This window comes from Sphingobium sp. BS19 (genome assembly GCF_027925545.1).
Lineage (GTDB): Bacteria > Pseudomonadota > Alphaproteobacteria > Sphingomonadales > Sphingomonadaceae > Sphingobium.
The window spans coordinates 114,578-170,932 of the sequence record NZ_BSEF01000011.1; the positions used below are offsets into that span (position 1 = coordinate 114,578).

The 56,355-nt window shown below is 61.9% G+C and carries 53 protein-coding genes and 3 pseudogenes (1 of these 56 running past the window's edge); 20 read left to right on the top strand and 36 right to left on the bottom strand.

The features are described 5' to 3' along the window. The 5 genes in view from QMG56_RS14310 to ectA are tightly spaced (at most 24 nt apart) and all read right to left on the bottom strand, a layout consistent with a single transcriptional unit that may run on beyond the window. Positions 1-945, bottom strand: partial view of an aspartate kinase gene (locus QMG56_RS14310; RefSeq protein WP_281822979.1) — the 5' portion only. The gene continues 498 nt to the left of window position 1, outside the view; 945 of the gene's 1,443 nt are visible here — the first part of the coding sequence; its start codon is at positions 943-945; its stop codon lies beyond the left edge, outside the window. Continuing rightward, entirely contained in the window at positions 942-1,859 is a 918-nt protein-coding gene (gene thpD / locus QMG56_RS14315) for an ectoine hydroxylase (RefSeq protein ID WP_281822980.1), read from the bottom strand. Before thpD ends, QMG56_RS14310 begins: the two co-directional genes overlap by 4 nt. A 24-nt stretch (positions 1,860-1,883) precedes the next feature. Further along, the gene (locus QMG56_RS14320; protein ID WP_281822981.1) at positions 1,884-2,297 is read right to left on the bottom strand and encodes an ectoine synthase; all 414 of its coding nucleotides are present in this window, start codon (positions 2,295-2,297) and stop codon (positions 1,884-1,886) included. Between the two features lie 11 nt (positions 2,298-2,308). After that, complete coding sequence (gene ectB, locus QMG56_RS14325; protein WP_281822982.1) at positions 2,309-3,613, bottom strand: diaminobutyrate--2-oxoglutarate transaminase; 1,305 nt, start codon at positions 3,611-3,613, stop codon at positions 2,309-2,311. A 19-nt stretch (positions 3,614-3,632) separates the two neighbouring features. Continuing rightward, positions 3,633-4,130, bottom strand: a complete 498-nt coding sequence (gene ectA / locus QMG56_RS14330) for a diaminobutyrate acetyltransferase (protein WP_281822983.1) — start codon at positions 4,128-4,130, stop codon at positions 3,633-3,635. A 280-nt stretch (positions 4,131-4,410) separates the two neighbouring features. On the opposite strand from ectA, the gene QMG56_RS14335 reads away from it, so the two are divergent. Next, positions 4,411-4,932 (top strand): MarR family winged helix-turn-helix transcriptional regulator, encoded by a 522-nt coding sequence (locus QMG56_RS14335; RefSeq protein ID WP_281822984.1) that lies wholly within the window; start codon positions 4,411-4,413, stop codon positions 4,930-4,932. 814 nt (positions 4,933-5,746) lie between these two features. Here the strand turns inward: QMG56_RS14335 and QMG56_RS14340 are convergent. The 12 genes and pseudogenes from QMG56_RS14340 to QMG56_RS14395 form a co-directional block, all read right to left on the bottom strand. Then, complete coding sequence (locus QMG56_RS14340; RefSeq protein WP_281822985.1) at positions 5,747-5,911, bottom strand: hypothetical protein; 165 nt, start codon at positions 5,909-5,911, stop codon at positions 5,747-5,749. A 9-nt stretch (positions 5,912-5,920) separates the two neighbouring features. Continuing rightward, complete coding sequence (locus QMG56_RS14345; protein WP_281822986.1) at positions 5,921-7,303, bottom strand: trehalose-6-phosphate synthase; 1,383 nt, start codon at positions 7,301-7,303, stop codon at positions 5,921-5,923. A gap of 198 nt (positions 7,304-7,501) precedes the next feature. Continuing rightward, positions 7,502-7,783, bottom strand: a pseudogene (locus QMG56_RS14350) (STAS domain-containing protein); the annotation flags it as partial. A gap of 564 nt (positions 7,784-8,347) precedes the next feature. Beyond that, the gene (locus QMG56_RS14355; RefSeq protein ID WP_281822987.1) at positions 8,348-10,324 is read right to left on the bottom strand and encodes a PAS domain-containing protein; all 1,977 of its coding nucleotides are present in this window, start codon (positions 10,322-10,324) and stop codon (positions 8,348-8,350) included. After that, the gene (locus QMG56_RS14360; RefSeq protein WP_281822988.1) at positions 10,324-10,962 is read right to left on the bottom strand and encodes a chemotaxis protein CheX; all 639 of its coding nucleotides are present in this window, start codon (positions 10,960-10,962) and stop codon (positions 10,324-10,326) included. The genes QMG56_RS14355 and QMG56_RS14360 overlap by 1 nt, the downstream gene beginning before the upstream one ends. Further along, the gene (locus QMG56_RS14365; RefSeq protein ID WP_281822989.1) at positions 10,959-11,342 is read right to left on the bottom strand and encodes a response regulator transcription factor; all 384 of its coding nucleotides are present in this window, start codon (positions 11,340-11,342) and stop codon (positions 10,959-10,961) included. Before QMG56_RS14365 ends, QMG56_RS14360 begins: the two co-directional genes overlap by 4 nt. Positions 11,343-11,400: 58 nt before the next feature. Beyond that, positions 11,401-11,661, bottom strand: a complete 261-nt coding sequence (locus QMG56_RS14370) for a hypothetical protein (RefSeq protein ID WP_281822990.1) — start codon at positions 11,659-11,661, stop codon at positions 11,401-11,403. After that, positions 11,658-13,601: a chemotaxis protein CheA gene (locus QMG56_RS14375; protein WP_281822991.1), complete on the bottom strand. Its 1,944-nt coding sequence runs from the start codon at positions 13,599-13,601 to the stop codon at positions 11,658-11,660. Before QMG56_RS14375 ends, QMG56_RS14370 begins: the two co-directional genes overlap by 4 nt. Next, positions 13,601-14,455, bottom strand: a complete 855-nt coding sequence (locus tag QMG56_RS14380; protein ID WP_281822992.1) for a protein-glutamate O-methyltransferase CheR — start codon at positions 14,453-14,455, stop codon at positions 13,601-13,603. The genes QMG56_RS14375 and QMG56_RS14380 overlap by 1 nt, the downstream gene beginning before the upstream one ends. Beyond that, entirely contained in the window at positions 14,452-15,555 is a 1,104-nt protein-coding gene (gene cheB / locus QMG56_RS14385) for a chemotaxis-specific protein-glutamate methyltransferase CheB (RefSeq protein WP_281822993.1), read from the bottom strand. Before cheB ends, QMG56_RS14380 begins: the two co-directional genes overlap by 4 nt. Then, on the bottom strand, positions 15,552-16,940 hold the full coding sequence (locus tag QMG56_RS14390; protein WP_281822994.1) for a chemotaxis protein CheW: 1,389 nt from the start codon (positions 16,938-16,940) through the stop codon (positions 15,552-15,554). Before QMG56_RS14390 ends, cheB begins: the two co-directional genes overlap by 4 nt. Positions 16,941-16,942: 2 nt before the next feature. Then, on the bottom strand, positions 16,943-18,874 hold the full coding sequence (locus QMG56_RS14395) for a methyl-accepting chemotaxis protein (RefSeq protein WP_281822995.1): 1,932 nt from the start codon (positions 18,872-18,874) through the stop codon (positions 16,943-16,945). A gap of 315 nt (positions 18,875-19,189) precedes the next feature. On the opposite strand from QMG56_RS14395, the gene QMG56_RS14400 reads away from it, so the two are divergent. The 5 genes from QMG56_RS14400 (at position 19,190) to QMG56_RS14420 (ending at position 24,984) form a co-directional block, all read left to right on the top strand. Then, positions 19,190-20,194 carry a phospholipase D-like domain-containing protein gene (locus QMG56_RS14400; RefSeq protein WP_281822996.1) on the top strand — a complete coding sequence of 335 codons (1,005 nt, stop codon included), beginning with the start codon at positions 19,190-19,192 and terminating at the stop codon, positions 20,192-20,194. 332 nt (positions 20,195-20,526) lie between these two features. Beyond that, positions 20,527-21,798, top strand: a complete 1,272-nt coding sequence (locus tag QMG56_RS14405) for a hypothetical protein (RefSeq protein ID WP_281822997.1) — start codon at positions 20,527-20,529, stop codon at positions 21,796-21,798. A 759-nt stretch (positions 21,799-22,557) separates the two neighbouring features. Continuing rightward, entirely contained in the window at positions 22,558-23,208 is a 651-nt protein-coding gene (locus QMG56_RS14410; RefSeq protein ID WP_281822998.1) for an SOS response-associated peptidase family protein, read from the top strand. Between the two features lie 97 nt (positions 23,209-23,305). Continuing rightward, the gene (locus QMG56_RS14415; RefSeq protein ID WP_281822999.1) at positions 23,306-23,719 is read left to right on the top strand and encodes a LexA family transcriptional regulator; all 414 of its coding nucleotides are present in this window, start codon (positions 23,306-23,308) and stop codon (positions 23,717-23,719) included. Further along, positions 23,716-24,984, top strand: a complete 1,269-nt coding sequence (locus QMG56_RS14420) for a Y-family DNA polymerase (protein ID WP_281823000.1) — start codon at positions 23,716-23,718, stop codon at positions 24,982-24,984. Before QMG56_RS14415 ends, QMG56_RS14420 begins: the two co-directional genes overlap by 4 nt. 2 nt (positions 24,985-24,986) lie before the next feature. On the opposite strand, the gene QMG56_RS14425 is transcribed toward QMG56_RS14420, so the two are convergent. The 3 genes from QMG56_RS14425 to QMG56_RS14435 all read right to left on the bottom strand — a co-directional run bounded on the left by QMG56_RS14425 (position 24,987) and on the right by QMG56_RS14435 (position 27,572). Beyond that, positions 24,987-25,229, bottom strand: coding sequence for a hypothetical protein (locus QMG56_RS14425; RefSeq protein ID WP_281823001.1), 243 nt, complete (start codon positions 25,227-25,229; stop codon positions 24,987-24,989). A 232-nt stretch (positions 25,230-25,461) separates the two neighbouring features. Continuing rightward, complete coding sequence (locus QMG56_RS14430) at positions 25,462-26,655, bottom strand: restriction endonuclease (protein ID WP_281823002.1); 1,194 nt, start codon at positions 26,653-26,655, stop codon at positions 25,462-25,464. Next, complete coding sequence (locus tag QMG56_RS14435) at positions 26,652-27,572, bottom strand: hypothetical protein (RefSeq protein ID WP_281823003.1); 921 nt, start codon at positions 27,570-27,572, stop codon at positions 26,652-26,654. Before QMG56_RS14435 ends, QMG56_RS14430 begins: the two co-directional genes overlap by 4 nt. 429 nt (positions 27,573-28,001) lie before the next feature. Between QMG56_RS14435 and QMG56_RS14440 the strand changes: the two genes are divergently transcribed. From QMG56_RS14440 to QMG56_RS14450, 3 genes and pseudogenes are all read left to right on the top strand, one after another. Beyond that, complete coding sequence (locus QMG56_RS14440) at positions 28,002-29,033, top strand: hypothetical protein (RefSeq protein ID WP_281823004.1); 1,032 nt, start codon at positions 28,002-28,004, stop codon at positions 29,031-29,033. A gap of 77 nt (positions 29,034-29,110) precedes the next feature. Continuing rightward, positions 29,111-30,277 (top strand): hypothetical protein, encoded by a 1,167-nt coding sequence (locus QMG56_RS14445; RefSeq protein WP_281823005.1) that lies wholly within the window; start codon positions 29,111-29,113, stop codon positions 30,275-30,277. 1,002 nt (positions 30,278-31,279) lie between these two features. Continuing rightward, positions 31,280-31,384: pseudogene (locus QMG56_RS14450) on the top strand (ArdC-like ssDNA-binding domain-containing protein); the annotation flags it as partial. Positions 31,385-31,437: 53 nt separating this feature from the next. On the opposite strand, the pseudogene QMG56_RS14455 reads toward QMG56_RS14450, so the two are convergent. The 3 genes and pseudogenes from QMG56_RS14455 to QMG56_RS14465 all read right to left on the bottom strand — a co-directional run. After that, a pseudogene (locus tag QMG56_RS14455) lies at positions 31,438-31,599 on the bottom strand (type VI secretion protein ImpB); the annotation flags it as partial. Positions 31,600-31,602: 3 nt separating this feature from the next. After that, entirely contained in the window at positions 31,603-32,037 is a 435-nt protein-coding gene (locus QMG56_RS14460; RefSeq protein WP_126720318.1) for a LexA family transcriptional regulator, read from the bottom strand. A gap of 107 nt (positions 32,038-32,144) precedes the next feature. Beyond that, complete coding sequence (locus QMG56_RS14465) at positions 32,145-32,564, bottom strand: helix-turn-helix domain-containing protein (RefSeq protein ID WP_281823006.1); 420 nt, start codon at positions 32,562-32,564, stop codon at positions 32,145-32,147. Between the two features lie 69 nt (positions 32,565-32,633). On the opposite strand from QMG56_RS14465, the gene QMG56_RS14470 reads away from it, so the two are divergent. Then, a complete protein-coding gene (locus QMG56_RS14470) occupies positions 32,634-33,296 on the top strand; it encodes a cation transporter (RefSeq protein WP_281823007.1) in 663 nt (220 codons plus the stop codon). 79 nt (positions 33,297-33,375) lie between these two features. Here the strand turns inward: QMG56_RS14470 and QMG56_RS14475 are convergent, their stop codons facing one another. Continuing rightward, the gene (locus QMG56_RS14475) at positions 33,376-33,582 is read right to left on the bottom strand and encodes a hypothetical protein (RefSeq protein WP_281823008.1); all 207 of its coding nucleotides are present in this window, start codon (positions 33,580-33,582) and stop codon (positions 33,376-33,378) included. Between the two features lie 132 nt (positions 33,583-33,714). Between QMG56_RS14475 and QMG56_RS14480 the strand changes: the two genes are divergently transcribed. The 4 genes from QMG56_RS14480 to QMG56_RS14495 are packed head-to-tail and all read left to right on the top strand — an operon-like array spanning position 33,715 to position 39,985. After that, entirely contained in the window at positions 33,715-34,980 is a 1,266-nt protein-coding gene (locus QMG56_RS14480; protein WP_281823009.1) for a TolC family protein, read from the top strand. Further along, positions 34,977-36,149 carry an efflux RND transporter periplasmic adaptor subunit gene (locus QMG56_RS14485; protein WP_281823010.1) on the top strand — a complete coding sequence of 391 codons (1,173 nt, stop codon included), beginning with the start codon at positions 34,977-34,979 and terminating at the stop codon, positions 36,147-36,149. Before QMG56_RS14480 ends, QMG56_RS14485 begins: the two co-directional genes overlap by 4 nt. A gap of 3 nt (positions 36,150-36,152) precedes the next feature. Continuing rightward, positions 36,153-39,380, top strand: a complete 3,228-nt coding sequence (locus QMG56_RS14490; RefSeq protein ID WP_281823011.1) for an efflux RND transporter permease subunit — start codon at positions 36,153-36,155, stop codon at positions 39,378-39,380. Continuing rightward, positions 39,377-39,985, top strand: a complete 609-nt coding sequence (locus QMG56_RS14495) for a cation diffusion facilitator family transporter (protein ID WP_145147222.1) — start codon at positions 39,377-39,379, stop codon at positions 39,983-39,985. Before QMG56_RS14490 ends, QMG56_RS14495 begins: the two co-directional genes overlap by 4 nt. Positions 39,986-40,423: 438 nt before the next feature. Here the strand turns inward: QMG56_RS14495 and QMG56_RS14500 are convergent, their stop codons facing one another. The 10 genes from QMG56_RS14500 to QMG56_RS14545 are packed head-to-tail and all read right to left on the bottom strand — an operon-like array spanning position 40,424 to position 47,654. After that, entirely contained in the window at positions 40,424-41,314 is an 891-nt protein-coding gene (locus QMG56_RS14500; RefSeq protein ID WP_008830456.1) for an MBL fold metallo-hydrolase, read from the bottom strand. A 20-nt stretch (positions 41,315-41,334) separates the two neighbouring features. Continuing rightward, complete coding sequence (locus tag QMG56_RS14505) at positions 41,335-41,976, bottom strand: DsbA family protein (RefSeq protein WP_037519512.1); 642 nt, start codon at positions 41,974-41,976, stop codon at positions 41,335-41,337. Positions 41,977-41,978: 2 nt separating this feature from the next. After that, positions 41,979-42,608: a DsbA family protein gene (locus tag QMG56_RS14510; protein ID WP_008830454.1), complete on the bottom strand. Its 630-nt coding sequence runs from the start codon at positions 42,606-42,608 to the stop codon at positions 41,979-41,981. Continuing rightward, complete coding sequence (locus tag QMG56_RS14515; protein WP_008830453.1) at positions 42,605-43,414, bottom strand: TlpA disulfide reductase family protein; 810 nt, start codon at positions 43,412-43,414, stop codon at positions 42,605-42,607. The genes QMG56_RS14510 and QMG56_RS14515 overlap by 4 nt, the downstream gene beginning before the upstream one ends. Beyond that, positions 43,414-44,196: a sulfite exporter TauE/SafE family protein gene (locus tag QMG56_RS14520; RefSeq protein ID WP_008830452.1), complete on the bottom strand. Its 783-nt coding sequence runs from the start codon at positions 44,194-44,196 to the stop codon at positions 43,414-43,416. The genes QMG56_RS14515 and QMG56_RS14520 overlap by 1 nt, the downstream gene beginning before the upstream one ends. Further along, the gene (locus QMG56_RS14525; RefSeq protein ID WP_008830451.1) at positions 44,193-45,425 is read right to left on the bottom strand and encodes an FAD/NAD(P)-binding oxidoreductase; all 1,233 of its coding nucleotides are present in this window, start codon (positions 45,423-45,425) and stop codon (positions 44,193-44,195) included. Before QMG56_RS14525 ends, QMG56_RS14520 begins: the two co-directional genes overlap by 4 nt. Then, positions 45,422-45,856: a TIGR01244 family sulfur transferase gene (locus QMG56_RS14530; protein WP_046406874.1), complete on the bottom strand. Its 435-nt coding sequence runs from the start codon at positions 45,854-45,856 to the stop codon at positions 45,422-45,424. The genes QMG56_RS14525 and QMG56_RS14530 overlap by 4 nt, the downstream gene beginning before the upstream one ends. Positions 45,857-45,874: 18 nt before the next feature. Next, on the bottom strand, positions 45,875-46,300 hold the full coding sequence (locus tag QMG56_RS14535) for a DUF6691 family protein (RefSeq protein ID WP_008830449.1): 426 nt from the start codon (positions 46,298-46,300) through the stop codon (positions 45,875-45,877). Further along, positions 46,300-46,737 (bottom strand): YeeE/YedE family protein, encoded by a 438-nt coding sequence (locus QMG56_RS14540; RefSeq protein WP_008830448.1) that lies wholly within the window; start codon positions 46,735-46,737, stop codon positions 46,300-46,302. The genes QMG56_RS14535 and QMG56_RS14540 overlap by 1 nt, the downstream gene beginning before the upstream one ends. Next, a complete protein-coding gene (locus tag QMG56_RS14545; RefSeq protein WP_037519521.1) occupies positions 46,737-47,654 on the bottom strand; it encodes an MBL fold metallo-hydrolase in 918 nt (305 codons plus the stop codon). Before QMG56_RS14545 ends, QMG56_RS14540 begins: the two co-directional genes overlap by 1 nt. Positions 47,655-47,739: 85 nt before the next feature. Here QMG56_RS14545 and QMG56_RS14550 point away from each other — a divergent pair, with 85 nt between their 5' ends. The 6 genes from QMG56_RS14550 (at position 47,740) to QMG56_RS14575 (ending at position 52,964) form a co-directional block, all read left to right on the top strand. Beyond that, complete coding sequence (locus tag QMG56_RS14550; protein ID WP_037519507.1) at positions 47,740-48,363, top strand: peroxiredoxin; 624 nt, start codon at positions 47,740-47,742, stop codon at positions 48,361-48,363. Next, positions 48,363-48,770, top strand: coding sequence for a metalloregulator ArsR/SmtB family transcription factor (locus tag QMG56_RS14555; protein ID WP_008830445.1), 408 nt, complete (start codon positions 48,363-48,365; stop codon positions 48,768-48,770). The genes QMG56_RS14550 and QMG56_RS14555 overlap by 1 nt, the downstream gene beginning before the upstream one ends. A gap of 70 nt (positions 48,771-48,840) precedes the next feature. Continuing rightward, positions 48,841-49,344, top strand: coding sequence for a DsrE family protein (locus QMG56_RS14560; RefSeq protein WP_008830444.1), 504 nt, complete (start codon positions 48,841-48,843; stop codon positions 49,342-49,344). Positions 49,345-49,687: 343 nt separating this feature from the next. Further along, a complete protein-coding gene (locus tag QMG56_RS14565) occupies positions 49,688-50,332 on the top strand; it encodes a recombinase family protein (protein WP_037519505.1) in 645 nt (214 codons plus the stop codon). Beyond that, entirely contained in the window at positions 50,332-51,993 is a 1,662-nt protein-coding gene (locus tag QMG56_RS14570; RefSeq protein WP_008830442.1) for an IS481 family transposase, read from the top strand. Before QMG56_RS14565 ends, QMG56_RS14570 begins: the two co-directional genes overlap by 1 nt. Continuing rightward, positions 51,993-52,964, top strand: coding sequence for an ExeA family protein (locus tag QMG56_RS14575; RefSeq protein ID WP_008830441.1), 972 nt, complete (start codon positions 51,993-51,995; stop codon positions 52,962-52,964). Before QMG56_RS14570 ends, QMG56_RS14575 begins: the two co-directional genes overlap by 1 nt. 369 nt (positions 52,965-53,333) lie before the next feature. Here the strand turns inward: QMG56_RS14575 and cueR are convergent, their stop codons facing one another. Both cueR and QMG56_RS14585 read right to left on the bottom strand, forming a co-directional pair. Continuing rightward, positions 53,334-53,729 carry a Cu(I)-responsive transcriptional regulator gene (cueR, locus tag QMG56_RS14580; protein ID WP_145147225.1) on the bottom strand — a complete coding sequence of 132 codons (396 nt, stop codon included), beginning with the start codon at positions 53,727-53,729 and terminating at the stop codon, positions 53,334-53,336. Beyond that, positions 53,726-55,987 carry a heavy metal translocating P-type ATPase gene (locus QMG56_RS14585; RefSeq protein WP_375713702.1) on the bottom strand — a complete coding sequence of 754 codons (2,262 nt, stop codon included), beginning with the start codon at positions 55,985-55,987 and terminating at the stop codon, positions 53,726-53,728. Before QMG56_RS14585 ends, cueR begins: the two co-directional genes overlap by 4 nt. Positions 55,988-56,355: the final 368 nt, after the last annotated feature.

The following is a 56,355-nucleotide window of genomic DNA, read 5'->3' on the forward strand; positions in this document are numbered from 1 at the left end:
ATAATCGCCGCAGATCAGCGTTCCTTCATCTTCCCGATCGAACGTATTGCGGACGCGCAGCGGGATGCTGGTCTGGCGTAGGCCACGACCCGCGCGGGGATGAATCGCTTCCATGCCCAGATTGGCGAGCTGGTCCGCCACGTCATAATTGGTGCGGCCGATCTTGCGCGCGGAGGTTTCCCCGACCAATCGAGGGTCGGCGCTCGACAAGTGAAACTCTTTGTGGATGATCGCTTCGCGCGCATGAGTCAGCACGGCGATCCGCGAGAAGGTCATTTCCGAATAACCCCGAGCATAGCGCCGCACCATGCCCTCCGCGCATCCGGCATAGCCAGTGACGATCGGCATCGTATTGCGCAGATCTATGGGTGCCAGCGCTTCTACGATCCGCTCGTCCAGACTGCGCAGGTCATTCTGGTCCCACAGCGTCAGATCGACGAACACTGCGTTGATCCCGCGATCGCGCAGCAGCAGCGCGGTGCTGTGCGCGCTATGCGCCTCGCCAAGCCCAGCCAACAATTCACGTATCGTCAGCAGCTGTTCCTTGACGCAGAAGCGCCCATGGCTGCGTAACCGGCCAAGATCCTCCAGGCAGTCCTGCACCGCCGCAATCCGCAGATCGACAAAGACGTTCGCTTCCTCCAGGCTTGCGGCGCGCGCAAACATCCCGTCGTTGCGAGCGTGCATCGCCTCGCGTACCTTGGCCATCGCTTCGAGCCACCCGTCCGCGCCATCATCGGCGATGAAGCGGCCATAAACGCCGGGCACGCCAGATTTCTTATGTTCCAGCAGCAGGTCGGTCATGCCCGCATAGGCCGATACGACGAAGATGCGGTTGTAGAGATCATCGCCGCTGCGGCCTGCGATCAGGACATTGTCGAACAGGCTTGCCGTGGCCGCCATCGACGTGCCGCCGATTTTCTCGACGCTATGTAAGCCGCTCATACCATCACCTCAGCTGCCAGATCGCCATGACAGACCTTGATCGCATCTGCCTGCCGTGTTGCGATGAAGGATGGGCGCGGCGTCGCGGGGCCGAAGGGCGCAACCAGCTGATTGGACATGGCGTTATAGACCATGAAAGCGTTGGCGCGGGGAAAGGGCGTGATATTGCCGTTCGACCCGTGCATCAGGTTGCAATCGAACAGGATGACCGTCCCGGGCTTGCCGGTCGGCGCGACGATACCGTGCTGATGCGCGAGGTCCGCTAGGCTGTCCTCGTCTGGGACGCCGTATTCCTGCTTTTTGAGCGACATTTTATAATGGTCGTCCGGCGTTTGCCCCACACAGGTCAGAAAGCTGTGGTGCGATCCGGGGATTAGCATCAGCGGGCCGTTATGCGGCGTGTTATCAGCCAACAGGACCGACATGGACAGGGCGCGCATGCGCGGCATTCCGTCTTCAACATGCCAGGTTTCGAAATCCGAATGCCAGTAAAATTCCTTCCCCTTGAACCCCGGCTTGTAGTTGAGGCGTGACTGGTGAAGATACACCTCGTCATTCAGCAGGAAGCGGGCGACATCGGCGAGCCGGCTGTCGGCTGCCAGCCGCTGCATAGCGCGGCTCTGGCTGTGAATTTCGAAGATCGAACGGATTTCTCCGCCACCCGGCTCGGTGATGACGGTGTCGCCATCCAGCGCATCGGGATCGGCCAGCAAGGAACCGGTCTCCCGCTGCAGGAACGCGACTTCCTGGGCAGAGAAGAGATCTTCCAGTATCAGATAGCCATCGCGGTCGAATTGCGCGGCCTGCGCCTCCGAGAGCGGCGCTGCCTCGCTCCAGTCGCTATGAACGACCGGATCGAGACGGGGTAGAAATTGCGGTTCCGCCATTTGGCGGGATGGGTAGATGTCGGTCATGGGACTCCCCCTTTCTTTATGATTTCAAGACGTCAGTTCAGCCGTGCGGATCATGTCGGCCTCTGCTGGATAGGCGCCATTTTCGTCATGCACTTCGCGGCCGGTGACCGGCGGGTTGAAGACGCAAACAGTCAGGATGTCCGTTTGTGGGCGCACGATATGGCGGTCATGGGCGTTGAGCGCGTACATCGTGCCTGCGGCCAATTGGTGCTTTTCACCTGTGCCCAGATCCTCGATCGTGCCCTTACCCTTCAGCACAAGCACGGCTTCGAGATGGTTCTGATAATGCATCTTGAGTTCTTTGCCAGCGTACATGGTGGTGACATGGTATGAGAAGCCCATGCCGTCATTCTTGAGCAACAGGCGCGCGCTTTCCCAGCCATCGGATTTAACGTTACGGTCGGATTTGCGGATGTCGGTGAGGTTACGTACAATCATGCAGTATCTCCTTATTCTGCCGCCACGCCAAAGGAGGCGGCAAGCGTCTCGCGCACGCTAGTTTCCAAGATATCGAGACCGGTCGACAAGACAGCGTCGTCGATGATAAGCGGGGCGAGCACCTTGACGATTTCGTCATGGGGGCCGCTCGTTTCGATGATGAGGCCGCGTGCGAAACAGGCGGCGGTAATGACGGACGCAATTTCGCCCGATCCGACGTCGATGCCGCGCATCATGCCACGTCCACGTGTCGTCAGCCCTTGTTCGCGGGCCATCTTGTCAAGTCGGCTTTCCAACAGCGCGCTGCGACGGCGCACATCGGCGGCGAAGCTGTCATTGCCCCAGAAATGGCGCAAGGCGGCCGTCGCCGTGACGAAGGCATGGTTGTTGCCGCGGAAGGTGCCATTATGCTCGCCCGGCGACCATTGGTCGAGCTCGGCGCGGAACAGCGTGAGTGCGAAGGGCAGGCCCATGCCGGACAGAGACTTGGCCAGCGTGACGATATCGGGCGTAAAGCCCATATCTTCGAAGCTGAAAAAGCCGCCAGTGCGGCCACAGCCGGCCTGAATGTCATCGACGATCATCAGCGCACCGTGCCGCTTGGCGATCTCGGCAATCTTGCGCAGCCATGCCGGCGACGCTGCGTTCAGGCCGCCTTCACCCTGCACGGTTTCCACCAGGATAGCGGCGGGCGCATCCAGCCCACTGGACGGGTCCGAAAGGCGCTGTTCCAGAAGGTCGGCGGTATCGACGTCGGAGCCATGATAGCCGTCATAGGGTTCGTGGCTGACATGGCTGAGCGGCACGCCTGCGCCACCGCGCTTGGCAGCGTTGCCGGTACAGGCCAGCGCGCCGAGCGTCATACCATGGAAGCCGTTGGTAAAGGCGATTACCATTTCGCGACCCGTAATCTTGCGCGCCAGCTTGATCGCAGCTTCCACTGCATTGGTGCCTGTCGGACCAGTGAACATCGCGCGATAGTTCAGCTTGCGCGGTTGGAGTACCACTTCCTCAAAGGCTTCCAGAAAGGCTGCCTTGGCGTCAGTATGCAGGTCGAGGCCATGGGTGATGCCGTCCGCCATAATATAGTCGAGCAGCGCTTGCTTGAGGATCGGGTGGTTATGTCCGTAATTCAGCGTCGAGCAGCCCGACAGGAAGTCGAGATAACGCCCACCCTGATTATCGTGCATCCACACATTTTCGGCGCGATGAAACTGGCGCGGCATCGACCGGGCATAGCTGCGCACGATCGATTCCCGGCGCTCGTAAATGCCGGTATCGGGAATGGCCTGGGTGGGTTTAGGGGCTATCGTCATGGGGGAAGTCTCCGAATATTTACTGGCGGGCTTTGGAAGGGAGGGCGAAGGGACCGATCGTTGCTTGCCACTCGGTCTCATGCGCACCGACGAAATGGGCATTGCGCTCGAACAGCGGGGTTTTAGTCAGGTCGGTGCTCAGGTGCCCGGCGATCCCCTTGAACAGCGCCCAGGAGGCCGCATTGTCCGGGGTAATCGTGGTAATCAGGTGCGTGACGCCTGCGGCCGATGGACGCTCCAGCAAGGCGGCGATCATGCGCTGCGCCAGCTTTGCACCGCGCGCCTGCGCCGCCACTGCCACCTGCCATATGAATAAGCGACTTGGGTCGGCGGGCAGGCGATAGCCCGATACCCAGCCGACGATCCGGCCGTCCCGTTCGGCGACAAGGCAGCAATCGGCAAAATGCGTGCATTGCAGCAGGTTGCAATAGGACGAATTGCCATCGAGCGGCGGGCAGGCGGCGATCAGCGCGGTGATGGCAGGGCCATCCTGCGCCACCGGCATGCGGAAATTCATAACTCGTCCAGTCTCATTCTCATGAAACGCAAAATTCCGTGGCGACAGGACTGCCGCATCGATTTCACGATCAAATATGATTAGCCTCCCAAAGTATATTGTGTCTGGACGAATGGCTCCGCCTCTATTGCTGCGACGCAATATATACATAATAACGCGAATTTTCAACCCTATGGTCTAGATCATCTAGCCATTGGTACTTCCAGCCTTTGTATTATCCTTCATTATGTAAAGGAAATTGCCATTGGCATGGCAGGCCTCAAACGGATAGCTATCGGCCATGGACTCCGACCTTTCGAACCTGACGCTACAGGCGCTCCGCCGCATCCTTCGCGCGACCGAGATCGGTAGTCGTAAGCTGGCGACAACCACGGGGCTGACACCTTCCCAGATGCTGGTGCTGCGAGAAATCGACACGCGCGCTCAGGCGACGCCGAGCGCCATTGCAGCAGCTTTGAAATTCAGTCAGGCGACCATTACCAATGTTGTCGACCGACTGGTGGGGTCGGGCTTGGTTACCCGCGCCCGAAGCGATAGGGATAAACGGCAGTCCATCCTCAGCTTGACTGTGAAAGGGCGCGAGGCACTGGCTTGTGCACCCGACATGCTACAATCGCAGTTTACCGACCGCTTTAGGTCGCTTGCTGCCTGGGAGCAGGCTATGATTCTGGCAACATTAGAAAAATTAAGCCTGATTTTGGGTGTGCAAGATATGGATGTCGCACCGGTGCTCGACAGTGGGGTGATAGACAGATCCGAACCAAACTTGTCTTATGACTTATCGGCCGATTGTCGTCATTAAGAGATGCAAAATCCAGGGGTGACCACCCCCGGACCTTGCGGACGGGGATGGATCGAAGTCGTGCGGTGGTGGAGGGCCGTCGATTAGTGTGAGCACCCCTTTCCTTTCCACCAGACCTGAACGGAAACCAGGGCTTCGGGCCAGAACGCCAAAAGGAGGACAGCGGAAAAGATGGATGATACTGCACCTCACACAACCGGCATCGACATCTCAAAAGCGACCTTAGATGTCCAAGTCACCCTGATGGCTGCGCGCGCTAATGCGGCCCAAGGCCGCAACCACCTGATATAATGGCTCGAGCAATTGCAGCTCGATAGGATCGCCTTTGAAGCCACTGGCAGGCTGTGGCGGATCTACCGTGCGCCAAGCTCAACCGGGCTCGCGAGCGGCGCTTTGCATTTGATCGACGCCGAAACGAAACCCATTCGAATTTCTTCCATGTCATGGTATTTCAATGAGACAATATCCGGAGCCGGGGCCCTGATAGGCGCCGATCATGACCCCGCCAATATTCCCTTCTCGGTCTCTCTTCAGATAGTCGTACGCGCCGAGGCAGGAATCCCCTGCGAAGCCGATCCACACGCCACGGATAATAGGTCAGTTCGCTGACGGATAACCGTGGGCACATCTATCCAACCGATGCCCCCTGCGTCAATACAATCTCCGCTCCACCCAGCTTGCCGATTACCTCCTCCGGCTTGTGCTTCTTGGATTGCATTCTTCATCTCCTCCATGATCCAAAATAACATTAATATTGGACCACTCAGAAGGACGCAGATCATAGCGCCTACCGCGACGGCCTGAGTTTCGGAGTTCAACGGAGTAGATCGGCCGCCTTCATACCGGGGCGAACCCTGATAATGCGCCCTTCGAACTCCAGATCGATCCCGGCAGACAGCCGGTTGCAAGTCTCGAGGCTTTCAAGGCAGGCGGCAGCCAGCGACGTGCCGGCTTCGGCTTTGGCTTGCAGGATGATCATGTTAGTCCTTCAGTTCGAAAGGGTATTGGAAAGCGCATCGGTGAATGTCCGCCGCCACCAGATCACGTCCTCCTGTTCGATATTGTCCATCATGGCACGCCACCGTGCCACCCGTTCGCCCAGCGGCATAGCGAGTGCGCCGGCGATCGAATCGGCTATCTCCTCCGGGCTATGAGGATTGACTAGCAGGGCGTCCGTCAATTGCTCGGCGGCTCCAGCAAAGCGCGAGAGTATCAGGACGCCCGGATTCTGAGGATCCTGAGCAGCGACATATTCCTTGGCGACCAGGTTCATGCCATCGCGCAGCGGCGTGACCAGCCCGATGCGTGCGGCCCGGTACATGCCCGCCAGTTGGTCGCGAGGATAGCCTTTGTTCACATAGCGAATGGGTACCCATTCGGCGTCGGAAAACTCTCCGTTGATGCGTCCCGACAGCCCATCGAGGCTCGCCCGTATCTCCTGATAGCTTTGCACGTCACTGCGCGACGGGGGCGCGATCTGCAGAAGAAAAATGTCCTGCTGCACCGAAGGATGCGCTGCGAGGAAGCGTTCATAGCCTAGAAAACGTTCCTGCAGACCTTTGGAATAGTCCAGCCGATCAACGCCGATGATCATCGTGCGGTCATTGGCGCTGATGCGCATGCGTCGATCTACTTCTCTTGCCACAGGTGCATTGGCGCTGATCACGAAATCGGCCGTATCGATGCCAATCGGGCAGGCAATGACGCGGACACTCTGGCCCTCATGGGTCACGACACCGTTTTCGCCGATGTCGGCGCGCAGCTCGCCTCTCGCATAGTCGAGGAAGGTTTCGACGCCATCGTGCGTCTGGAAACCTATCACATCATAGGCAAACAGCGATTCCACCAGTTCGCGGTGGCTGGGAAGCGAGAGTAGAAGCCGCATGGGCGGCCAAGGTATGTGCAGAAAGAAGCCTATCCGGTTCTTCCATCCCCTTTGTCGCAATTCACGACCCAACGGAATCAGGTGATAGTCGTTCACCCAGATTAGGTCATCCGCCTCCATAAGCGGCGAAACGGTGTCCGCGAAGCGCGCATTGACGCGCTCATACCCTCCGGCAAAGCCCCGCTCATATTCTGCCAGATCGATTCGAAAATGAAAGAGCGGCCACAGCGTACGATTGGCATAGCCATTATAATATTCGTCAATGTCCTGCGCTTCGAGATCGATCGTGGCCGTGGTGACGCCGAAGTTGCGCTGGAAGTTGATATGCCCGGTGAACTTTTCCGTTTCGGCACCCGACCACCCGAACCAGATGCCACCACTTTCGCGCAGTGCTGCCGACAATGCGACTGCCAGACCACCCTGGCTTCCTGTTCCATCAGCCGTCGTTGCCGAGACGCGGTTCGATATGATGATCAGACGGCTCATACCGCGCATCCCCAACAACTGCTTCCGGGATATGCGGCTCTGTGCTTGCGTGCATCTTGACGCAGCTCTGCCCGAATTTCCCTTTTTAGATTGCCGATCATGCTGTGTGCCCCCCAATGTGGCTTCCGAACGGTCATCAAGTTTTTATGGCTAGACGGCAAAAGCTGCCTAAGCGCGGGGTAACCGGGCCAGGCCGCCTCAGTGCGGTCCGGCCCCTATCTCGACGCCGGTTTTGTCATGAGGCGCGAAGCAATCAACAATATCGGCGCTGGCCTTGTTATAGCCGATGACTTCCATAGTATACCCTTCGCGGCGTAATCGATCGATCACCTAGTCAAGCGCGCCAACGCCAGAAATATCCCAGAAATGGGCAGCTGTAACGTCGATCTGGACGTGCCTTGCTCCGTTATTCTGGAATGCTCGCTTGAATCGATCCACCGAAGCAAAGAAGAGCTGGCCCGTGACGCGGTACATTGCGATGGTGCGCGTGAAGTCGGGATCCGTGTATGTGGATCGGCGCCGAAGCGACCCTTCGAATTTCTTCCATGCCACTACATTTCAATGAGATAACATCAGGAGCCGGGGTCCTGTTAGGCGCCGATCATGACCCCGCCAATATCCCCTTCTCGGTGTCTTGTCAGATAGTTGTACGCCTCCAATGCAGAAATCCCCCGCGACGCCGATTCACACATCAGGGCAGCTAAATCAATTACGCGGTGTCCCGGCAGACACCTTCTGATGTCGTTTAGAGTTTCGGACGCCGTGAGGCGTCGGAAAGTCGGCGGTGCCCGAACCCGCGGGCCGCAAGCGGTGATCTATGGGGATTTCAACTTTGTGGGCATCTGGGCGGCGAAGATTTGTGTCCGCAGTGAAAAAATATTCATTGTCATCAGCTCACAGATAGTCACCGGTCGCCACACAATCGCTGATCGCGATCATCGCGCCGCGTAACGATCTTATCGTTCATATGCGTTCATTTGGCACCCTGGGTGATGCAGAAACGAGACGGGGGGGCGTTATACAGGCGATTGAGAACTGGTGCGTTTAGCGCTCATGGAGAAGATCTCGGACTTTCAATGCCAGCGTATTGTAGTTGAAAGGCTTGGTAAGCAAATCGACCCCAATTTCCAGCCGGCCATCTCGGGTAATCGCGTCACGCGTGTATCCAGACGTGTAAAGCACCGCTAGATCGGGCTGCAACAGCTTGGCCGTGTCTGCGAGCTCACTTCCGGACATTGTCGGCATTACGACATCGGTCAGAAGCAAGGCGATTGGAGGATCGGCCCTTTCAAGCAGCTTTAACGCGGTCGAACCGTCATGCGCTTCGGTGACCCTATATCCCAGTTCCCTCAAAATACCGACCGTATAGGCTCGAACATCGTCGTCGTCTTCCACCACCAGGATGGATTCCGTACCGCCCGCCTGCGCGTGAACAGGCGCTACGTCGGCAACGCGTGCTGCACTTTTACCAAGGTAGCGCTGAAGAAATAAGGTGATGATCGTGCCGCTGCCCGGTGTAGAGCGGATTTGAATATGACCGCCCGATTGCTTGACGAAGCCATAGACCATCGACAAGCCCAGACCCGTACCTTTGCCCACTTCCTTCGTCGTGAAAAATGGATCGAATACCTTCTCCACCGTCTCGGGCGACATGCCAATGCCGTTATCTTCGACGCTGATAGCGACATACTCACCCGCCGGGGCATCCGGGACGGCCTCTGCATCCAGCGTGACGTTCTTGGCTCCAACCGTCAGTGCCCCGCCATCAGGCATGGCATCGCGCGCATTAACCGCAAGATTGAGAATGACGTTTTCCAACTGATTGGGATCGGCCTCGACCGTCCACAGGTTCGCGGCTGGCATGATCTGGATCGCGATGGACTCGGAGATCGACCGCGTTAGGAGGTCGGACATGCCGACGAGCAGCCTTTCGACGTCAATCGATTTTGGATCAAGCGGCTGGCGACGGGAGAAAGCTAGCAGGCGCTGGACAAGCGCCGCTGCCCGATCCGCCCCTTTCAGCGCATTTTCGAGCGCGCGCTTGGCGCGGGGATCGGCGCCGGGATCGAAGCGGCGGATAACGGTGTCGATATTGCCGATGATGATCGTCAGCAGATTGTTGAAATCATGCGCGATGCCGCCGGTCAGATTACCGACCGCCTCCATCTTCTGCGCCTGGCGCAGCGCATCCTCGACCGTCTGCCGTTCCGCCACCGCCTGCGCCACCCGGGTTTCGAGCGTTTCATTGAGGTCGCGTAGCGCTGCTTCCTGCGCCTTTGTCGCCGTTACGTCGTAGATGACGCCGATCAGACGATAGCCGCCATTGTCCTTGTCGCGTATGATCTCGCCGCGCCGGGCGATCCATCGCTCTTCGCCATCGTCGCTGCGGATGACGCAAAAGCTGCCGTCCAGCGTCTCGGGCGGTCCGCCGCGATGGGCTTCAGGAATGAGGTCGGGCTCGTCCGCGTTCTTGAGGACCGAATTTATCGTCCGCACCGGAAGCATAGTGGCGGGGTGTAGGCCAAGCAAACGGCAAAACTCTTCCGAAACCATCGCTGTCGCGTAGCCATCGGAATATTCGAAGGTGCCGACACCGCCGGCCGACTGCGCGATGCGCAGCCGCTCTTCGGTGCGCTTGCGCTCAGTCACGTCCACAAGCAGTCCGGTGAAACGGACGGGCGCGTCCTGTTCGTCGAAATGGGCCTGACCGCGGCCGTGCATCCACAGCGTTTCGCCGTTTGGAGTCACAACCCTGAATTCCTTGGAGAAGCGCTCCGCCCCGGATGTCATTCCCGTCGCAGCGATCTTGATCCGGGCCTGATCCTCAGGATGAATTGCCTTGAAGAACAGGCGCGTCGGCAGGGGGTGTTGAGCGTCTTCGGGGTCAAGGCCGTACAGTTCGGCAAAGCGTTCGTCGATGCGTAGTTCGCCGGTGCAAATGTTCCAGTCCCATGTGCCGCTCGTTCCTGCGGCGGCGAGGATCGCCCGGACTCCGTCTCCCGTATCGGCCCCGGCGGCCATCAGTGGGTGTCGCCGACGATGCTGGCGATGAACTCCTCGAGAAGCATCTTCAGGATGCCCAGCGACGGCAAGTCCATGATCATCGCTATGTAGCCACGTATGTCATGCTTGCGCACCGCAAAATCGATGTAAAGGAACAGGACCAATCCATCCAATGGACCGTCCTCGTCGACCTCGAACAGCATTTCACCAGAGCCGCGCAGCACTTCGGGAATGGTCATCGTCAGAGAGCGCTTGAGCATATTTGCCATCGTCGCAAGGCAGCCGTTGAGGATGACGTTGCCGGTCTCCGCCAGCGCTTCATGCTCCAGATCGACCACTTCCTGCGCAGTCAGTTCGCCACCCGTCACTGCCCGCACCAGCTCCAGACTGTTGGTTTCGGGGAAGATCAGCAGGGCACGGCCCGAGAAAGGACCCGAAAAATCTTGCCGCACGGCCACCAGTTCGGAGGCTTCGCGTTCGCTGATGAGCCGAGCTGCGCGGCGCTGGCTGACGACTTCTATCGACGGCACCGACAGCAGCACCTGATCGCCAATCATCTTGCGTAAGCTCGACGCTGCACGGCTAACGCCGATATTGACGATCTCGGTCAAGGCGTCGCGCTCGAGATCGTCGAGTGAGAGCCCTTGGGCGATCATGCTTGCGACGACCGCAGGCGCAATGCGGCGCCGGACAGAAAGCCCCGCAGGCCCTCGCTGGTCACCGGCTTCGCCACGAAGGCCGCGCCAGCGGCGCGCGCGCGGGCGATGATCTCATCCTGGATATTAGCGGTGATCAGGGCGATCGGCATGTCTGGCCGCGTCTCGCGCAATTCCTCGGTTAGCTGGAGTCCATCCTTTTCGACCATATTGAAATCGATGAGGCAGATGTCGATTGGCTTTTCCGCGATGATGGCCAAGGCTTCGGCGGCGGTCGACGCCTCCAGTTTCTGCCATTCTGGCTGAAGTGCGGCCAGCGCCTTGCCCGCCACGATCCTGGCAAGTTTGCTGTCATCGACGATTAGGACGGTAACGGACATGAAAACTCCAAAAGACGCGACACAGGACATCGGAGTCGCACTATCTGCCCCGCCACTATTAGTCCAACGCGTTGCTGTCGTCACTGATCGTGAGGAGGGGCGCAACGAAATTGGCTTGAAAGGGATCTGATGGTTTTCCGATCGTCGGTGGCTGCAGTGCGAGCAAAATCTGGACGCTGGAACTATGCAGTCGGGTCACTGCGGACAGATCAACCGTCGCGCCTCGAACGCGCTGCAATGCCGCCAGCAACGGCTCGGCATCCTCGACAGGACTGTTACCCTCGACATGAATCGTCACACCTTCAATCCACACACTCATCCGACGACCTCCGCCATGTTGAGCACCAGCATTACGGCGCCGTCCCCCATCATCGTAGTCCCCCCGACCAGCGGCATGCCCGCCAGCAATCCCGACGGGGGCCGCACCATCGCATCCAGATGTTCATGGAAGCCGTCGACCCGCAGAGCGACCGGATCGCCGCTGGCCCGCGTCACGAGCAGTTTGACCGGCGATGCGCCGCTATCGATGCCGCCCAGCATTTCAGCTAGGCTGACGACCGGGACGGTGCGATCACGAAGGACGCAGGCCATGCCCGTGCCGACCGGCACCAGCCGGTCGCGCTCCACCCGGACGGTTTCGGCGATCTGGTCGAACGGCACGGCGTAGCGGTCGCGCGCCACTTCGATGACCAGCAGGCGGGTGGTGATCGCATTGGCGGGGAGCCGCAGGGTGAAGCGGGTTCCCCGGCCGACGACGCTGTCGATCTCGATCCGGCCGCGCAGGCGATCGATGGCGGCCTGCACCGCGTCCATGCCGACGCCACGACCCGAGACGTTACTGACCGTTTGCGCGGTCGAGAAGCCGGGCGCGAAGATCAGCGCCAGCGTGCTGGCATCGGACAGCGATGCGCGGCCCTCCGCCGAAATAAGGCCACGAGCAATAGCGACCACGCGTATATGGTCGCGATCGATTCCGGCACCGTCGTCCGCCAGCGTCACGACGATATCGTCGGCCTCGCGCCGGATAGCGAGGGTCAGGCTGCCGGTCGACGGCTTGCGAGCGCGCGCGCGCCCGGCTGTATCCTCGATCCCATGGTCGATGGCGTTGCGCACAAGATGCAGCAGCGGTTCGAACAGGCCATCGGCAATCTGCTTGTCGACCTCCGTCTGCTCGCCGGTCATCACGAAACCGATATCCTTGCCGAGGCTCCCCGCGATCTCGCGCACCAGACGGGGCAGACGGCGAAGCGCTGGCGCCAGCGACACCAGCCGCACGGCCGAGACCGCGCGCGACGCGGCGCCGACGGCGCGCTCAAGGTCCGCCTGCGCCGCACGGATGCCAAGCGCGAGCGGTGGATCGATCGCGTCGGCGCGTTCAGCGAGGGTAGCCAAGGCGTTGGTCGCCACCACCAGCCCGCCGACCGTATCGGCAAGCGCATCCACCCGTTGCGCATCGACCCGCAGCACCGTGGTCGCGCCTTGCGCTACATCCGGTTCCGCTTCGCTGTCCGCCTTGATTTCGGCGCCTACCCGGTCGGCAGCGACCGGCAAGAGCTTAAACTGGTCAGGCACCAGACGGAAGAACGGTCGCAGCGCATCGACCGTCGCGGTGGTGAGGCCTTCTATCGCCATGACGCAGGAAAACGCCTCGAACCCGTCGCGTGTCGGCCACGCTCCATTGGCCGGCAGAATATCGACCGCCAACATGCCCGGTAGGGTTGCAACCAGCGCCAGCGGATCCTCACCGCGGAAAAAGGCGTCGCCATCGGGCGCATAGCGGAACGCGACCAACGGGACGTCGCATCCCTCGATCGCCGCGCGGCGGCGGTCGAGCAGTTCAGCGAGCCAGTCCATGCCGACTGCAGGCTGCAGATCCCCAGGCATTGCAACTGGCGGCGCAGACGACAGCCGCTCGGCAATATTGGCGGCGTCCGGCCCCAGCGCACCGTCCCGTTCAAGTTCGTCGATCCACCGGTCGATCTGGTCGATCGTCGCCACCAGCCCCGCCATGTCTTGACCCGTCAGCTGGCGTTCTCTCTTGCGTGCGAGGGAGAGACCATCCTCGGCCCCATGAAGAAGGCGCTCCGCAGGTGCCATGTCGAACAGGCCGACCGATCCCTTAAGCGTATGGACTGCGCGGAAGGCCGCATCGATCGCGGCGGCATCGCCCGGATAGTCGCGCAATATCGCGAAAGCGGCATTGGCCTCCGCGATCAGGTCACGGCCTTCGATCAAAAATTGCTCTAGTAGTTCGTCCATTACGCCCGACGATAGACGATTGCGTCGTTAAGGCGAACCAGATCGAAACGATCGCTGATCCGCGTCATGGATTCGCTATGGCCAAGACATAGATAACCGCCAGGCACGAGCCGGTCGTGCAGATTGTCCGCCGCGATCAGCCGCGACGCGTCGTCGAAATAGATGAGCAAGTTGCGGCAGAAGACGACGTCGAACCGTCCGAGACTTTCCAAGGAGGCGGCGTCAAACAGGTTGGCGGCGGTGAAGCGCACCGATTCGCGCAGATCGTCTATGATCTTACGGCGATGACCCTGTTCGGGCTCGAAATAGGCGGCGATCAGCTTTTCCGGCAGCCGTTGCAGCGCGCGCGCCGCAAAGCGTCCTGCGATGGCCGCCTCGACTGCCTTGGTGTCGATGTCGGAGCCGACGATCTCAACATTATAGGCGTCGACAAGCGGCCAGTTTTCGAGCAGCCACAGCGCAATCGAATAGGCCTCGTCGCCGGTCGAGCAAGGCACCGACCAGATTCTGACCAGATCGCCTGGCCGCTTGTCGGCGATGATGGCTGGCAATATCTCGTTGGCCAGCGCGGCGAACTGATGCTCTTCGCGATAGAAATAGGTTTCGTTGATCGTGAAGGCGTTGGTCAGCACCTCGCGCTCCCCGGCGTCGCCGCCCAGCAGCGCCAGATAAGCGCGCATATCCTTGCAGCCCGTCTTTCCGATCCGCTCGGCGACCCGCCGTTCGATATAATAGCGCTTGCCCTCACCGAACGTCATGCCTGTCCAGCGATAGATCAGCGCCGTGACTTTCTGCAGCTCGTCGGGCGAAATCGAGATATCCGGCCCCCTGGCCGGGCGGGCGGTGTCGCTCACCGGCCCACTAAACTGTTGAGCCTGCCCGCAATGGCGTCAAGCGGTTCGATATGATCCGCGCCGCCTGCCGTGACGAGCGCGCCCGGCATGCCCCAGATCAACGCCGTCTCCTCGGCCTCGGCGATCGTATGGCCGCCCCTGTGCGCCAGTTCCGCCATTTCCCGCGCTCCGTCATTACCCATGCCGGTCATCAACACACCAATGAGGCGTTCGGGGGCGAGAAATTGCATCGCGCTTTCAACAAGTCGGTCGACGCTGGGATGCCAGTGCAGTTCGGGCTTGCTGGGCGCAGCGAGGGCGATGAGCGACGCCCCCCGCCGGCTGATCAGAAGGTCGGCATCGCCCCGGCCGATATAGGCGTGACCCGGCAGCAGCGGCTCGGATTTCACAACTTCGACAACGGTGAGTGCGCAGAAACGGTCGAGCCGGCGAGCCAGCGCACCGGTGAAGCTTCTGGGCATATGCTGCGCGACGACGACGGGCCAGGGGAAGTCCGCTGGAAGGCCGGCCAGAACCACGTCCAGCGCCGCAGGACCACCCGTCGAGGTGCCAATGATGACGAGCCCTTCGCCGCTCGATCGCCCCGGCAGCGGCTTTGCTGTGCGCGAAGGCTTGGCGGGCAAGGCGGATCGCAGCGCCTTGCCCTTCGGCGGCGTCCCCGCCGATCGCAGTCGCACCCGGTCCGCCAAACGAGTCGCGCGGGATATCTTCGCCTGCGCCGCCGATCGCACCTTTTCGATCAGCAATTCGGCAAGACCCTCGATCTCGATCGAGATAGGCCCGTGCGGTTTGCCGATAAAATCAATCGCACCGAGCGCCATCGCTTCCAGCGTCTCGTCGGCACCCTCCGCCGTCAGGGCCGAAATCATCACCACCGGAGTCGGCCGCTCGACCATAATCCGGTCCAGGCACTCAAGCCCGTCCATGTCGGGCATGTGGACGTCGAGCGTGACCACCTCCGGCTTGAAACGATGCAGCAGCTCTATCGCTTCCACGCCATTTTTGGCGGCCTTGATCTCGAAGCCACCCGCTTTGGTAAAGATGTCGAGCAGCAGCCGCCGCATCAGCGGCGAATCGTCGACGATGAGCAGCCGTGTCACGAAGGCGCGACCGCTGCCGCTTCGTTGATGCCGGTGAGCATGTCTCGCTCGGTGCGATCCAGCAGTTCCTGCGGACTGACGATCAGGACGATGCGCCCGTCCTCCAGCGTAGCCACGCGATCGAAAACGTGCGTTTCCTCGCTACGCATATTCGGCGCGGGGCCGAGCGCAGCAACGGGGATGCTGCGCACCTCGGTGACGGCATCCACCACGAACCCCGCCGCCAGTTCGCCGACGTGCGCAACGATGACGCGGCGACGCGCGCCGTGCGCTGGCGTGCCTTCGAAGCGCATCGTCTGGTCGATCACCGGTATGACCAGATGACGCAGCCTCATCACCCCCTGGACGAAGGCCGGCGCCTTGGGGAGGCGGCCGAGCTTCGACGGCAGCGCCGCAATCTCGATCACCGTTTCGATCGGCATTCCGAACGTGCTGCTGCCGATGCGGAAAATCAGAAACTGTTCCTGCGCTTCGCCGCTCATGGTCTTCGTCATTTCGTCCTCGGTGGAACCGGTCTGCAGCAAGCGCGCGGTGATATCTTCCCGAATCAGATGCTCGGGTGCCAGCACGGATACGAGCCGCTCGCCGCCCTCTAATCGGCATATCGCCTGGATGCGCGCCTCACAGCTTCCGCGCGCGAGGACCGGCGGGACCGGATCGATCTGACTTTCGGCGACGCGGATGACGCCGCGCATAGCATCGACCACCAGGCCGACCAGATGGGTGCCGATCCGTAAGACTACGATGCGCGCCCGGGCGGTCTGCCCTATATCCGGCAAGGCAAGCAAGGCGCGGAGCGACAGTAGCGGAAGCAGCATATCGCGGACCGCAATCGATCCGACCACGACGCTGTCGGCGTGCGGCAGAGAAGCAATGCTATCGGGCAGCGGCGCGATTTCCTGCACTGCGCCGACGGGGAGGGCAAACTCCTGGCCGCTCGCCAGAAAGGAGACCAGCAACACTGAAGGTTCGACCGCGAGCGCCGTCCGGGTTTCCCCGGCGCTGACCCGCATCCGGGGTCTGGCAGGCCCCGAAAACGCACCCCTCGCGAGCGCTTCAACATCGACCTTGCACACATGCTCGCCGCTGGTCAGGGCGGAGATCGCTTCCACGGCGAGCACGAGGGGATCGGCCGTGTCGAGCAGGATCACGCGGCGTTCGTCGCCCTCCGAACGCCCCGTCAGCCGGGCGAAGGACAGGACCGGCAACACCGAACCACGAAAATTGCCAAGGCCGATCAGGCTGGCCGGTGCATGGGGCACGCGGGTCAAGCGGGGCATGCGCCCCACCTCCCGCACCAGCGACGCGGCGACGCCGAAATAAGTCTCGCCGCAGCGAAAGCCCAGCATAGCTTCGTCGTGCGGGGGTGATGTGGCACTGGCCATGATCAGACCGCCGTCGTCACCAGTGCGCCAGCGAGCGATGCGATTTCCTCGATCGCGGCCGCAAGCATCTCGGCGCCCTGCGATTGCTGGCGGGCGGCGCTCGACGCCTCGCGTGCCGCATCGGCCGCCAGTTCGGCAGCGGTCGCGATCTGCTCGGTGCCGCTCTTCACTTCGCGCACGGAACGCAGGATGGCGTCGACGTCCTGCGCCATGCCAAGGCTTTCGGACTGGGACTGGTCAAGGTCGGCCGCGATCTGGTTGAACCGGTCGATCATGGCGCGGGCGCGTACGACCTCTCCCTCGGCAGCACCCACGATCTGGTCGAGATCGCGGCGCACCGTCACCATCTGGTCCTGAATCGCGCGCACCGTATCCTTGGCGCGCTCCGCATTGAGCGCGGATTCGCGCGACAACTTGCGAATGTCGGCCGCGACCATGGAGAAACCAGAACCAGCCTCACCGGCCCGCGTCGCTTCCACCGATCCACTAACGGCCAGCATGTTCGTCTGCACCGCGATCAGGGCGAGCGCATCAGTGATCTTCTCAATCCGGCGTCCGGTGTCGCTCAGCTTAGCCAGCAGACCCAGCACCTCCCGCGTCTCACCGACCGATCCGTCGACTCCGGCGGCCAGCGTTTCCACCGTCTGGCGGCTGACCGTCACCTTTGCGACAAGAGTGGTTAACCGTTCTGCGGAAGTCGCCGCGCGGGCCTGCGCCAGGGCGGCAGCGGTCCCGATCTGGCCCATGGCGCTGTTCGCCTCGATCGTCGCGGCGGCCTGGATTTCCGCGCCACGCCCAATCTGCTCGATAGCGACGAGGATCTGACCCGAAGCGCCGGACAGTTCCTGGACAGTCGCGGACAATTCTTCGGCCGCCGCCGCGACTTCCTGCGCGGCCGAGGTCGTGTCCCCCGTCCCGCGCAGGTGCTGCGTCAGGAGTCCAAGTGACTCCGATGTCTGCTGACTCTGGTCGAGCGAAATGCTCTGCTGCTCGATTGCCTGCTGCGCTTCGGCTGCGGCCGCCGATTGTTCTTCGGCGGCGCTCGCTACCTGTTCGGCCCCACGCTCGGCTTCGCGTGCGGCAATGTCCATTTCCGTGGCAGCCGACAATATGTCCTGCGCGCCAGCCGCGACCACCGCGAGTTCGGCACGCGCCTCGTCCATCTGTCCGACGACCCCACGCCCGGCTTTCGCCTCGACATCGGCCGTCGCGGCGGCGCTGCGCACCCGCTCGGCGATCAGGCGGACTTCGGCGGCGATGGCCTCGGCGAGCGTTTGGATATCACCCGCGCTCGCTTCGGACCCTTCCGCCAGCGCCCGTACCTCGTCGGCGACGACGGCAAAACCCGTACCGCTGTCTCCCGCGCGCGCCGCCTCGATCGTCGCATTGAGCGCCAGCAGGCTGGTCTGGTCGGATATGTCAGCCACAGTCTGGCCGATGTCACCGATACTGGCTGCGGCCGCTTCGAGCGATCCGATCGTATCGACCGTGCTTAACTGACGTCGCGCGTTGAGCTCGATCGCGGCGACCGACATCTCGATCTGCGCACTGGCTTCGCCGAAAGCGGTCTGCACGGCCTCTGCGAGTCGCAGGGACGCCCCCGCTCGTTCGCGCGCGGATTCGAACGCCTTGCCGAGCGCACCGACCGAGCCCAGCGATTCCTGCGCCGCGCCTGCCGCTTCCTCAGCGCCGCTCGCAATGCGTGTCATCGACTGCTGCAATTCCGTCGAGGCCGAGGAGGCTTCGGCAAGCCCGCTTGCCAGTTCCTCGGCTGCCTGATCGATTCGTTCGACGACTGTGACCTTGCGCTCGGCGGAGGGTCGACGCGCGGCCGTGCGTTTCGCCGGACTCGCCGCTATCTCAAGCGCCGCGCCTTCTTCGCTGAGGCCAGCCTTCGCGCGCGTACCAAGTGCCGACTTTTTTACCAGTGCCATCAACTACGTCCCGCGTCAGGTGTTTGCGAAGGTCATAGGGCAGACCCTAGCCCCATACCAGTGAACTTGGCTGGAACAATTTCAAGGGTGGAGGAAAGCGCGATCTCTGCTCCGCCTATAATCGGCGTTACGGCGGCCAGAGCGTAACATCGACCCATGTAAGACGCTCAGCGCCCGAATTTCCATTCCCAGCAGCCGACATTCCGCTTTTCCGGCAGCTAAATTACGCCGGCTGGCGCATATCACCTATTGTTTTTACGGAGTTGAGGCGTTGGCTGCAGTTGTTGTCCAGAAGGTTTGCGTTGGGAGGACAAGATGTCTCGAGATTTTATTAGACTACTTCGAGAGCACGAGCTTGCGCCCGCATTTCGCAAGGCGCTGAAACGTGCCAAGTCTGCGGTGATTGCAGTGCCCTTCTGGGGGAAAGGGGCGGTCAAGCTCCTCGGTCTGGATGCCGGGCATAGTGTCCGCGTGATCTGCAATCTCGACCATCCGGGGTGCAACCCCTTCGTGATTGAGGAGCTACGCAAGCACAAGGTGAAGGTGCGAACCCATCGCCGCCTCCACGCGAAACTCTACGCGACCGATGCCGTGGCGATCGTCGGCTCGTCCAATGCGTCAACTAATGGCCTGACGGTCGAGGGAAAGGAGGCACAGGGTTGGGTCGAGCTTAACGTTACAAGCGGCGAGGCAGATTTTGTCGACGGCGTCCTCGCCGAATTCGAAACCCTATGGTGCAGCGATGAGACCGTTCCGGTTCGTTCCGTCGACATCAAGCGAGCTAAAGCCCAGCACGCGAAGCTACCGCCGTTCGCGGCACTGTTCGCGGATGACCTCGGTCTGTTCGAAGTAGTGCGCAAAATGCCAACAGCATTCGCGGATGTCTACCTCGCGGTCTATGACGATGACCTGAGCAAGAATGCCAGGGGTGCCCTAGGCGTGTTCCAGAAAAATGCGAACAGATTGCCCGATAGTGGGTTCGATGCAGCATCGATTAAGAATGCCTGGGGCTATCAGTTTAGGAGCATGCCGGAACCAGCTTGGCTGATCGATGTCTCATGTAAGGGCGAGGCGCACAAATATGTCGGTACTGCGCGTTCGCTCGGGATTAGGATCGCAGTCGTCGACGAAGACGGTTTTCCCGAGAACGATCTCGTCCCGGCGCTACGCGGCCCGATAGTCATTGCTGGAAAGTCGTTCCGTCCCGACAAAGAGGAACGGGCTTTATTGGAGCGGCATGGCAAGGCGTTGCTTAAGATATCGGGGGGCGCGCCGCTGCCGATCGCGAAGGCGGTCGCCTTCATTGACAAACGGTCGTGATCCGACGCCACCGGTCATTCCCGACCTAAAGGGCGATGAGCAGAAATATGCCAGATTCCGCCGATCCGACCCACTCGGGTCATTCAGCAGCCGCTTTTGCGCTCCCAGATTCGGTCCGGCAGCTATTCCGACGTCTGTCGACGAACTTGCACGGCTTCGATGGACCTAGGGGAATGTTGGCTCACGCCGCTTACTCCGGTTGGAGATTTCCGGTAATAATGCTCGGTGGACCGTCGGCTCGGTATCTGTGTATCCAATAAGCCGCGCCCCGGCGATCCAGTATTTTCAAACGCATTGTGGCCGACCACGTACATCTGCACTAATGCCGCCGCATGAGCGAAAAATCTACCCAATCAGACCAGCACGCGTCCGTAGTGCTCGACAACGCTATCCTGTTCAGCGCTGCCAACTACCTCGTGCGCCACGATGGCGGAAACACCGTCCGGAACGTGAACCTGTTTGGGCTTTCTGGCCTAGTAGATGCGCTGGTCATGCACCAACGCATTACAGTTGACCGGGCAGGCTGGGAGTACTTCGCTGACGCAGTCCCGGCCACCTGGCTTCCCTCAATTCAGCCTATGCTCAACATCGTTGACTTCGCGCTTCCTCCGCAGGAGACGGTTGTCGACGCAGTTATGCAGTCCTCGAACAGCATTCTCCTAAGTTACGCGCTCACCGTGATCGACCAGTCGACCGAGACTGAGGGAGGTCGCGACCTGAATACCACTTATTTTTCATACACGGGCAGCGATCTCGGCAGGAATCGAAACGAACAAGAATTAGTGAGCCTGCTGCAGGATAGGCTGGAACTGGCAATACCTCCCATGCATCTACATCTGCGGAGCTACGATCACGTTAGCGCGCTTCAGTCTCTCGTTCGGGCCGTCCAATATCAGTGCTACGCAACCGAGCTCGGCCAAGCCTACCTCCCACATGACTTCCGCGGACGCATCATTAATGTCATGTCGCGGGACCGGGTCGAACCGGCGTTCCGCAGTATGTGGGAGCGTCTGATGGCGCGTGTGACGACCAACATCGAGAAGGCCTACAACGAGAAGCTTGAGTGGTCGCACTTCTCGGACGATGGATCGTTTGCGCTGTGGGAAAAATTCCAGATGCCGACATTTCTGACAATGGCCCTAGAGAAGACGAAGGAGGTTGGGGACCTGTTCCACCATGTTCTCGATCTCCGGAACAAGGCCATGCCATTACGCCACCTGATTGAGCAATATAGCGATGTCGACAGCGTTGAAAAGGCTGCTGCGATCGCCTTGGACGTACGGCGTGTCTCGCATGAGTTGGACAGCGTCGCACCCGCTAAGCCCACCTCCGTATTCTCCGTCGCAATTGGGTTCCCACCATCGGTCAGCCTACGTATGAACCTTCCTTCATCTTCTGCCAAGCGCTCGGTCGCGTTCGTGCGCGACATCTATGACAATCACGCCGTCCCGCTCTGCCTAGCCAGAGACATGGGTCGAGTGTTCGGCTCGGTCACTCAACCGCTCACGCTCGACCCGTTGCTTGAAGTTGCACCGGGCGAAAATGTAATCGATTCGTTCTTTGCCAATACGTACTCCAAAAGCACGGGAGAGAAGCTCGTTTAGCCAACTTGAGTGAGATCGTAGCATGAACGACCCATTGTCGCCTTTCCCGTTCGCTTTTCCATTCCCCGGAAGCGGACATAAAACAGCGTGCAGTCGCCGCCTTCTCAACGTCCGAAAAGTCGGACATTCCTGACAGGCGGCCAACAGGACGCGATCTCGCTAAGCCGACATGAACTATCTTACAACTTCCACGTCGGTTGGAGACAAATTGCCTACCCCCGTCGATGCGCTGTCGGAGATAGTCGATCAACGTTCGCGACTTCTGTAAGAGATGTTAGCAGGGGGAGACATGGCGGTAATCTGGAAAGCAGGTGCAGCGAAACGGATGCGCAAGTCGCATTCTGCTTCGTTCGTCTGTGGATTGGTGCCGAAGAGAGACCCCGTCTGATTTCATTCATAACGCTGTATTATAACGAGAAATGTCCAGCGCTCGCGTCCTGATAGGCGTAGACTGGGACCCCAGCAACATCCATCGTTCCGGAGCGTTTTCAGATAGTTGCCCGTCTCTAAGGCCGGGATCAGCTTCAACGCCGATTTACAGCAACGCTGTCACGGCGGCCCGATTTGCATTGGTTATGTGCTCGAAGGCCTGGGTCGGATTGGCCAGCACGTGAGCTCTAGCGCCTAGGACGGGGGCGCATTGACATCGACCCGCCATCACTATCACCGCAGCGATCTGCCGAGGCGATCGATAGGTCCGGACTAAGCCGTAATAGGCAGCACATTGACTCTGGTGCCGCAGAACGCCAGCCTTGCTAAATGTGTAACAGGGCAGAGCGTGGCGTGACCGACAAGGTGCTGAACCTGTTCGGCGCGCGTCTCGGATCGCGGTTCAACGAAGGACCTTTGCAAGTTCACCCAAAGGAGCCTGGCAGCGTCATTCGCCTGATTGAGGGTGAGCCTGTGCTGGAACAGATGACATGGGGTTTTCCGGTTTCGCTCAAAGGTAAATCCGGACAGACGCTTAAACCCAAGCCCGTCAATAATGCCCGCTTCGACAAGCTGAGCTCATTCTGGAAACGCTGGGCAGTGGCGCCGGAGCAACGCTGTCTTATCCCGACCGCGCGCTATGCAGAGGCTGTAGGCGTGAAAGGCAAGATGACGGAGACGTGGCTTTCGGTGACGGATCAGCCGATCTTTGCGTGGGCAGGTTTGTGGATGGACAGTCCTGAATGGGGAACATGCTACACCGGCGTCATGACTGACAACGCGCCTGAGCTGATCGACATACACGATCGTTCGCCCGTCATCATCGATCCCGAATACTGGAATACTTGGCTGACCGCGCCGTTCGATGATTTGTTTCAGTTCGATCGACCCTATCCTGCTGACCGAATGACGATCGACCACACGGAAAAGCCTTGGTTCAGGAAAGCCGGAACGATGGAATCGTCTCCTACGCTCCTCTGATCCGCGAGGATATGTGGAACATATAGCGAACATTTTGCATGACGGGTGCAGACTTCGAGCGTAGGTCTGAGGCAGTTCCTGATTCGAAGTACCACTGATGCTAGAAATGATTTCTCTCGAAACGCTTACGCCCGATCTGCCGATGCTGCTCGTCAGTGCACCGGCTGGGTTTCCGTCGCCTGCGCAGGACGACATGGAAGAGCCGATCAATCTTGGCGACTGGCTGATTGAAAATCCCGCCGCCAGCTACATCATGCGTGTCGATGGTCATTCGATGGCTGGGGCGGGAATAACCGACGGCGATCTGATCGTTGTAAGCCGGGCGAAGAAGCCCATTCCCGGTCACATTGTTGTGGCACTGGTGCATGGCGACCGCACGCTGAAGCGGTTGCGACGACGCGACGGACGTTTCTGGCTGGTGCCCGAATCAGAAGGCTATCACGAGATTATCGTCGATGAACATGTTGAGATTTGGGGCGTGGTGGTCGGGCTCGCGCGTCGATATGTATGAGCGGACCTGTCGCGCTTATCGACTGCAACAACTATTATGTGTCCTGCGAACGGGCGTTTGACGCTAGCTTAACAGGCGTCCCTGTAATCGTCCTGTCCAACAACGACGGTTGCGCCATTGCTCGCTCTGCCGAAGCGAAGGCGCTCGGTATTACGATGGGCCAACCGGTTCATCTGATGCAGGATATGATCAAGCGTCATGGTATCCGTGTGCTGTCTTCCAACTACGCGCTCTATGGGGATATGCAACGCCGCGTCGTGGCAGCCATCGAACCTTTCGCGAGGGACTTCGAGATTTACTCAATCGATGAGACGTTTGTTGACCTTGCGGGTTTCGAGCAGCGCGATCTGGTGGCGCACGCGAGAGCGATGAGTGATCAGGTGCGCCGCTGGACCACCATCCCGACCTGTGTTGGGATTGGGCCGACCAAGACGCTGGCCAAACTTGCTAACGCCGCCGCAAAGAAGAACCCAATCTTCAACAGCATTGCCGACATGCGCGACGAAGACATCCGGCGCTGGGTGCTCGACCGGTTCGCGGTTGGCGATGTCTGGGGGGTAGGACGAGCTACAGCCCTAAAACTGGAAGCGCTGGGCATCGTATCGGCTGGCCAACTTCGCGATATGCCGCTCAAGCAAGCCAGAGGCGTGGGCAGCGTCGTTCTGGAGCGATTGGTTGCTGAGTTGCGGGGGGTGCCAGCCGGTGTGGTCGAAACGGTCGAGCCGCAGCGCAAGGGCATGGCGGCAACACGTTCATTCGGGACGCCGGTATTCGACATTGAGACGCTGATGGGAGCTGTCGCGCAATATGCGATGCGCGCTGGCGAAAAGCTGCGTCAGCATGGACTTGTGGCAGGGCGCATCACTGTGTTCTTCCACACAAACAAGCATAAGCTCGATCGGCCGCAATATTCAGCGACGCGGACGCTCAGCGCTCAGCCGATGACGAACGACGGCCTAGCCCTGTTGGCCTACGCGCGACGCGGCGTCGAAAGCGCGTGGCGCGAAGGGTATGGAATCACGAAGGCAGGCATAATGCTGGAAGACCTAATGGACGCCGACTTGCGCCCGCGCACATTGTTCGAAGCAGAAGATGATCGCCATGCGCGGCTGATGGCCGCTATGGATGAAGTCAATTCGCGATTCGGTAAATTCGCCGCCATTCCCGCTACGCAGGGGTTCAAGCGCCAGTGGTCGGCTCGTTCGGAGATGCGTTCACCCAATTACACGACGCGCGTCGGCGAAGTGCCCACGGTCAGGGCCTGATTCTATCGCACCAATTCCGATCGGCTACGCGACGTATCAATATCATTGAGGCCGAGGCGCCGCCGTTCAGCTTGCTCCAAACGGTCGTCAACTTCGCATCCCACTGCGTTCCAGAGCTTCGCAACGTGCATGTCATGGTTGCGCACCGCATCGAGAATATGGTCAGCGACAATCTGTCGTGCCCGCCTGCCATGGATGCTGACAAGGTCGATAGCGGCGTGAATCGGGTTTTCAATATTGAACATCGGCACGGTCTATCGCGGGCAGCCTGAACACAACACATCCCGCCAGCGGCAACTAGCGGAAGTTTTGAACCGTTCATGGCAAGCGACAGATGTGTCTACACAACACACTCAGGACCAGATTTTCGATCCCTAGGTGCTGTCGGCCTGCTTTTTCGGCGGCAGTCGACCAACTCACGCCGTTCCGGTGCGCTATGATGAAGGTCGGCTCGCGCCGGAACCAGTCATTCGCTGGCTAATCGCAAAAATCGAAGAGCGCGGGTGCGCCATTCCATGCCGAATATAGGTTCCGGCCGTCCCAGTAGATTACCTTGCCGTTGCGGACGGACCGCTTCGCGCGGAAGACGGTATCCGCTGTCAGACGATCGAGGCACGCGGGGCCGATCTCGGGCACCTCGCTGCCCCTCTGCCCGTAACCATCGTCCGAGATGGTCCGCGCAGGGATGGCCATCAACAGCGCTGCGTGCTTCGTCTCCTTAAGGACGATCGCGAACTGGTTCATGATGACAGAGTAGCCTGTGCTTGCGTGGACGATACGGGGATCCTTTGAAGTGAGGCCTTGAAGCAGCGAAGAGACCGCTTCGGGCGTGACCAGCTTCGACTTGTCGCGGATAATCCCGTCGCTGGCGTCCTGGCACCAGTCACTGACATCGGCAGAGGTCGTAAGCGTCATGGGGATGCGGGTCCGGCCGGCGAACTTCCGTGCCGAGGGAAGGTAGTCGGAGGTGGTGACGAACATGCTCTTCTGGGCCGCTTCGACGTCAGCGACGCCATGGAGCGCCGCGACTGCCGATAGGTCGATCTTGTTCCTAGGGGCGTAGCGCTTGGCCTGGACCAGCGTCAGTATGTCGCCCAGTGGATCCCGCTGGAGCACGCGGACATCTATGCCTCCGTCGTTCGAACCTGGGCCTAGCTCGCAGGTGAACCCTTGAGCCTGGAAGATCCGGAATAGTAGCGTCTCGAATTCGCGCCAGGTGAGGCGGTGGAGATCCTCCGGGCGTTTCGCGAAGTACGAATACAGCTCTTCGTAAACGTCTGCGAAGTCCTGCTGGACCAGTCCGCACACCCACTGCCAGTTCTCGCGGTCGAGGAACGGCTGGAATAACGCGCTGTTGTCCTCTGGATATATATGGGCGCTGGCACTGTCGTTGCGCTCATACCAGAAGCCCTGTCGCTCGAGAAGATCGAAGAACTCAATGTCGAGACCCTGGAAGTCGCCATCGAGCGCGCGTCCGAAGTCGCCGTCGAAGTGCAGGATCGTGACGACGGGGGTCTCCCCAGGCTCTCCGTCGACCCGTTCGGCATAGGACTGGAAGCCGCAGTCGAACCACAGTTCATGACGGGTTGCCCACTCCTGTATCGAACGCTGCAGGTCAGTGACTACCACGTCGAGCTCGGCATCGGACGGTGTGCGTTGCCCCGCCATCATATGGTTGGCAGCGCGGCAAGTACCAAAAGTTCGTTGAGCTGGAGGAGGCAGTCCATGCGTCCCTGCTCGAGTTCACGCCGAAGAACCGGATCCTGCACCGTAAGGAAACTTCCTGACCGACTAAGTCGGCCATCCTTTAAGCCCAGGACCAGCGCTGTGCGAACCTGGGTCAGGCGTTCGTCGATGCCCTGCATTCGCGCCTGCCAATCCTTGTCCTCGAGATAGCGCCAACCGCCCACGGCCTTGCGAATGACATGCCGCGACCGTCGATCGACGAGTTGTCCTGTCTTCAAGGCTGCCCTCGTATCAGCAAGCGCTTCGAGCATATCATCGACCTGCTCGACGTTGAGAGGGTCGGTGAATGCCGGCCGATCAAAGGCGGTCGCGATTGTTTCGAGAATGAGGCGATCCTGGTCAAGTGGGCTGCGCAGGCGGATGATCTGATCGTAATAGCCCGCCTGAAGATCCGAATAGCTGTTGAGGAAGGCGACATAGTCGTCCCAGAACCAGAGCTTTACCTCGAACAGCTTTTGCTTGGCATGCTGACGGTCGATCCTACGCGCGGTCTCTTGGATGCGGGCATCCCGCTTTGCCGTCGTCGCGAGAATCCAGACGTCGAGCTGTGGCTGGAAGGTCTTGGCCTTCGTGATCTCTTCGATCAGAATTTTGCGGGTGATCGCGCCGCCCGGCAGCGGCAAGTTGTTCTCGTCGAGGTTGTCCATTCGTTTGCACTGGACACCGAGCGCACCAGCGCGCGAGCGGCCCGCATGAACATCGACGCCGTCCTGCGATTGGCCGGGTCGGCCTATCTTGTCGGCGTGTGACGTTCCATAAACGATCTCGACGACCGCCTGAGTCAAATCCTCGAACTGCTGCCAGTAGAGCGGCGGTTGAAAGAACTGCGTGATCTGCCCCATGGAGCCCTTTCCTTGAAGCTGGCGAATGTGCCGGTGGCTTCGACCGCTACTATTGCGGCAATCTTCCATCAACGTCATCCCGTAAGCGCAACGATGGCGCGACGGTGCCCTGCGGCCCTCTACTAGGAAACGGAAGCTTTCTGGATAAGCTGACATTCAACGGTTAGCTCGCGAACGGTGATGTTGTCCCGCGAGCCATCGGCATCACTCGACCAACTCACGTCGTTTCCGTGCGGTGCAAGAGCGTCTGCTTACGCCGACACCGGCCACTCCAAGCTCATTGAACCCTTCATTCAATGCCGCTGACATTCTCGACGTTTCGGGGCCATCAAGAGGGTATCAGGGCCCGCCATTGGTTCAGGTTCGTAGCGGTCCTATGGGAAGACTGGGGCTGGGACTTTTACGTCGTCTCGACTATTGCCGTTGATCATGAACGCCAGCGCCACCAGCACAAAATCTAAGGTCACTCTCCTGGAAACGGTATATCCGCCTATTTCCAATCAGGAGGCCATCTGGCTTCAGAATGACACGGAGGTGGAGGCGCTCCTCAGACAGAGCGATTTCTACATGATCGGCGGTCGAGCCGAGGCGAAGTATCTGAACCTGGTCATCGACCCCGCCACCTATATTGCAACCTTTGACTTCGCCGTCGGGGATAGCTTCCGCGACCCCGTCGAAATCCACATCCGCAACCTGCCCACCGTCCAGGAGTCGGAAGCGGAATCCTTCTGGGTCGAGGGCGGCGAAAAGCTCATACGGGTGTGGGACGGGCCAATCGGCGAACCCGGCTCAAACGTGCTGGAATGGTTCACAACGGAGAAGCTGATCTGGGATCGGTCGCGCGGACGCGCCGGCATCGAGCGTTTCGACCGGCACAGTGAGGCCGCCACCTACGATTTGCTCTATGTCGGCATCGCCAAGGTTGGAGACAGCTTCGACCGCCTCATCAGCAACGGCCACAAGGCCCGCATGGAGATTCTCGGCAACGAGCCTCAACGCTATCCTGGCGCGCGGGTGACAGACGAAATCTATCTGTTCCTGTTCAACGTCCAGCCGTTGATCATGACGACCTTCGAGCCGGAGCATAAGTTCGAGAACGAGGATTTCAGCGGCGCCTATGACCAAAAGCGTATCGTCGCTGACGCCGAAAAGGCCTTCGTCAGCCTCTTGAAGCCCGAATATAACGTGGTGAAGTTTGCGAGCTACCCGAAGGGCGCGGACGGCCTCTACGGCTCAGACTTCGTTCGCTACGGTTACGTGATCTGCGAGTCCATTTCCTTCGACACAGCGCATGGGCGGATCAGGGGAAGCCGGGATGCGGGCACCGGCTTCATCACCAATGATGCCGACAGCATCTTCGTCGAAGGAAACATGGTGAAGCTGTTCGTCTCCGGCGTCGACTTCCCAGCCGATCAGCCGCCGGGCGCGACGAACGCGGCTCCTCAAGACAACCAGAAGTAAGACAATTAGGGGTGCGTATGAGCAATCGCGGTTCAGAATGGCATCGTTGGGAGCCGCACATTCATGCGCCCGGCACCTTGTTCAACAACCAGTTCAAAGGCCCGAACACCTGGGGCAACTACCTCACCAGCCTAGAACAAGCGACACCCGTCATCCGGGCCATCGCGGTGACCGACTATTATTGCACCGATACCTATCAGAACGTTTTGCGGGAGAAGATGGAAAACGGCCGCCTCCCAGAGGTCGCGCTCGTCTTCCCCAATGTGGAGCTTCGGCTCGATGTCGCCACGGTGAAGGAACGATGGACCAACATCCACCTTCTCGTCTGTCCGGACGATCCGAAGCATGTCTCGGAGGTGGAGCGTTTTCTGAGCCGACTGAGATTTGAAGCCTTCCGCGACAACTTCGCCTGCACGCGAGAGGATCTCGCAAAGCTAGGGCGGAAGTCCAAGCCGGAGTTGACCGATGAGCGCGCCGCGTTCCGCCATGGCGCCTCTCAGTTTAAGGTCAGCTTTGGAAAATTGCGCGAGGAGTACGGCAGGAGCGATTGGGCAAAAGAGAACATCCTGATCGCTGTGGCTGGCGCCGAAACCGACGGCACGTCGGGCATTCGCGACGCCAATGACGCCACTCTGCGGCAAGAGATCGAGAAGTTCGCGCACGTCATCTTTGCCAGCAGCCCAGCGCAGCGGGATTTCTGGCTTGGCCGGAAAAGCGGCGTCGGAGAGGACGTGCTTCGCGAACGTTATGACGGTTGCAAACCCTGCCTGCACGGCAGCGATGCGCATGACTTAGCGACCGTCGCCAAGCCCAATGGCGATCGCTACTCATGGATCAAAGGCGCGCTCGAATTCGATGCTCTACGTCAAGCTTATATCGATCCCGCCGGTCGGGCGTATGTCGGGCCTCACCCCCCGTTTCGGGCGACGCCCGCCCGCGTCATCGCGGAGGTAGAATTGACCGGCGCGGAATGGGCGCAGACGCCGAAGCTCGCGCTCAATCCCGGTTTGGTTGCCATCATTGGCGCGCGGGGCTCCGGAAAGACCGCGCTTGCGGATGCGATCGCCGCGGCATGCGACGCCACGGACGGCCGCTTGAGCAATGCGTCCTTCATTGTGCGAGCCCGCGAGCATCTCGACGGCGTACGGGCGGCAGGCACCCTCGAGCGCGTCATAGCGATCCTCTTCCTGCGCTGCCGCCGCGACCTCAAGGTCAGCGAACAGCGTGCGTCCATCTGCAATTAGGTCGGTGACGGGACGTACGCCGGAAGTCCGGCCGGGCCGCTCCATGGATATGATGAACTTACGGTTGGATGCTTCCCCGAGTTGATCGTTGCGGCCGAACTCGAGTTGTTGACGGGCCCTGTCCTTAGAGAGAAGACCCGGACCACCAGGTCGGACGTAAAGCCAACCGCCGTTTGCGAGTGCCTGCCAACCCAGCGAGATCAGATCGCGCAGAACAAGGACGGCTGCCTCAATCCGCAGTCCGTTGGAGGTGTGCCGCTCCGTTCGCGCGAGCATGTCCGTTAGCCCAGAGAGCGCGTCCTCGGGAGGACGAGAAGCGATCCGCACCAGTTCAGCGTAGACGAGACCTTTGTCATCCAACGTAGGGGAGAACAGCCGCCAATTCCCCGTACGGACGTCTTCCGCCACCGCCTCCGCGCGCCTCCTTGCTTCTACCCCAAAACCCACTTTACCCACCAATAGCGTTACGCCGATGCAGCGTGATCAGCGCCACGCCGCCACTTCCGAACTCTTCAGACCATGAGGGTGGTTACCTCCAATCGGCAACCTAAATCGCCACAGATTGATGATGCGCTGAAGCCGAGCGCTTTCTGAGGCCATATGTAGGCGCGCGCAATCGAGTAGAGGCTGTGCCACGTGGCACACCAGCGGACGCGCGTGCGCAGCGTTGGATTGCTGGCGCCGCAGCCCTCCCCCAGAGGCCCGCGGGCGCGAGGGAACACCAAGGGCGGCTGCCCTTTCGTTCCCGAACGACAATCATGCTCCCCGTGTAATCCGCCAACCGCGGCACCCGACACCTTGTGGGTGTCGGCCGCGCTAGGCGGCTCGCCCGCGCCAGGGGCAAGATTCTCGCCCTCCCTCCCCATCCCGTTCCTCGCCGGAAAGGCAGAGCCGGTTGCTGTTGCGACCGGCTTCAGCCTCAAAGGAAAGGAAGAAATCATGGGACGGATCACCGACAACCGGGCTGACATCTATCAGGAGATCACCGACCAGATGATTGCCATGATCGAGGCGGGCACCCGGCCTTGGTCGAAATCGTGGAACGGCAGCACCGCGCCCAATATCCCGCTGCGCTCAACCGGCGTTCCCTATCGCGGCATCAACGTGCTGACCTTGTGGGTCGCCTCCATGACGAAGGGCTATGCCTCCCCGCACTGGCTGACCTTCATCCGGACGTGGAGCGCCTTTGCTTCCTCGCTGCGGGCGACGGCGCACCCGTCGTTGTTGGACAGGACGATGACCGGCACACTTTGCAGGCTCGGATCGAACAGCCGCTCCGCGCTGACATAGAAGTTGGCGACGTCGACGATGGCCCACGACATCGTCTAGCGCCGGTAGTCGCGGACGCCGGTCCGCACGACGCCCCATATCTCGACCCCGTCTGCCGGGGTCGCCTCATAGCGTTGCTGGCTGTTGCGCGCTTCGAGGAACGCTGCGCCGCGCCGGTGGACGAGCTGGCGGCAGACGAACCCGCCATCGACGATGGCGATGACGATGTGGCCTTCTGCAGGACGCATGTCGCGATCGACCACCACCACGTCGTTATCGTGGATACCGGCCTCCAGCATGCTGCTGCCGCTGATCCGGAACACGAAACTCGCCGCCCGATCGAGCCGAAGCAGCTCGATCAGGCTTATCGCGTCATCCTCCCAATCCTGGGCGGGGCTTGGAAAGCCGGCTCCTGCTGCGCCAACGATGCGGAGAACGGTCCCCCTCGGTACGTCGGCGAGCGGGACCGGCTGCATGAGTGGCAGCATTATGATTCCCTTCGCGTCCTTGTAACGTGCGACGGAACGTAAAGGGAACAGGCTAGATCAACCGTTTAGCGCATCAGGCTCCAGCGGTGCAGTCTTGGGTGCCGGAGCGCTCACTGCGAACGGGTATTTGCGCTCGGGCCGAGGGCTTCGATGATTCTGCAGTCGGCCACGGTGTTGCGGCTACAGGAGTCGATCAGTGCGTCCAGTTCGCCCGCGAGGGCCGTCAGGTCGGCGATCTTCCGTGTAATCGCATCTCGATGCCGATTGGCGATGACGTCCACAGCCATGCAGGATTGTTCGCGACGATCGGCGAGCCCCATCAGCTCCCGGACCTGATCGATCGAGAAGCCGAGATCGCGCGCTCGACGGATGAAGGACAATCGCCGCAGATGCTCGTCCTCGTAAGTTCGGTAATTGCCTGCGGACCGCGCTGGTGTCGGCAGCAAGCCGATTTGTTCGTAGTAGCGGATCGTCTCGACCTTGGTGCCTGTCGCCGAGGCCAGCTTCCCAATCGTCAACTTCTCAGACACAGCGCTTGACCCTCTACCGACTAGAGGGTGCATATAGGTTGCCAGATCGATTCTACCGAGGTGGCAAATATGGCCTGCACGAGCTGCGCGTCCGACAAGGCGGGCACCCTAAACGACCCTAAGTGGCGGCGCGCCTTATGGATCGCGCTCGCCATCAACGGCGGCATGTTTGGGGTCGAAATCGTCGCTGGGATTACGGGCGGATCGAAAGCACTCCAGGCCGATGCGCTCGACTTCTTCGGTGACGCCGCCAATTACGCGATCAGCCTTGGTGTTGCCGGGATGGCGATAGCCTGGCGCGCGCGCGCAGCGATGCTGAAAGGAGCGACGCTTGCCCTGCTAGGGCTCTATGTCCTGCTCGCGGCGGGTTGGGGTGCGCTCCACGGCACTGTACCCCATGCCGAGGTTATGGGTATCGTAGGAGTTGCTGCACTGGTCGCGAACGCCTTGGTCGCGGTCATGCTGTATCGCTTTCGCAGCGGCGACGCGAACATGCGTTCGGTCTGGATATGTTCGCGTAACGACGCGATTGGCAACATCGCTGTGGTACTGGCTGCGGGGGGCGTCTTCGGCCTCAACAGCGCGTGGCCTGATCTTGTGGTCGCCGTGCTGATCGCAGCGCTGGGGCTGTCGGGCGGCTTTCAGATTATGCGTCAGGCACGCGCCGAGCTGCGATCCGGGCCGACATCTGCTTCTTCGGATTACAGGCAGCCGATACATGGGAATGGTTAAGCTGCTACGCCGAAGGCCGATGCATCGGCTTGCTGCCTTGGTCCTTGGTCTGATGCTCATGCTGTCGCTTGGGCTGGGATCAGTCGCGCATGCGACCGAAGGTGTGAGATGCGTTGATTCCATTGCCGCCAGCGCGCTTGAGCATAGCGCTAGTGACGGGGACCAAGTGCCGGCCGATGCTGACAAGTCCTACCCGCACCATCATGGTGGCTGTCACGGCCATCACGTCGGTGTGCCGTTTGAGGCTGGTCTCGTCGCCTCCGTAGATGGGCTGCCTATGGCCCATGGGTCTTGGAACCATGATCCGATGGCGCCGGTGCCTTCGGACCCAGCATTGAGACCGCCCCAAGCCTGACGACCGCCTAATCCGCCGCACCGATCGCGTGCGGTATCCCAGGTTCGCCAGGAGTTCGTCACCATGTCCCGTATTATCGCGGCCTTACTGGCCGTGGCGTCGTGCACATCGATCGCGCACGCGCAATCATCCGAGCCGGCATCGACCAGTCCCCCGCTCACGCTCGAACGGGCGTTGGCGCTCGCCGGCGCAACTGCGCCTAGCCTTGAAGCGGCCACGGCAGGGGTGCGAGCGGCCGAGGCGGGGCGTACCGTCGCCGGCTACCGCCCCAACCCGTCGATCGTTGCTGAAACCGAGAACGTCGCAGGAAGCGGGCAATATCGAGGCCTCCGCAGTGCAGAAACGACAGCCGGCTTGTCGCTCCCGATCGAGCTTGGGGGCAAGCGATCCGCACGGATCGCCGTCGCAGACGCGATCGGCAATCGGGCGCGCATCGGAACGGTGTTGGCAGAGGCCGATCTCCGGCTCGCCGTTACCCAGCTCTACATCCAGGCAGCGTCGGCCGAACGCCGCCTCGTTACAGCTCGCGAACAAGCCGGCATCGCTCGGGAGGCGCTACGCGCAGCCGGTGTTCGCGTGCAGGCGGGGCGTGCATCACCGCTCGAACAGCAGCGTGCCGATGTGCTGCGCATCAACGCAGAGACGGCCGTAGAGCGAGCCCAACGGCTTTCCGAGGTCGCGCGAGATAATCTTGCGCGGCGGATCGGCCAGCCCGTGACCGCGTCCTTGGACCTCGTATGGTATGATCGTGTCGAGGGTTTCGGGCCTGCGAGGCCGATCGAACCCGCCGGCACGCTGGCGCTAGCCGCCGCCCGTGCTGACGCTACGACGGCAGAGGCACAGGTTCGGCTTGCTCGCTCGCAGCGGGTTCCAGACGTGACGTTGAGTGCGAGCGCGCGACGGCTCGAGGCGACCAATGACGTTGCCGCAGTTTTCGGGGTCTCCATCCCCTTTCCTGTCTTCAACAACGGTCGGGCAGCTATCGCCCAAGCGCGTGCACAAAGCGATCAGGCGCAGGCCCTACGGCGTTCTGCCGAGTTGGACGCGGCGCAGGACATTGCAAACGCGCAGGAGGAGGTCGCGAATGCCGCTACCTCCGCACGCAATGCGAGCGGTCCGGTACTGGCAGCGGCAGCCGAGGCCGCTCGCATTGCCCGGATCGGCTACCGAGAGGGAAAATTCGGCCAGCTCGACTTGCTCGATGCCGAACGAACCCTGTCTGAGACGCGCACCGCCGCGATCGACGCGCTCGCCACTTATCACGACGCAAAAGCACGCCTGGAACGGCTCGTAGCCGCCGCGCCCTCGTCTGAGGAAAACGTTCAATGACAAAGATCATCATGCGGGCGCTGACGCCCGTGACCCTAGCTCTCATCCTTGCCGGATGCGGTGGAGCCGGCAGCAGCGGTGAAGCCGGCGAAAAGGCCGGAGCTGAAAAGACGGAAGGTGCCGAGGCCGGCGAGGCAAAGGAAGGTCCGAAGGACGTCGTCACACTATCCGCGCCGCAGATCGCCGACGCTGGGATCGAGGTTACGCGACCCACGGTAGGTGGCGTCGCCGGTGCGATCGAGCTGTCGGCAACGATCGAGGGTGATCCGCAGGGCGTACAGGTCGTGTCGGCATCAGTGGGCGGTCGTCTCGTATCGCTGACCCGCAATCTTGGACAATCCGTTGGTCGCGGCGATCCGCTCGCCATTATCGAAAGCCGCGAAGCGGCGTCGCTCAAAGCGGAGGTAGAGGCCGCTCGCGCGCGCTCCGCCCTCGCGCAATCGAATCTTCGTCGCGAGCAGCGGCTGTTCGCCGAGCGCGTGTCACCGGAACAGGATCTCGTTGCAGCGCGGACCGCCGCCACGGAAGCCAGCATCGCGCTTCGCCTGGCGCAGCAGCAATTGTCCGCGACTGGCAGCGGAGGCGGTGCGCTCAACCGCATTGCAGTGCGCTCGCCGATCGCCGGTCAGGTGATCGCGCGCTCGGCCACGCTCGGGCAGATGGTTGCGGCCGACGCTGAGCTTTTCCGGGTCGCCAACCTGTCGAAGGTGACGGTTGCGACTTCGCTGGTGCCGAGTGATGCAGGCCGCGTAAAGCCCGGTGCGCGTGTCGAAGTGACAGCAGTGGGTCGTCGCCAAGAAGGGCGCGTCACCTTCGTCTCCCCTGTCCTGGACGAGACGACCCGACTGGTTCCGGTGATTGTCACGCTCGACAATGCCGGGAGTACCTGGCGGGTTGGCGAGACGGTCAACGTCTCGATCTTGGTGCCGGCCAACGGAGACCGCACCGTCGCCGTGCCCTCGGCCGCGGTTCAGATGATCGAGGACAAGTCGTTCGTCTTCGTGCGCACTTCTACGGGCTTCCGGGCAACGCCGGTGACATTGGGACGCACCAACGGTGGTCAGGTCGTCGTCACGTCCGGGCTCACCGGCTCGGAGCGGATCGCCTCCACCAACAGCTTCACGCTCAAGGCCGAACTCGGCAAGGGCGAAGGCGGGGACGAGGACTGAGCCATGATCGGTCGCATCGTCACCCTCTCCGTCGAGAAGCGCTGGCTTGTCCTGCTTCTCACAGTCGCTGCGGCTCTGCTCGGGATCGGCGCTTTGCGCCAGCTCCCGATCGACGCCGTTCCCGACATCACCAACAACCAGGTGCAGATCAACGTCGTCGCCCCTGCCCTATCCCCTGACCAGATCGAGAAGCAGGTGGCGTTCACAGTCGAGACCGCGCTCGCCGGCATTCCTGGCCTCGAATATACCCGTTCGCTCAGCCGCAACGGCTTCGCCCAGGTCACAGCCGTCTTCACCGAAAAGACCGACATCTACTTCGCCCGGCAACAGGTCGCGGAGCGGCTGCGGACTGCGGAAGAGGATCTTCCCGAGGGCGTGAATCCCGAAATGGGTCCGATCGCGACCGGGCTCGGCGACATCTTCATGTGGACCGTCGAATACCGTGAGCTGGATCAGGTTCATCATCGCAACGGTGAGCCCGGTCTGCAACGCGATGGAAGCTACATCACACCCGAGGGCGATCACCTCGTCAGCGACGCGGACAAGGCGACCTACCTACGTACCGTACAGGACTGGATTGTTACGCCCCAGCTCAAGAGCACTGAGGGGCTGGCCGGGGTCGACTCTCTTGGCGGCTATACCAAGGAATACCTCGTTGTTCCCGATGTGCAGCGCATGGCGGCGATGCGCCTTACATTCCAGGACCTCACAACGGCACTGGAGCGCAACAACACCAGCGCCGGTGCCGGCGTCGTCAATCGTAATGGCGAAGGATTGGCGGTGCGTTCCGATGGGCGCGTGCGCAATGCCGATGAGCTTGCCCGCACCGTCATCGTCACCCGGGAAGGTGTGCCGATCCTGCTCAACCAGATCGCGACCATTCGGACCGGTCAGGCTCTCCGCATGGGTTCGGCGTCCGAGAATGGTCGCGAGGTGGTGGTCGGGACTGCAGTTATGCGGATCGGCGAGAATAGCCGCACTGTCTCAACCGGGGTGGCGGAACGCCTGACGGAAATCGGCAGATCGCTGCCGGTCGATGTGGTTGTGAAGCCCGTCATGAACCGGACCGAGCTGGTGAACTCCACCATCTCTACGGTTGCTCGCAACCTCGCCGAAGGCGCGGTGCTGGTCATCGTCGTGTTGTTCGCACTGCTAGGAAATTTCCGGGCGGCGCTGATCGCGGCATTCGTCATCCCGATCACGATGCTGCTCACCAGCATCGGCATGTTGGAGGCCGGCGTTTCGGCAAATCTGATGAGCCTGGGCGCGCTCGATTTTGGCCTGATCGTCGATGGTGCCGTCATCATCGTCGAGAATGCATTGCGGCGTCTCGCGGAAGCGCAGCATGGCCGTGACGGCGTTCTGACATTGGCGCAGCGGCTTGAACTGGTGGCGGCCTCGGCTCGTGAAATGATCCGTCCGTCCGTTTACGGTCAAGCGATCATCATCCTCGTCTATGCGCCCTTGCTCACCTTCACCGGTGTCGAGGGCAAGATGTTCGAGCCAATGGCACTCACCGTCATCATCGCGCTCGTGTTCGCCTTTATCCTCTCGCTAACCTTCGTGCCCGCAGCGATCGCCATTTGGCTGAGCAAGCGTGTGGAGGAGAAGGAAAGCCGGGCCGTGATGTTCCTCCGGCAGCGCTACGAACCGGGCCTCGATGCAGCGATGCGGCGCCCGACGTTGACCATGGGTGTCGCGGTGGGGGCTCTGGCACTCGCGGCGGCTGCCTTTACGACTTTGGGGCAGGAGTTCCTGCCCCAGCTCGACGAAGGTAATATCCTCGTGCAGGCTGTACGTATTCCCGGTACGTCGGTCGACCAGAGTCAGGCCATGCAGTTCCAGGTGGAAAAGGCTCTCGCGAAGGCACCCGAAGTTCGTTTCGCCTTTTCGCGTACCGGCACGTCTGAGATCGCATCTGACCCGATGCCGGCGAACGCCACGGATACGTTCGTTATCCTGAAGCCGAAGAAGGAATGGCCAGAGCCGGATCTCACGAGAGAGGAGCTGATAGAGCGCTTCGAAAAGCGTCTTTCGACCCTTCCTGGCAACGCCTACGAGATCACTCAGCCGATCCAGATGCGCTTCAACGAGCTGATCGCAGGTGTCCGCGGCGACATCGCCATCAAAGTGTTCGGCGACGACTTCGGCGAGATGAATGCCACCGCAGATCGGATCGCGGGTATCCTGCGCCGCACGAGGGGCGCCGCAGACGTGCGGGTCGAGCAGACTGAAGGACTGCCGATGCTTGATATCCGGCCGAACCGAACCGCAATGTCGCGTGTCGGGGTGACCGCTGGCGACGTGCAGGACACGGTCGCCGCAGCAATCGGCGGAAGGCAGGCGGGCATCATCTTCGAGGGGGATCGTCGCTTCCCGGTCGTGATCCGAATGGCAGAAAGCGCACGGTCTGACCTCACGGCCGTCGCCCAGGTGCCGGTGCCGACTGCCGCCGGCGGCTTCGTACCGCTCTCGACCGTGGCCGATATCGCCGTTGTCGATGGGCCAAACCAGATCAGCCGCGAGAACGGCAAGCGGCGCGTCGTGGTGCAGGCGAACGTGCGCGACCGTGACGTCGCTGGTGTCGTTGCCGATGCCCGCGCAGCGATCGACAGCCAGGTTAAGCTGCCAGCAGGGAGTTACCTGGAATGGGGCGGCCAGTTCGAAAACCTCGCCTCTGCACGTGATCGCTTGGCAATCGTGGTGCCGATCTGCTTCGTCGTCATCATGTTCCTGCTCTACGGGGCGCTCGGTTCCGTTCGGGACGCACTGATCGTGTTCACCGGCGTTCCGCTAGCGCTGGTAGGAGGGGTCCTGGCGCTCGTGCTGCGCGGTATGCCGTTCTCCATCTCTGCAGCAGTTGGCTTCATCGCCTTGTCGGGAATTGCCGTTCTCAACGGCTTGGTCATGGTGTCGTCGATCCACGACCTGATGCGGCAAGGCATGGATCGGGCACTTGCGGCGCATCAGGGCGCACTAGCCCGTCTTCGGCCTGTCGCAATGACTGCTCTTGTGGCTTCACTGGGCTTCGTGCCGATGGCGCTGGGGCACGGTGCTGGAGCGGAAGTGCAGAAACCTCTCGCAACCGTCGTCATCGGTGGCCTGATTTCTGCAACGCTGCTTACGTTGTTTGTGCTTCCAACGCTTTATGCCCGTTTCGGCAGCCGCATGCTGCCGACCTCGAACAACGATCAGCAGGCCGCGCCTACTGGTGAGGAGATCCCGGCATGAGCGAGGAAAGCTTTGATCTCGCCACGGCCGAAAAGCGCCGGACGCTCTGGATAGTCCTGCTGCTCAATCTGGGGCTGGCGGTAGGCTTCGGCGTGACCGGCATAGCCGCGGATTCTAGCGCTCTGATCGCGAACGGCCTCGACAACGCCTCTGATGGACTCGTTTATATCATCAGCTTGCTCGCCCTTTCGCGCTCACAGGCCTGGAAACGAGGGGCAGCGCTGACATCGGGCGTCTTGCTGCTGCTCTTCGCCGCTGGTGTGCTGTTTGATGCCGGGCGGCGCTACTTTTCGGGAAGCGAACCGCTCGGCCCCACGATGATCGGGATGGCGATCGTCGCGGCGCTCGTGAACGGGGTCTGTTTGTGGCTGCTGAAGCGGTTGCGCGAGCCCGACGTGAATATGCGAGCGGCCACGACCTTCAGCCTCAACGACTTCGTATCTAACGGCGGCATCATCCTAGCCGGCGTGATCGTCCTTTGGACTGGGCAGAACTGGCCGGACCTCGTCGTTGGCGTTGCTGTCGCCGCCATCGCGGTGAAAGGCGGCCTGGAGATCCTGCATGATGCCCGCTCCGACGCGGATACAGAAGATACGGATCAGTGAGCGCCGGTCATGACCATGGCGAACACGCCCACGCGACACCGGGCACCGGCATCCTTGAGACCTTAGGTGACAACGGGAAAGGGGCGGCGCTGGACGGAGGAGGCCGATGCGGAGCTCCGCCAGCGCGTGGCCGCCAGACAAACTCTAGCTGTAGCGGCTCGCAATGATGATCGCCCGGAACTGCAATATAGGGCGGTTTTCGGCTCGCATTGCGTGAGACGGATCGATGCGGGGAACGCACGCTCCGTGAGACAGAAACCACATTCGGTGCGACCGACGCGCAATGCTGATCCGTTGGCTTACGGACGGCAAAAAGCGGTGGTTAGCGCCCGGGCAGCTTTCCGAGCCGGCATGGTCGAATACCGCCGCCCTCCCTCCGAGGGTCATAACCGTTCGGTTCTGACACTTGAAACAGCAGCTGCCCTAGCGCGGACTGAGCTATGAAGCACCAGGTCCAAACCGGTTCAGAGGCACCTTGAGAAACGCCGTCCCACACTTGTCCGCATCCGGCAGCCGGCCGCCACGTATGTTCACCTGAAGCGCGGCGAGCATCAGGTCGGGTAGTGGGAGCGATGCGTCGCGTTTCTCGCGGGTCGCGACGAACTCGGCTTCGTCGATGCCATCGTGAACATGGATGTTGTCGCGACGCTGATCGGCGACGGTCGAGCGACCAAGTACGTCCCTGCCATCCTTGCCATAGTCATGCCCAACATAGGTTGCGGTTTCGGGTGGCAGATCGAGGATGGCGCGGATCGAGCACCACAGCGAATGAGCATCACCACCCGGGAAGTCCGCTCGGCTTGTGCCACTATCGGGAACCATCAGCGTATCGTGAACGAACGCGGCGTCACCGACGACATAAGTGATCGAGGCAAGCGTATGGCCCGGCGACAGCATGACATGAGCATCGAGCGTGCCGATCCGGAAACGCTCGCCATCCGCAAACAACCGGTCCCACTGGCTGCCGTCGACGGCGAGATCGGGCAGGCAGTAGATGTCCCGCCACAGCTTTTGCACTTCCACGACCTTGTTGCCGATCGCGGTTTTGCCACCGGTCTTGCCGGTGAGGTACGGAACGGCTGAAAAATGATCGGCGTGTGGGTGGGTGTCGAGCACCCATTCGACGGTTAGCCCCTTTTCGCGCACATAGTCGAGGATAAGATCCGCGTTTCGGGTCGCGGTCGCACCAGCGCGCGGGTCAAAATCCAGAACTGGATCGATGATCGCAGCCGTCTTCGTAGTGTCGTCGACGACAACATATTGGAAGCTACCAGTGCGCTCATCATGGAGCGACGCAACGGTCATACCATCGTGCTTATACTCGATCATGTTTTCATCCTCTCGCTCTGTTAGCTTTCTGCCCGCGCCCGCGCGAACAACCGCTCGAAATCACCCGGATCGATCGCGCCCATCACCAGCATGCGTCCGGCAAGAAAGCCCGGGGTGCCGGCCAAGCCGATCGAATAGGCCTCTTGGCCGTTCGCACGCAGGCGCGCCGCGACAGCCTGTGCATGCGAAGCAAGCCACGTCGTTGCGCTCAGCCAGTCACCGCCAGCGCCGATTACGACGTCCCGCAGCATGTCGTCGTCAATCGTACGGTTGTCGGCCATCAGCTGGCGATGGACGACCGGGTAGATGCCCTGTTCGGCACAGCTGAGCGCAACGCTCGCGGCACGTTCAGACGGTGGACCGAAGATCGGCCAATCCTTGTAGATGACCCTAATTTTGCCATCGCGTCGCACGGCCTCTTCCAACGCGGGGAAGGCGTGACGGCAGGCCGGGCAACGATAATCGGTGAAAACGGCAAGCCGCAACGTCGCGTCGGCAGGACCGTGCTCAGGCGAACTGCCGCCTGTCAGGATCAGGTCGGCGGTCGGACCAACGTCACGCCCAATCGGGGCGGTGCGCCGCAGCACCTGTCCGACCGCCCAGCCCCCCACGACTACAGCGCCGAGCCCGACCGCCTGCCTCCGACTGAGTGGCCCCGGCACGCTCAACGCCCTCCGGGCTTGCTGCGCGCCGTGGCGACGAGGCGGCGGAGCGCCGGCAGATCGACCGCGCCGGCCACGACCTGCGAGCCGACGATCAGCGCCGGCGTCCCATTGAACCCGATCGCTTCGGCAATCGCATTGGTGCGTGCGAGCAGCGCATCGATTTCCGCGCCACGCGTCTTCAGGTCACGTTGCAGACGCGGCCAATCCACCTTGGCTTTCACAGCAGCTGCCCTGATACCGGCGCTGTCGAGCCGCGCCGGCGAGGCAAGCAGCGCTCCATGGAAGGCGGCATGCCTGCCCTGCCACTGGCTCGCGACGGCCGCCCGGGACGCCTCACGGGAGGCGGGTCCGAATATTGGCCAATCCCGATACACGATCCGGACCTTCGGGTCGGAGCGAAGCAGCGCGTTCAGCACCGGCTCCATGCGACGGCAATAGGGGCAGTTGTAGTCGAAGAACTCGACAACGGTGACGTCATAGGCGGTGCCGGCCCGCTTGGGGGCTACGGGATCGTCGACGACTGCCTTGCGCGACAAATCAGGCTGCTGCTGCCCGACCGCAGGTGTCATCGGCACGGCGAAAGCAAGCGCGGCTAGAGCGCCGCGAAAGAGAAGGTTGCGGCGGTTCATCGGTGTTTCCTTGCCTTATCAATTCCATCGGCGAGCGCGGCGCGCGACAACTCTCCGAGCTGAAGCTGCACGATCGTGCCATTCGCGGCGACGAAGGCGGTTGCGGGATAGCCGGCGACTTCGAAGGCTCGGGAAAGCCTACGGTCGGGATCAAGCGCGACGTTGCCGGCACCGATGCCTTCGCGGGTAAGGAACTGGGTAACGGTCGCCGGCGCCTCACCCTGATCGGCGAGCAGAATCGGAACCTCTCCACGGCGCGACGCAGCAGCATCGAGCATCGGCAGCTCGCGCCGGCATGGGCCGCACCATGTCGCCCACAGATTGACCACGAAGGGACGACCCCGGAAACGATCAAGCGGGAGCGGAGCGCCGGATGGCGTCGTTAGGGCGAGATGATAGGGAAAGGGGCCGTAGGTCACGGGCGGGATCAGCGCCTGAAGCGTGAACCAGAGGCCGCCAGCTACGGCAAGCGCTGCCCAGCCTATCGCCAGAGCGCGCGTTCGGCCGAGCCGGAACGCCAGCGTTACCGCAGCGCCGGCGAGGCCGGCGACGGCCGAGAAGCCTCCCTGCCATATAGCTAGGATGGAAAGTGGAGCATCGGCGTAGCTCGCCCAATGCGTCGCGACATAGCCGATCCGGGCCGTCACCAGCCCGACGACAATAGCACTGGTCGCGACCATCGACACTCGCGGGAAGCGGAACCGTCCCGCCAGCGCCGTCAAACCGAGGAACACGGCGACGCACAGAACCGCCAATCCGCGATCGACCGCCATCATCAGCGGCCCGATGGCAATTGCGCTGCCCATCACAGAAACGCGCCTGCGCTCTTCCAGAGCATATAGGCTGCGACCACGAAGATCAGCATTGCGAAAACCGTGGTGAGCGTACTGCCCGTGCCCAGACGCTTAGCGATCCGCGTGCCGATCAACCCGCCGATAACTCCACCGCCGATGAAGGCGAAGGCGAGCGGCCAATCCACAAGCCCGGAGAACGCGTAGTTGGCAGCGGTCGTTAGCCCGAACGCGGTGACGGCGATCAGCGACGTGCCGACGGCGTTGAGGATCGGCATGCCCGTCGATCCAATCAGTCCGGGAACGATCAGGAAGCCACCACCGATGCCAAAGAAGCCTGAAAACAGTCCGGTGCCGAGGCCATAACCCAGCACCTTGGGCGCCTTCTCCCGGTTGCATTCTGCACCGGGATTACCAGCGTCACCCCGCCCGCGCAGCATCACAACGCCGACGACGATCATGACGAGCGCGAATAGAAAGAGGAGCTTGCCGCCATCGACGGCCTTGCCCGCGGTGGATCCGAGTAGCGCACCGATGACGCCGGCAGTCGCATACATGCCGCCGCACCGCCATTTTACGGTATGAGCCTTGGCATGACCGATCAGACCGGTCGCGGCATTGGCCGCCACGGCAAACGCGCTCGTACCGATGGCGAGGTGCGCGTCGGGAACGCGCACCAGATACACCATGAGCGGCACGGCGAGGATCGAGCCACCGCCACCGACGAGCCCGAGGGTGAATCCGACCAGGCTGCCGGACAAGGCGCCAAGCAGATACTGGATTGGTTCGAGGATCATGCCGCCTTGCCGATCTCGTGTGGAGCGGCCATCCACTCACGGCCTTTCAGCATGCCCTGCCAGTAGATCGGGGGCAGCATCCGCTCTTTCAGGAACCACGCGGTGCGCGTCGGACGCGTTCCGTCCAGCAGCCAGGATGGGAAGCTGGGCAGCAGCTTTCCGCCATAGCCGAACTCGGCGAGGACGATCTTACCGCGTTCGACCGTGAGCGGGCATGAGCCGTAACCATTATAATCGGCAACGGGGGGTCTGCCGTCGAGCGCGGCCAGCGCGTTGACTGCGACCACGGGCGCCTGGACGCGAGCAGCAGCGGCGGTCTTGGCGTTGCTGGTGCCAGCGGCATCGCCAAGGCCAAAGATGTTTTCAAATCGCTTGTGCCGCAGCGTAGTCTCGTCGACCTCGACGAAGCCGCTCGCAGCCGCAAGCGGGCTATTTGCGACGACCGCATGTGACACCTGAGGTGGCACGACATGGAGCATATCGAACTCACGTTCGATCCGCTCGGAGACGCCGTCCTGCTTGCGCTCGAACGTGGCGACGCGGCGATCGGCGTCGACCGCGACCAGGTTGGACTCAAGCCTGAGATCGATACCGTACTTCTCGACATATTCCATCAGCGCCGGGACGTAGGTCGGGACCCCGAACAGGGCTGCGCCGGCATTATGGAACTCGACGTCGATAGCTGGGAGAACGCCGCTATCCCGCCAGATGTCGCAGGAGAGATACATCGCTTTCTGCGGTGCGCCGGCGCACTTGATCGGCATGGGTGGCTGCGAGAACAGCGCCCGCCCCTGCCGCAATTCCTTGACGAGCTGGTAGGTGTAGGGTGCCAGATCGTAGCGATAGTTGGAGGTGACGCCGTTGCGGCCGAGAGCCTCAGGCAGCCCTTCGATCTTCTCCCACGCCAGGCGCAGCCCGGGCGCGACGACCAGAACGCGATAGGTCAATGTGTCACCGTCTTCGAGCTCGACCGTGTTACGGTCGGGGTCGATGGCAACGGCGGGCAACCGTACCCACTTAACGCCCTTTGGCATTATGTCGGATTCGGCCTTGCGCGTCTGTTCGGGAGTGAAGACGCCGGCCCCCACCATCGTCCAGCCGGGCTGGTAATAATGGTCGGTCGCCGGATCGACGACCGCGATCGTCACTTTGGCGTTGCGCTTCAGAATGCTGGAAGCGGTCGCGATGCCGGCGGCACCGCCCCCGATGATGACGATGTCGTAGGTCATTGATCAGCCCTTTCGGAACGGCGCTTCAGCGCAGGCGTGAGATCGGCAAGGTCGTACCCGGCTGCCTTTGCTTGGTCGACGATCGTCGCCGGGTCGGCGCGATCGGCCTCGGCCAACGCCCACAAGGTCGCCGCGCGCGTCCCGCTACGGCAGAAGCCGAGCGTCGGCTGTGGCAGCGTGGCTAGCGCCTCCTTCATGCGATCCGCATCGGCGTCAGTCGCCTTGCCCGGTACGATAGGGACATGGGCAAACGCGAGACCGTGGTCGCCTGCCATTCGGGCCATTTCTTCCGCGCTTGGCTGGCCCGCCTCCTCGCCGTCCGGGCGGCTTGAGATGATCGAGCGATATCCTGCCTTCGCGGCAGCGGCGAGGTCGTCTTGCGTCAGCTGGGGGGCGGCAGAGAAGGACGAGGTGATCTGCTTGAAAGCCATGTGATGTCTCCTGTCTGATCAGGCCGAACGGCGGGAAGTGAATGCAAAGCGGTGGACGGCAACGCCGAGGGCCATTGCAGCGATGAAGACCAGTGCCGGCAGAGGCTGGATCGCCAGTGCGGCAATGGCGGGACCTGGGCACAATCCGACGATGCCCCAGCCTATGCCGAACAAGGCCGCACCGCCGATGAGGCGCCGGTCGATCGGCGAGGTGGCGGGCGTGTGGAATTGTTCGGCCGCGATCGGGGTCGAGCGACGCCGCACGACGAACCAGGCTATCGCCATCGGCAGGATCGCGCCTGCCATGACGAACGCCAAGGTCGGGTCCCACGCGCCGGTGACATCGAGGAACGCGCGCACCCGCGCCGGATCGATCATTCCGGAGATGGCAAGGCCGGCGCCGAACAGCGTCCCGCTAGCGAGTGAAATGAGGTTCTGGCGCATCACAGTATCACCCCGGACAGACGCATGATCGTGACCGTGACGACGCCGGTCGCCATGAACGTGACGGTCGCGGCGATGGACCGGGGCGACAGGCGGGACAGGCCGCATACGCCGTGACCACTGGTGCACCCGGACCCAAGCCGCGTTCCGATACCGACGACCAGACCGGCGACGGCAATCAGCGAAAGCGATGCCGGAAAGCTGGCTTTCACGCCCAAACTGGCCGCAGCAATACCCGCGCCCAAGGGCAGACCCGCGGTAAAGAGCAGCGCGAGGGCCCATGGTGGACCTCCATCGGTAAGACCCAAAACTCTTGCGAACATGCCGCTGACACCGGCGATGCGCCCGTTGCCCAGCAGCATGATCGCCGCGGCGACACCGATCATCAGCCCGCCGATGAAGCCTTCGAGCGGCATGGCATGGGGAAAGCCTGGCATCACAGCGCATCCAGCGGAATTTTGAGGTAGCGGGTGCCGTTGGCTTCCGGCTCCGGCAGATGACCACCGCGCATGTTCACCTGGATCGAGGGCAGGATGAGCTTCGGCATCGACAAGGTGGCGTCGCGACTGGTCCGCATCGCGACGAAGTCGTCTTCGCTGACCCCTTCGTGGACATGCACGTTGCCGACACGCTGTGCGCCTACAGTCGTCTCCCAGACATATTGGTCGCGACCCACCGCCTTGTAGTCGTGGCAGAGGAACAGGCGCGTCTCGTCCGGCAGCTGCATGAGCCGGCGGATCGAGCGGAATAGCTGGCGTGCGTCGCCACCAGGGAAGTCTGCCCGCGCGGTGCCGTAATCGGGCATGAAGAGCGTATCGCCGGTGAAGACCGCGTCCCCAATCGCATAGGCCATGTCCGCCGGCGTATGGCCGGGCACGTGCAGCGCAATGGCGTCGATGTTGCCGATGGCAAAGCGGTCGCCGTCCTCGAACAGCCGGTCGAACTCGGAACCGTTGCGCTCAAAATCGGTGCCGGCGTTGAAGATTTTGCCGAACACGTTCTGAACCCGGATGATCTCACGACCGATCGCGAGCTGCCCGCCAAGCGCCTGCTGAAGATAAGGTGCCGCAGACAGGTGATCGGCATGAGCATGGGTTTCCAGCAGCCAATCGACCGTCAGTCCCTGATCCCGCACGTAAGCGATCACTGCGTCCGCCGACGCGGTTTTGGTCCGGCCAGCCGCGGCGTCAAAATCGAGGACGCTGTCGACGATCGCAGCCTTTTTCGTCGCCACGTCCCAAACGACGTAGGTCGCTGTGTTGGTAGGCTCATCAAAGAAGGACTGAACGACCGGCGATCCGGCCGCTTTTGCGCGTCTGATCTGGGCGTTGGCTTCGCTCAAAACCGGGTCCATGACCATCTCCATTTAAACAAACTCATGGTTTATGTAGCTGTGTAAGCGTATTGCGTCAACGGGGTGTTCGTGCCATTTGGGAGGAATGGAAATGATGGAAGCGAACATGCCGCGCTCGCTGCGCATCGGGGATGCAGCCCCGAACTTCACCGCCCGCACCACTCAGGGCGAGATTGCGCTCGATCAGTATCGTGGGCGCTGGATTGTGTTTTTCTCGCACCCTGCTGACTTCACGCCGGTTTGCACGAGCGAGTTTGTGGCCTTGGCTAAAGCGGCCCCTCAATTCGAGGAGCTGGATTGCGTATTGTTGGGGCTGTCGGTCGACAGCCTCTACTCTCATGTCGCCTGGCTTCGCGCGATCCACGACGTTTTTGATGTCGAGGTGCCGTTTCCGGTGATCGAGGATCCGTCGATGGCGGTTGGGTATGCCTACGGCATGCTCGACGAGCAGGCTGGCGATGCCTCAACGGTACGTGCAACCTACTTCATCGATCCCAAAGGCATTATCCGCGCACTCAGCTGGTATCCGATGAATGTCGGGCGCTCGGTCGACGAGATGCTTCGCACGGTCAGGGCGTTGCAGCGTTCGGCCGATGGCGAGGCCTATACGCCCGCTGACTGGCAGCCGGGCGACGACGTGCTCCTGCCTCCCGCTTTGCCGGGGAACGCAGGCGCCGACTGGTTTCACCAGACGAAGGCTGACCGGTGATGGCGATCTACCAGTCCCGCGCGCTTGCCGACGTTGCAGTCGAGAAGCTGCGCGTGTTCGCGCAGCCGCAGCGCCTTATGATCCTGTCCTATCTGCTGGGTGGCGAACGGCAGGTGGCGGACATCGAGGCGGCCACGGGCGTGACCCAACCAGCGCTCAGTCAGCAGCTTGCCGAGCTGCGGCGCGCCGATCTGGTGAAGACCAGGCGTGAGGCGAAGCAGGTTCACTACCGTCTTGCCGACGATGCAGCCGCACTGTGTGTGCGAACCCTGGAGGCGATGTTCGGAGCCGACGATCTGTCGGCTCCCCAAACGGCCCCGGCCCCCCGCCCAGTGCGACCGCGCGAGACGCCGTCCGTGGTTCGACCGCAAAACATCGGTGCGGCCGTTTTTGCGAGAGTTGGCTGATCATTTCGGCTGAAGAAGGAAAAAGCGGATGCGTATGCCAATCATTGCTCTTGCAGGATGCTTGTCACTCATGAGCAGCGTCAGTGCTTCAGCCGGCGTGCCTAGGCAGGCGGTGATACCGGGATATGGCGCGATCACACCCGTCGAAGGTGCTGCGGAACGGCCCGATCGCAAGTTGCGCTATCGCGTGCTGTTCAATGTGACCAAGGCCGCGGCAACGCCGGATAAAATCAATCCATCGCTGGAGAAGGTCGCCCGCTTTTTGAACCTGCTGGGCAACGATGGCGTTCGTCCAGAACAAGGCGATGTCGTCGTGATCGTCCACGGTCCGGCGACGCCCATCGTTACCGAAGATCGCGCCTATGCGACAAAGACGGGAGTAGCTGCGAACCCCAACCTTGCCTTAATTGAGGCGTTGAAAAAGGCGGGTGTATCCGTTCGGGTATGCAGCCAAGCTCTTATCGGAAACGGGATCGACCCCGCTACGGTAGGAAAGAGTGTCGAAACTGACGTGTCTGCGCTGACGACTATGGCGACTTTGCAACTGCGTGGTTGGGCACTGATCCCCGACTGATCACGCCGACACGTTTACTGTTTCGCCGTTCTAGTCCGTAACGCTGCTGGTGTCATAACCGGTCGGTTGTGACACCAGCAGACTACCATAGCTTTCGGCAAGTTTACGGTGCCACAATCCCGCATCAGAAAGCGTCCGCTTCCAGAAGCTCTGAATGCATCGGCTAAGCCGATAGTTGGCGAATTCTGCCGACCGTGCCGAAGTTGGCTCCGCAAGGAAAACGAGCGGTTTTCTCGCGGTCTGACAATGCCGGTCCCGGCAATCCGAAAAGAGCAAGAAAACCCGTTGTGAAAACCAGCGCCATCTTGCACCATGCCGGTAGTCTTTTCTGGCGGGGTACGCATTGCTCATTGGCTATATCCGAGTGTCCAAGTCGGACGGCACGCAAACGCTGGAGCCGCAGCGCGACGCGCTGTTCGCGGCCGGCATTGATCCGTCGCGCATCTATGAGGATATGGCATCGGGTCGCCACGATGCGCGGCCTGGCCTGACCGCCTGCCTGAAGGCGCTTCAGCCGGGCAACACGCTCGTCATCTGGAAGCTGGACCGCCTCGGCCGCGATCTGCGCCATCTGGTGACGACGGCGGAGGATCTCCGGTCGCGCGGGATCGGGTTGAAGGTGCTGGCAGGTGCCGGCGCGCAGATCGACACGACGTCTGCCAATGGCCGTCTCGCTTTCGGCATCTTCGCGGCGTTCGCCGAGTTCGAGCGCGAGTTGATCGCCGAGCGTACCCATGCCGGCCTTGCTGCGGCGCGCGCGCGCGGTCGCATGGGCGGTCGGCCGCGCAAGATGAACCGGGCGACGCTGACGATGGCGATGGCGGCGATGTCCGATCGAGGTGTCGTCGCGGCTGATGTCGCTAAGCGGCTCGGGATCACGACCACGACCCTGTATGTCTATGTCAACGGCGACGGCACCCCCAAGGCGCCGGGGCAGGCGTTGCTCGATGCGGGTCCCACTCGGCAACCGCAAAGCCAGGCTGCATAATGAGCGCGGGCGTCACGGTCCCCATCGAGGCGATCGTGACGCTCCGACGTCGTTTGGCGGCATTGCCGGCAAGGCATCCCGAGCGGCAGCCGCTGATGACATCGACCGCCGAACTCTACGACATCAGCCGCGCTACGCTCTACCGGCTGTTGCGCGGCGAGCGAAGGCCGAAGGACGCACACCGTGCCGATCGTGGCCTGTCGCGCACCATGCCTGCCGGCGAGATCGAATGGTGGTGTGAGGTCGTTGCGGCGATGAAGAGCCGCACGACCAACCGTCAAGGCCGTCGTCTCTCGACGAAGCGTATCCTCGAAATCGTCACCGAACACGGTGTCGAGACCCCCGATCGCGGTCTGGTGAAGCTGCCGGCAGGTCGGTTGGCTGCCTCGACACTCAACCGGCACATGCGGCAACGGGGATACGACACCGAGCGGATGACGCGCGAGCCGGCTGCGGTGCGCTATCAGGCCGAACGCGCCAACATGCTCTGGCATTTCGACATGAGCCCGTCGGATCTCAAGCAGTTGAAGGCCCCGACCTGGATCGATCCCGATCGTAATGGCGCGCCTACGTTGATGCTGTTCTCGGTGGTCGATGACCGGTCGGGCGTCGTCTACCAGGAATATGCGCTCGTCTATGGGGAGGATGCCGAGGCGGCGCTGCGCTTCCTGTTCCGTGCGATGGCACCAAAGGAGGACAATCCGTTTGGAGGTATTCCGGAGAACATCCAGCTCGATGGCGGCCCGGTCGGCAAATCGAGCGTGTTCAAGGGGGTCATGGAATGTCTCGGGATTACCGTCACTCCGCACATGCCAGCAGGGTCGGACGGACGCCGCACGACCGCGCGCGCCAAGGGGAAAGTCGAGCGCCCGTTCCGCACTGTCAAGGAAGCGCACGAGACGCTGTACCACTTTCACGAACCCGCCAGCGAGGAGGAGGCCAATCGCTGGCTGGCGCGCTACATCGCCACCTACAACAGCGGCGACCATCGTCGCGAGCCGCATTCTCGGATCGACGACTGGCTCGGCCACCTGCCCGATGGCGGCATTTGCGCCATGTGCAGTTGGGAGCGCTATTGCGCATTCGCGCGCGAGCCAGAGCGCCGCAAGGTCGGCCTCGACTGCCGGCTGACCGTCGCCGGCGTTACCTATGAGGTCACGTCCGAAGTGGCCGGCGAAACGGTTGTCGTCTGGTGGGGGCTGTTCGACCAGGAGCTATGGGTCGAGCATGGCGATGACCGATACGGCCCGTTCGATCCGGTCGGAGGGCCGGTGCCGCTGCATCGCTATCGCAAGCATCGCAAGAGCCGGCGCGAGGTCCGCGCGGATCGCGTCGATGCGCTGGCGACGAAGATCGGAATCCCTCGCTCGGTCTTGACGGGCGAGGACGACATCGTGGTGATCGGTCGCAAGCCCACCGATGGGATCGCACCTGTGCCGGCCCGGCCATTCGCCGATCCAGATCCGTTCGCCGAACTCACCTTCGCCACGCCGCTCAAGGCACGCTTCGCCATATCCGAGGAACTGCGCCTGCCGCTTGGCGGCCTTTGCGAAGAGGACCGCGCCTTCATCGACGCGTTGCTCGCGCGCACGCTGTCCCGGCCCGAAGTGATGGATGAAATCCGCAGGCGATTCCCGCCCGGCCACAGACGGAGCGGCTGATGCAGACCGAGGTGATGCGCTATTACGGGCTGGCCCGGCCCCCGGTCGATCTCGGCTTCTTCGAGACCGAGCATCATGCCCAGCTTACCCATGATCTGAAGACCGCGATCACAGGTGGTCGCCTGATCGCGCTTACGGCCACCATCGGCTCGGGCAAGACCGTGCTGACGCGGCGACTGCGCGAAGAACTAGAGCGCGAGGGCCGTGTGATCGTCTCGCGCGCGCTCAGCCTGGAAAAGGCCAAGATATCGGTGCCGCTGCTGGTTGCAGCGCTGTTCTATGATCTTTCGTCTGAGAAGACCGTCTCGATCCCAAGCCAATCGGAACGGCGCGAACGCGATTTGCAGGAGCTGTTTCGCAAGGCCAAGCGACCGGTCGCGCTGTTCGTCGACGACGCCCACGACCTCCACCCAAAGACGCTGACCGCGCTCAAGCGCCTCGTTGAGCTTGTCACCGAGGGCGGCGGTCAACTGGCCGTGATCCTCGTCGGCCATCCGAAGCTGCGCAACGACCTGAAACGCCCGCTGATGGAGGAAATCGGCGACCGGACGACCGTGTTCGAGTTTGGCGGCCTGCGCGATCGGCAGCGCGACTATATCGACTGGGCGCTGCGCACCGCACTGTCGCCGGGGATAGAACCCGATGCCGTGCTGACCGAAGACGCCGCGATCCTGCTCGCCGCCAAGCTTAAGACACCGCTCCAGATCGGCCGCCATCTCGTGCGCGCGTTCGAAGCCGGGTTCGAGGCCAGCGTGAAACCGATCGATGCCGCTACCGTAGAGGGTGTGCTGTCACGCCAGATTGACGACCTCGAACCCCAGCTTACCCGCCACGGCTACGATACGAAGAGCCTGGCGGACCAGTTCGACGCCAAGCCGGCGGAGATACGGCAACTGCTCCGGGGCGGGCTTGATCCGGCTCGTGCGCGCGAGCTGACCGACGATATGCGCGCGGCAGGATTACCGCTTTGACCGCCGTGTCCGCGATCCCGCGCCGCTCGGTGAACATCTCGCGTCCGTCGCATCGAATGTGATTTGCGTCTCACCGAACGTGCGCCGGCTGATCGCCAGCGTCTCACATAATTCAAGCGCGAAAGCCCCCTCTATTGCAGTTCCGGGCGATCATCATTGCGAGCCGCTACATCTAGCGACGATTGCGAAGGGATGAGACGTACGGTGGATGGGGTCCGTGGACGGGCTGCTCTTTTTTCGAATTACCCTGCCCTCGCCAACGCGGCCTTGCGAGACACGGTAAAGCATGGGTCGAGGTCGAAGCGAGACGGACCTCTGCCGGGTTCCAAGGCGTAAATCGGACTATCACGCCGGTTCCGGTTCAACATCTCAACGCCCGCTTCCATCAAGGCGATCGAGGATCGGGCAGTCTGGACGATCCTCACCGTGGCACGATCCCGCGAGATACACGAGCGAACGCCGCATGCCTTCGAGGGTCTCGATCTTCCGGGCAAGCTCGGCAACCCTAGCCTCAGCTACCGTCTTCACGTCCGCACTAGATCGCTCCCGGTCCGACCAGAGGCCGAGGAGCGCTCGAATGTCATCGATAGGGAATCCCAAATCGCGTGCGTTGGCGATGAAGCGCAGCCGATGAACGTCCGCTTCGCTATAGTCGCGATACCCACTCCCGCGCCGTGGCGGTGCGGGAACGAGCCCGATCTTCTCATAGTGGCGGATCATGCGCTGGGAGACGCCGCTGGCGTCCGACGCCGCTCCGATGTTCACAACTTCACCGCGTTGAGCCGCAGCGCGTTCAGAACGACAGTGAAAGACGAGAGCGCCATCGCCGCACCGGCTAGCATCGGCGAGAGCAGAATGCCGGCGACGGGGTAAAGCACCCCGGCCGCAACCGGCACGCCGATGCCGTTGAACAAGAACGAGAAGAACAGGTTCTGGCGGATGTTGCGCATCGTTGCGTGTGCGAGCTTGCGCGCCCGAACGATCGCCGACAAATCGCCGCGCGTGAGCGTCATGCCGGCGCTTTCGATCGCCACGTCCGTTCCCGTGCCCATCGCCAGGCCCACGTCCGCAGCGGCAAGCGCCGGGGCGTCATTGATGCCGTCGCCGGCCATCGCGACCTTGGCGCCGCTTGCCTTCAGCTCGCCTATGATGCGCGCTTTGTCTTCCGGCCGCAGATCGGCGCGCACGTCATCGAGACCGCCTACCGCGCGCGCGACCGCATCCGCGGTCCCACGATTGTCGCCGGTGAGCATGACGACGCGCAAGCCCTCTTTGCGAAGTGCGGCAATGGCGTCGCGTGCCGATGCCCGCACCGGGTCGGCGACCGCCAGCAAGCCAGCGAGCGCCCCATCGATCGCGACCAGGATGACACCTGCGCCCTCGCTACGATGACGATCAGCCGCGGCATCGACCGGCTTGGGATCAGCGCCGATCCGGCTCATTTGCGCGGCATTGCCGATGACGACCGAGCGGCCGTCGACCGTGGCGCTGACACCCAGGCCGGTTTGCGAGGCGAAGTCCGCTACCGTGCGGAGCTGCAATGCCCGCTCTTTAGCGGCAACGACGATCGCGTGAGCGAGCGGGTGTTCGGATTGTCCTTCGACGGCCGCGGCAAGCGCGAGCATGTCGTTTTCCGCGACTGCGCCGACAGTCTCGATCGCGACCAGCTTAGGCTTGCCTTCCGTGAGCGTGCCCGTCTTGTCGATGACGAGCGTATCAACCTTCTCTAACCCCTGTAAGGCTTCCGCATTCTTGACCAGCACCCCGGCTGTCGCGCCCCGCCCGGTGCCGACCATGATCGACATGGGTGTGGCGAGCCCGAGCGCGCACGGACAGGCGATGACCAGCACGGCGATAGCGTTGAGCAGGGCATGGCCCATGCGCGGCTCAGGGCCGACTAGCGACCATACCACGAACGTCACCACCGAGATCAGCACGACCAGCGGTACGAACCATCCCGAAACCCGATCGGCGACCGCCTGAATAGGGGCGCGGCTCCGCTGCGCTTCCGCGACCATGCGGACGATCCGCGCCAGCATCGTATCCGAGCCGACCGCGCGAGCTTCCATGACCAGGCTGCCCGTGCCGTTCACCGTTCCCCCGGTGACAGCCGCTTCGACGCCCTTGAGGACTGGCGCGGGTTCGCCGGTGAGCATGGATTCATCGACCGACGAACGGCCTTCGACCACCACGCCATCGACCGGAATCGCTTCGCCGGGACGGACCCGCAGCCGATCGCCAGCGGCGACGTCAGCAAGACCGACCTCTTCCTCGGAGCCGTCAGTCCGCAGCCGCCGAGCTGTCTTGGGAGCGAGATCCAGGAGGGCTCGGATCGCGCGCCCGGTTGCCGCCCTGGCGCGCAGCTCGAGCACTTGCCCGAGCAGCACCAGCGTCACCACGACGCCGGCCGCCTCGTAATAGACCGGAACCATCCCACCGTGCATCCGGAACGTCGCGGGGAACAGGCCTGGCGCGAGCGTCGCGACCACGCTGTAGAGGAAGGCCGCGCCGACCCCGATTGCGATCAGCGTGAACATATTGAGATGGCGGGTGCGGATCGAGGTCCACCCTCGCTCGAAAAACGGCAAGCCCGCCCACAGCACGATCGGTGCGGTTAGCGCGAGCTGGACCCACGGCGAGACCGTGGGGCTGACGACATTGATGCCGAGCATCTCGGCAAACATCGAAACGACGAGGAGCGGGATCGTCAGTGCGCCGGCCACCCACAGCCGGCGTGTGAAATCGACCAGCTCGGGGTTGGGTGTGTCGTCGAGCGACGGTTCTTCGGGCTCGAGCGCCATGCCGCAGATAGGGCACGTCCCCGGCCCTTCCTGGCGGACTTGCGGGTGCATCGGGCACGTCCACATCGCCCCTGGCGTCGCTGTTGGCTCAGGTTTTGGCTTATCGCCGAGATAGGCGTTCGGATCAGCCAAGAACTTGGTCCGGCACCCGGCGCTGCAAAAATGATATTCATGGCCGGCGTGCTCGGCATGGTGCGCCGTTTTCGCTGGATCGACCGTCATGCCGCACACCGGGTCCGTTACCTTGGTCGCGTCGCCGGGCACCTTGGGTCCCGAACAGCAGCCACCCATTTTGCCGGCCTGTTCGACTGGCACTGACGCGGTAGAGGCCCCAGAGCAGCATGAAGCGGGCTCGGCAGCCGGCTCGGCTGACTTTGCTGAGCAGCCGCAACCCCCGGTATGGGCATGAGAATGAGGATCGTTCATGGCGTAACTCCTTCGACCCGGAGGCATGTAGGGTCTGACACCGTGTCAGGGTCAAGGCCAGGTCGAGCTTAACCCGCGACCGTGCGGCCAAGCCGCCTAATATGAGCTACGCGGCCGAAGGCGTTGCCCCTCGAAAAGGGCCAAGCAGGCGAGGGAAAGTGCGA

Bases quoted from the DNA above. Each gene is read 5' to 3' on its own strand.
- thpD (WP_281822980.1), bottom strand. From the start codon at position 1,859: ATGACCGACATCTACCCATCCCGCCAAATGGCGGAACCGCAATTTCTA.
- QMG56_RS14320 (WP_281822981.1), bottom strand. From the start codon at position 2,297: ATGATTGTACGTAACCTCACCGACATCCGCAAATCCGACCGTAACGTT.
- ectB (WP_281822982.1), bottom strand. From the start codon at position 3,613: ATGACGATAGCCCCTAAACCCACCCAGGCCATTCCCGATACCGGCATT.
- ectA (WP_281822983.1), bottom strand. From the start codon at position 4,130: ATGAATTTCCGCATGCCGGTGGCGCAGGATGGCCCTGCCATCACCGCG.
- QMG56_RS14335 (WP_281822984.1), top strand. From the start codon at position 4,411: ATGGACTCCGACCTTTCGAACCTGACGCTACAGGCGCTCCGCCGCATC.
- QMG56_RS14340 (WP_281822985.1), bottom strand. From the start codon at position 5,911: ATGATCATCCTGCAAGCCAAAGCCGAAGCCGGCACGTCGCTGGCTGCC.
- QMG56_RS14345 (WP_281822986.1), bottom strand. From the start codon at position 7,303: ATGAGCCGTCTGATCATCATATCGAACCGCGTCTCGGCAACGACGGCT.
- QMG56_RS14355 (WP_281822987.1), bottom strand. From the start codon at position 10,324: ATGGCCGCCGGGGCCGATACGGGAGACGGAGTCCGGGCGATCCTCGCC.
- QMG56_RS14360 (WP_281822988.1), bottom strand. From the start codon at position 10,962: ATGATCGCCCAAGGGCTCTCACTCGACGATCTCGAGCGCGACGCCTTG.
- QMG56_RS14365 (WP_281822989.1), bottom strand. From the start codon at position 11,342: ATGTCCGTTACCGTCCTAATCGTCGATGACAGCAAACTTGCCAGGATC.
- QMG56_RS14370 (WP_281822990.1), bottom strand. From the start codon at position 11,661: ATGAGTGTGTGGATTGAAGGTGTGACGATTCATGTCGAGGGTAACAGT.
- QMG56_RS14375 (WP_281822991.1), bottom strand. From the start codon at position 13,601: ATGGACGAACTACTAGAGCAATTTTTGATCGAAGGCCGTGACCTGATC.
- QMG56_RS14390 (WP_281822994.1), bottom strand. From the start codon at position 16,940: ATGGCCAGTGCCACATCACCCCCGCACGACGAAGCTATGCTGGGCTTT.
- QMG56_RS14395 (WP_281822995.1), bottom strand. From the start codon at position 18,874: ATGGCACTGGTAAAAAAGTCGGCACTTGGTACGCGCGCGAAGGCTGGC.
- QMG56_RS14400 (WP_281822996.1), top strand. From the start codon at position 19,190: ATGTCTCGAGATTTTATTAGACTACTTCGAGAGCACGAGCTTGCGCCC.
- QMG56_RS14405 (WP_281822997.1), top strand. From the start codon at position 20,527: ATGAGCGAAAAATCTACCCAATCAGACCAGCACGCGTCCGTAGTGCTC.
- QMG56_RS14410 (WP_281822998.1), top strand. From the start codon at position 22,558: ATGTGTAACAGGGCAGAGCGTGGCGTGACCGACAAGGTGCTGAACCTG.
- QMG56_RS14415 (WP_281822999.1), top strand. From the start codon at position 23,306: ATGCTAGAAATGATTTCTCTCGAAACGCTTACGCCCGATCTGCCGATG.
- QMG56_RS14420 (WP_281823000.1), top strand. From the start codon at position 23,716: ATGAGCGGACCTGTCGCGCTTATCGACTGCAACAACTATTATGTGTCC.
- QMG56_RS14425 (WP_281823001.1), bottom strand. From the start codon at position 25,229: ATGTTCAATATTGAAAACCCGATTCACGCCGCTATCGACCTTGTCAGC.
- QMG56_RS14430 (WP_281823002.1), bottom strand. From the start codon at position 26,655: ATGATGGCGGGGCAACGCACACCGTCCGATGCCGAGCTCGACGTGGTA.
- QMG56_RS14435 (WP_281823003.1), bottom strand. From the start codon at position 27,572: ATGGGGCAGATCACGCAGTTCTTTCAACCGCCGCTCTACTGGCAGCAG.
- QMG56_RS14440 (WP_281823004.1), top strand. From the start codon at position 28,002: ATGAACGCCAGCGCCACCAGCACAAAATCTAAGGTCACTCTCCTGGAA.
- QMG56_RS14470 (WP_281823007.1), top strand. From the start codon at position 32,634: ATGGCCTGCACGAGCTGCGCGTCCGACAAGGCGGGCACCCTAAACGAC.
- QMG56_RS14475 (WP_281823008.1), bottom strand. From the start codon at position 33,582: ATGGGCCATAGGCAGCCCATCTACGGAGGCGACGAGACCAGCCTCAAA.
- QMG56_RS14480 (WP_281823009.1), top strand. From the start codon at position 33,715: ATGTCCCGTATTATCGCGGCCTTACTGGCCGTGGCGTCGTGCACATCG.
- QMG56_RS14485 (WP_281823010.1), top strand. From the start codon at position 34,977: ATGACAAAGATCATCATGCGGGCGCTGACGCCCGTGACCCTAGCTCTC.
- QMG56_RS14490 (WP_281823011.1), top strand. From the start codon at position 36,153: ATGATCGGTCGCATCGTCACCCTCTCCGTCGAGAAGCGCTGGCTTGTC.
- QMG56_RS14495 (WP_145147222.1), top strand. From the start codon at position 39,377: ATGAGCGAGGAAAGCTTTGATCTCGCCACGGCCGAAAAGCGCCGGACG.
- QMG56_RS14500 (WP_008830456.1), bottom strand. From the start codon at position 41,314: ATGATCGAGTATAAGCACGATGGTATGACCGTTGCGTCGCTCCATGAT.
- QMG56_RS14510 (WP_008830454.1), bottom strand. From the start codon at position 42,608: ATGAACCGCCGCAACCTTCTCTTTCGCGGCGCTCTAGCCGCGCTTGCT.
- QMG56_RS14515 (WP_008830453.1), bottom strand. From the start codon at position 43,414: ATGGGCAGCGCAATTGCCATCGGGCCGCTGATGATGGCGGTCGATCGC.
- QMG56_RS14520 (WP_008830452.1), bottom strand. From the start codon at position 44,196: ATGATCCTCGAACCAATCCAGTATCTGCTTGGCGCCTTGTCCGGCAGC.
- QMG56_RS14525 (WP_008830451.1), bottom strand. From the start codon at position 45,425: ATGACCTACGACATCGTCATCATCGGGGGCGGTGCCGCCGGCATCGCG.
- QMG56_RS14530 (WP_046406874.1), bottom strand. From the start codon at position 45,856: ATGGCTTTCAAGCAGATCACCTCGTCCTTCTCTGCCGCCCCCCAGCTG.
- QMG56_RS14535 (WP_008830449.1), bottom strand. From the start codon at position 46,300: ATGCGCCAGAACCTCATTTCACTCGCTAGCGGGACGCTGTTCGGCGCC.
- QMG56_RS14540 (WP_008830448.1), bottom strand. From the start codon at position 46,737: ATGCCAGGCTTTCCCCATGCCATGCCGCTCGAAGGCTTCATCGGCGGG.
- QMG56_RS14545 (WP_037519521.1), bottom strand. From the start codon at position 47,654: ATGGACCCGGTTTTGAGCGAAGCCAACGCCCAGATCAGACGCGCAAAA.
- QMG56_RS14550 (WP_037519507.1), top strand. From the start codon at position 47,740: ATGGAAATGATGGAAGCGAACATGCCGCGCTCGCTGCGCATCGGGGAT.
- QMG56_RS14555 (WP_008830445.1), top strand. From the start codon at position 48,363: ATGGCGATCTACCAGTCCCGCGCGCTTGCCGACGTTGCAGTCGAGAAG.
- QMG56_RS14560 (WP_008830444.1), top strand. From the start codon at position 48,841: ATGAGCAGCGTCAGTGCTTCAGCCGGCGTGCCTAGGCAGGCGGTGATA.
- QMG56_RS14570 (WP_008830442.1), top strand. From the start codon at position 50,332: ATGAGCGCGGGCGTCACGGTCCCCATCGAGGCGATCGTGACGCTCCGA.
- QMG56_RS14575 (WP_008830441.1), top strand. From the start codon at position 51,993: ATGCAGACCGAGGTGATGCGCTATTACGGGCTGGCCCGGCCCCCGGTC.
- QMG56_RS14585 (WP_375713702.1), bottom strand. From the start codon at position 55,987: ATGACGGTCGATCCAGCGAAAACGGCGCACCATGCCGAGCACGCCGGC.